Here is a 55301-nt window from a genome sequence, read left to right as displayed (position 1 = left end):
GTCCCAACTGGCGGTGGGAAAGCCATGAATCAATAGCAACGGCTCGCCCTGCCCCGCTACCCAGTAACGGATCATGTGGCCACGAAAGAGAAATTCCTGGCCACGTTTGCGCCAGGCTCTGAGCGGTATCTCGGCGAGTGGCATCAGCTTTTATACCCGGGATCTTGCAGGTCCAATTTACGCAACAGCGCCGGCCACGCCAGTGCACCACCCATACCTTGCGCGCTCTTTGTGACAACCGCCACCATCGCCTTGGCACCCGCCAGAATCTGCGGCTCAATGGCAATTAATTCGGCGCCGCCGTTTTGCGCCAGCACCTGGATGTCGCAAGCGCGCTGGAAGGTGAACATCATTAAAAACGTGTCGGCGATCGAACCAGCGCAGGTCAACAGACCGTGGTTGTGCAGCATGAGGAAATTGTTGTCGCCCAGGTCCGCCTGTAAGCGGGCTTTTTCTTCAGGGTTGAGCGCCACGCCTTCATAGGCGTGATAGGCCAGGCTGGACAACACAAAGGTGGATTGCTGGCTGATCGGCAGCACGCCCTGCTTCTGCGCCGACACCGCAACGCCCGCGGCGGTGTGGGTGTGCAGCACGCAGACCACGTCGTGGCGCACTTCATGGATGGCACTGTGGATGGTGTAGCCGGCGGGGTTGATCTCGTAAGGGCTGTCCATCAGCTTGTTGCCGGCCTGATCAACCTTGACCAGGCTCGACGCCGTAATTTCATGAAACATCAAGCCATAGGGGTTGATCAGGAAATCATCGGTACCCGGCACCTTGGCGGAAATATGCGTGAAGATCAGGTCGTCCCAGCCATGCAGCGCCACCAGTCGATAGCAGGCCGCGAGGTCGACGCGGGTCTGCCATTCGGCAGCGCTGACCTGGTCTTTGACATTCTGTGGCGATAGAACAGGGGCTAGGCTCACGGCAACAACCTCCTTGGTTCGCGTTCTTATTATTTTTCTGGATGAGGAGCCAGTCTAGTCAGGCGCGATGACGCAAGGAGTTGCCTTGGCAGCCAGCTTGATGACTGAGCGAGTCAGTCATGAGAATAGTACAAACGGTGTCAGAGAAGTGCCGCCAATAAAGGCACGGCGAACAGGTTGAGCAAGCCCGTCAGTACGAGCCAGAACACCGGCATCAGCTTGCGCTGGGGCATTGCCTTTATCTGGCGTGGCGGGCCTTGCTGCGTGAATTCCCGGTCAAGCGCGCAGTGCAGTGACCAATTCGGCCAGCCAAGGCTCGGCGTCGGCTTCCGGGGTCACGCTTTCGCTGGCGTCCAGGCGCAGCATCGGCAGCACTTCGCGTACGCCCAGTTCGGCGAACAGTTCGCGCATTTGCTCGCCGCCACCGCAGAACGTGTCGCCATAGCTGGCGTCACCCAGGCCGATCACCGCACCGGGCAGGTCGCGCCAGGCGGCTGGCAGTTGGTCACGAATGGTCGAATACAGCGGTTGCAGGTTGTCGGGAAGTTCACCCATGCCGGTGGTCGATGTGACCGCCAGGAATGCCTCGGGGGCAAAGGCTTGCACGTCGGCCAAGGTGGCGCGTGGGTTGTGCCAGGCTTCAAAACCGGCGGCGTTGAGGATACCGGCGGCGTGGCGGGCGACTTCTTCAGCTGTGCCGTAGACCGAGCCGGAAAGGATGGCGACTTTCATCAATCTGATCCTGTAGTTGAGCGAAAGCGTGGGATATTAGCAGCTGACACAAATATTTCAGTGCACACCGTGCAACATTCAAAAGTTGCCATAGAATTCAGGCTTTAAAAACATGCGATGGATTGCTCAATGATCAACGCCAACCTGATGCAACTGGTGATCAACGCTTCTAACGACGGTATCGTCGTCGCCGAACGTGAAGGCCAGGACAAGCCGCTGATCTACGTGAACCCGGCGTTCGAGCGTTTGACCGGTTACACCCTGGACGACATCCTGTATCAGGATTGCCGCTTCCTGCAGGCGGGTGACCGTGACCAACCGGCGCTGATGGCCATTCGTGAAGCCCTCGACAGCGGTGGCGCCTGCCGGGAGATACTGCGCAATTACCGCAAGGACGGCACGCACTTCTGGAATGAGCTGTCGCTTTCCACGGTTTACAACAAGGCCGACAAGCAAACGTATTTTGTCGGTGTGCAAAAAGACGTTACGGTTCAGGTGAAAGCGCAGCAACGCATCGCTCAGTTGGAAGCCCAAGTGGCCGAGCTTAAAGATGAGCTGGCGGCACTCAAGGCGACGAGCGGAATTAACAAAGTGTAAAAAATGCGGTCTTTAGAGCGATAATGGCTTTTTAATGCCTCACCCTTGAGCTACATCAATGCAACGCGACGCGCTATTGACGCAGGACGAGCTGGATTTTATCCAGGACATGCAGCACAACCCGCAACTCAACCTGCGGGATGCCTGGTCGAGCCTGACCGTTAATGGCGGTGCGCAGATTCGCGATTTGCTCACGCGCCTGGCCGCTCACGACCACGTCACCATCCAGGCACAGTTCGACAACCAGCAACTGACCTTCCCGCTGCATTTGGTGGAAGACGAGTTTCATGCGGTGCATCTGCGCTTGGGCGTGCCGAGCATTTTTGAAGATGGGCCGATGATCCGTCCATGGCGCCTGGCGCTTGAAGCCCCCGTGGCGATGGAAAACGTCAGGGGCAACCCTGCCGCGCTATGGGTGCATGAGGTGTCATTCAAGGGCGTACTGGTGGAAATTCGCGGACGGGTCAAACCGCCGAAAACCTTTTCCCTGTGGTTCAGCCCGTCCGGTTACGAGCGTATTGCCTTGCGCGGCACGCTGGAACGGGAAACCGCGCGGGGTCTGTTCGCTTATAGCCTGAGCCAGAGTGACGCGAATGAGATCGAACGGTTACGCCAGTTCATCCTGCATCAGCACCGGTTGGTCCATCCGCACGTACACGCCTGAAATCAACTATCCAACTGGCCTGCAAGAAACTGCTGCAAGCGGCTCTGCATCTGGCGCCCTTCGCTGCCCAGGCAGCCGATAGACGAACCGGCCAGATCACCCTCGGCCAGGTCCGCAGCGGCACCGGCCAGGAACAGTGGGCAATCCAGGGTCAACGCCAGACGGTTCAGGCGCGCTGCCAGATCATGGTTATGCCAATGGTTGGAGAAAATCACCAGCGCCTTGGGCCGGATCTTTTCACACACCAATGTCAGTTCATCAAAGGGCTGGCCCATGCCCAGCACTTTCACCGGCGTGTCTTCGTGACTGAGCATCAGCGCCGCTACCAGCAGTTCCAATTTACGGCATTCGCCAGGCATGGCCGCCAGCAACACCCGCGGCGCGAGTGGGGCACTGGCAAGCTGCAAGCGCTCAAAGGTACGCATGCGCAGGAAGGTGTCGTAAAAAAGCCATTCACTGGCCTGGCCAAAATGCCCCTGGTGGCGCATCAGATCGCTCCAGAGGGGCATCAGGATGTCCTGGAACGCAACGTTCAGCGGGTAAGTCGCGAAAATCTGACCGTACAGGCTTTCCAATTGGCGATCGTCAAAGGCTTTGACCGCCTGCAGCAACCGCAGTCGCCACTGTGACCACTCACTCTCGTCGACCTTATCGCCCTCGGCACGAATGGTCTCAGCCTGCTGATCGTCACGGGCGAGGATCTTACCGACCTTGCTCACGGCCACGCCGCGTTCAATCCAGTCGAGAATACGATTGACGGTCACAATATCGGCGCTGGAGTAGAGCCGATGCCCGCTTTCGGTGCGCGTTGGCTGGATCAGGCCATACCGCCGCTCCCAGGCTCGCAGTGTGACCGGGTTCACACCTGTCAGTCTTGACACTTCACGGATCGGAAACAGCTCATCTGAGACGGTTGATTCCAGTTGCGAAATGCTATCAATGGGCACATTAATCACGGGCATTTTGAGCCAAAAAGCCAACGTTATTTGGGGTCCCATTTAACGCCTTTCTACCTGTCCTTTTCAAGGCCGTTACTTTTCGGACCACTGCCGCTGGCGTATTTCTTCAAAACAGGAATAATCCTTGCGTGCTTTTTGGTGATGGTCTTACCCGGCCGCCACCTTAGTGCGCCACCTACCCGCTTGGCGCACCTGATTACTTGGAGATACACAATGTCTACCTCTCCCGTCACCTTGATGGTTGCGCGCCGCGTGGCCAAAGGGCGCTATGAAGAATTGATGGCCTGGCTGCGCGAAGGCGAGCAATTGGCCACTGACTTCCCCGGCTACCTGGGTTCCGGCGTGCTTGCGCCGCCGCCCAATGATGATGAGTTTCAGATCATCTTCCGCTTCGCCGATGAAAAAACCCTGCATGCCTGGGAGTTCTCCGCCTCGCGCAGCGCCTGGCTAAGCCGTGGCAGCGAACTGTTTGCCGACCCGTCCGAGCATCGCGTCAGTGGCATCGATGGCTGGTTCGGTGCCGTGGGTGCACGACCACCGCGCTGGAAACAGGCGGTGGCGATCTGGCTGGCATTTTTCCCGGTGTCGCTGCTGTTCAACTTCGGCCTGGGGCCGCTGCTCAGCGAGTTGGACATGTTCCCGCGTGTGCTGGTCAGTACCCTGGCACTCACGCCGCTGATGGTTTACTTCTTTATTCCTCTATCGACCCATCTGCTCGCGAGCTGGTTGCATCCAACACCAACGCCCAAGGCTACCCAAGCCGCTGCTTGAGTACAGGCGTGGCCGGTCGCTGGTATAGTTTCAACCTGCCAGCGACTCGAGCCTCCCATGACGGTAACCAACGCCCCGATCCTGATCACCGGTGCCGGCCAGCGTGTCGGCCTTTATTGTGCCGAGCGCCTGCTGGACGAAGGCCACGCGGTGATTTTCAGCTACCGCAGCGAACGCCCAGGCGTTGAGGCCTTGCGCGCGCGTGGCGCGCTCGGCGTGTTTGCCGACTTCTCCACTGAGGCCGGGATTCTGGCCTTTATCGCCGAACTGAAAACCCATACCGACAGCCTGCGTGCGATCATTCACAACGCGTCGGCGTGGGTTGCCGAAACACCTGGCGACGAAAGCCGCGCCTTTACCGACATGTTCAGCGTGCACATGCTTGCGCCGTATCTGATCAACCTGCATTGTTCACCTTTGCTGCAACGCTCGACACCCGCCGATATCGTGCACATCAGCGATGACGTGGTGCGCAAGGGCAGCCGCCAGCACATCGCCTACTGCGCCACAAAAGCCGGTCTCGACAGCCTTACACTTTCGTTCGCTGCGCAGTTTGCGCCGCTGATCAAGGTCAACGGCATCGCGCCGGCGATGGTGATGTTCAACGCGGGCGATGATGCGGCGTACCGCGCCAAGGTGCTGGCCAAGTCAGCGCTGGGCATCGAGCCTGGGCCTGCGGTGATCTACCAGAGTGTGCGTTACCTGCTGGACAACCCGTATGTCACCGGAACCACCCTGACCGTCAACGGCGGGCGGCATATCAAGTAAGCCGTTTGTGAGGATGTTGTATGACCTTGTCCCTGCCCCAACACTACCGCGAGATCCTCAAAGGCCTGGGCGAAGACCCGGAGCGCGAAGGCTTGCTCGACACCCCCAAGCGCGCCGCCAAGGCCATGCAGTACCTGTGTCATGGCTATGAGCAGGACCTGGAAACCATCGTCAACGGCGCATTGTTCGCCTCCGATAACGACGAGATGGTGATCCTCAAGGACATCGAGTTGTATTCGCTGTGCGAGCACCACCTGCTGCCCTTTATCGGCAAGGCCCATGTGGCCTATATACCGACCGGCAAGGTGCTGGGCCTGTCGAAGCTGGCGCGCATTGTCGACATGTACGCGCGGCGCCTGCAGATCCAGGAAAACCTCACGCGGCAGATCGCCGACGCTATCCAGCAGGTCACCCAAGCCGCAGGCGTGGCGGTGGTAATTGAAGCCAAGCACATGTGCATGATGATGCGCGGCGTGGAAAAACAGAATTCAACCATGAACACCTCAGTGATGCTCGGCGCGTTCCGCGAGTCGAACACCACGCGTATGGAGTTCCTGCAACTGATCGGACGGAGCAAGTAGCAATGCCACAACTTCAACCAGGCATGGCGCGCATCCGGGTCAAGGACCTGTGCCTGCGCACCTTTATTGGCATCAATGAAGATGAGATCAACAACAAGCAGGACGTGCTGATCAACCTGACTATCCTGTATGCCGCCCAGGAAGCCGTGCGCGACAATGACATCGACCACGCGCTGAATTACCGCACCATTACCAAGGCGATTATTGCCCACGTCGAAGGCAATCGCTTTGCGCTGCTCGAACGCCTGACGCAAGAGTTGCTGGACCTGGTGATGAGCAATGAGTCCGTGCTGTACGCCGAAGTCGAAGTGGACAAGCCCCATGCGCTGCGCTTTGCCGAGTCGGTGTCGATAACCCTCGCAGCCAGCCGCTGATAGTTAAGTGAGCCTTATGAACGATCAACAACGCCTCGAACTCGAAGCCGCCGCCTTCCGCCGGTTGGTGGCCCACCTGGACAGCCGCAAGGATGTGCAGAACATCGACCTGATGAACCTCTCGGGCTTTTGCCGCAACTGCTTATCCAAGTGGTACAAGGCCGAGGCCGACGAGCGCCACATCGAGCTGAGCCTCGATGATGCCCGCGAAGCGGTGTACGGCATGCCGTATGCCGAGTGGAAAGCCCAATACCAGCAAGAAGCCAGCGCCGACCAACAGGCGGCGTTCGCCAAAGGAAAACCCCATGACTGATCTGAACACCCTGCGCGCCAGCCTCAACAGCGGCGAACATGTTTTTGCCGACACCCTGGCTTTTGTAGCTGCCGGTTACGACTACCAGCCGCAGGCTTTTACCAATGGCGGCGTAGAAAATGCTGCTGGTCAGAACGAAGGTTCATGCAAGACCTTGGGCTTGGCGCTGCTGGAAGGCTTGAGCGACCAGGAAGCGCTGCTGGCGTTTGGTGAGCATTACCGTTCGGTGGTGGCAACGCCGGAGGGCAGTGATCACGGCAATATCCGCGCGTTGATTGTGCATGGTTTGGCCGGCGTGAAGTTCACCGCACAGCCCCTGACCCGCCGCTGATTTAATCTGCCACCCCGGTTTAAGGTGGGAGCTGGCTTGCCTGCGATAGCGGTGTGCCAGCCACCACCGCTATCGCAGGCAAGCCAGCTCCCACATTGAATCGGGTTGGCACATCAGCACTGTGGTGCGGCTTGAATCGTGCGCATAAAAAAACCGGCCTCTCAGCCGGTTTTTTCATTTCAACGGGTTTAGAACGCAGCGTCCTTCAAACCGTCGAGGTAACGCTCAGCGTCCAAGGCCGCCATGCAACCGGCGCCGGCCGAGGTGATGGCCTGGCGGTACACGTGGTCAGCCACGTCACCGGCGGCAAAGATGCCTTCGATGTTGGTCGCAGTGGCGTTGCCTTCACGGCCGCCTTGCACAACCAGGTAGCCATCTTTGGCTTCGAGCACGCCTTCGAACAGCGAGGTGTTCGGGGTGTGGCCGATGGCGATGAACACGCCGTCGACTTTCAGCTCGTCGAAGCTGCCGTCGTTGTTTTTCAGGCGAGCACCGGTCACGCCCATGTTGTCGCCCAGGACTTCATCCAGGGTGGCGTTGAGCTTGAGGATGATCTTGCCTTCAGCCACACGGGCGTGCAGTTTGTCGATCAGGATCTTCTCGGCGCGGAAGGTCTCGCGGCGGTGAACCAGGGTCACGGTGCTGGCAATGTTGGCCAGGTACAGCGCTTCTTCCACGGCGGTGTTGCCGCCACCGACCACAGCGACCGGCTTGTTACGGTAGAAGAAACCGTCGCAGGTCGCGCAGGCGGAGACGCCTTTGCCCATGAACGCTTCTTCCGATGGCAGGCCCAGGTAACGGGCGCTGGCACCGGTAGCGATGATCAGCGCGTCACAGGTATAGACACCGCTGTCGCCGGTCAGGCTGTAAGGCTTTTTCGAGAAGTCGACTTGGTTGATGTGGTCGAACACGATCTCGGTTTCAAAGCGCTCAGCGTGCTCTTTCATACGCTCCATCAGCACCGGGCCGGTCAGGCCGTGGACGTCGCCCGGCCAGTTGTCGACTTCCGTGGTGGTGGTCAACTGACCACCTGCCTGCATGCCGGTAATCAGCAGCGGCTTGAGGTTGGCCCGGGCAGCGTAGACGGCAGCGCTGTAACCGGCAGGGCCGGAACCGAGAATAATCACTCGCGAATGACGGGTATCAGACATGACTCACTCCTATCGACCGCCCGGACCACAAGGCAGCTGGAATAAAAAAGGACCGCGAAGCACTTGGGGAAGGCTTGAACTCGCAGGCCCTGAAAATAATGGGTGCAGCGTATAGAGGGGGGCAAGATTAAGGAAATACGGAATAACAATCCAGCTCATAGGTGGTCTCTATGCAGTCGCCGCGATTAATCGACACCCTGGTTGCCTAGATGTTACCGCTGATGTCGCCGCTTTCGCCGAAGAAGCAAAGCCGGTAAGGTCGGCGCGTTCGTCTTCTTGCTCGGAGTTCTCCATGCCTGCCCCTGCTCTTTCTGGCCCGCAATACCTGCGTGAAGGCCTCAAACTGGTGTTGAGCCCTGGCCTGCGCCTGTTTGTGCTGCTGCCGTTGGCGATCAACCTGGTGCTGTTCGTCGGCTTGATCTATTTCGCCGGCCATCAGTTCAGCCTGTGGGTCGACACTTTGATGCCGACGCTGCCTGGCTGGCTGAGTTTCCTCAGCTACATCCTGTGGCCCTTGTTTGTGGTGCTGGTGGTGTTGATGGTGTTTTTCACCTTCACCATGCTCGCCAATATCATTGCTGCGCCGTTTAACGGTTTTCTCTCGGAGAAAGTGGAGGTGGTGGTGCGCGGCACCGATGACTTCCCGGCCTTCAGCTGGGGCGAGTTGATGGCCATGGTCCCGCGCACCCTGGCGCGGGAAATGCGCAAGCTGGGTTACTTCCTGCCACGGGCCATCGGCCTGTTTATCCTGTCATTCATTCCGGTGGTCAACCTGATCGCCGCGCCGCTGTGGCTGCTGTTCGGTGTGTGGATGATGGCGATCCAGTACATCGACTACCCGGCGGATAACCACAAGCTGGGCTGGAACGAAATGCTCGCCTGGCTGCGCCAGAAGCGCTGGCAAAGCATGAGTTTTGGCGGCATTGTTTATCTGGTGCTGCTGGTGCCGGTGGTCAACCTGCTGATGATGCCGGCGGCCGTGGCCGGGGCTACGCTGTTCTGGGTGCGTGAGCAAGGGGCAGAGGCGATGGCGCGGCAGGCGATAGCCAAGTCATAAATCCATCATCCTAGAGTCACAATGACGACATGGCCCACGGTGACACTGTGGGTCATGACGACAGCCTCGCTCCACATCACCCTGATTACCGAAACCTTCCCGCCGGAGATCAATGGGGTGGCCAATACCCTTGGCCGCCTGTGCGAGGGTTTGCGCGCGCGCGGCCATCAGGTCGAGTTGGTGCGCCCCCGCCAGGGCACCGATCAAAGCCGGCCTAGCGACGATGGATTGCTGCTGTGTCGCGGCTGGCCACTGCCGGGGTACCCGGGGCTGCAATGGGGCCAGTCGTCGATGCACAAGTTGCTGCGGCGCTGGACACGCCAGCGCCCGGACGTGCTGTACATCGCCACTGAGGGGCCGCTGGGGCTGTCGGCACTACGTGCGGCGCGGCGCCTGGGGATCAGCGTGGTCAGCGGGTTTCACACCAACTTCCAGCAGTACTCCAATCAATATGGCTTGAGCCTGCTCAGCCGCATGGTGACCCATTACTTGCGCTGGTTTCACAACCGCTCGACCCTGACCCTGGTGCCCAGCGCGAGCCAGCGCCTGGAGTTGGAACGTCGCCACTTCGAGCGCCTGGGCATGTTGTCACGCGGCGTCGACAGCCAGTTGTTCCACCCCGCCAAACGCGATAACGCGTTGCGTGAAAGCTGGGCGCTGAATAACGATCAAATCGCCGTACTGCATGTAGGCCGACTGGCACAGGAAAAAAACCTGGGGCTGCTCAAGCGCTGCTTTGAAACCTTGCAGGACACCTACCCACTGCGCCAGATGAAACTGATCATCGTCGGCGACGGCCCGCAACGGGCGACGCTGGAAAAGGAACTGCCCGAGGCAGTGTTCTGCGGCACCTTGCGCGGCGAAGAACTGGCACGGCATTACGCGTCCGGCGATGTGTTCCTGTTCCCCAGCCTGACCGAAACTTTCGGCAATGTGGTGCTGGAAGCCATGGCCTCCGGCCTGGGTGTGGTGGCTTACGACCAGGCGGCCGCCACCCAGCATATTCGCCATGGCTACAATGGCGTGCTGGCGATGCCAGGGGATGAGGGCGCGTTTTGTGACGCTGCCAATTGGCTGCTGGAAGATGCGGAGAGTTTGCGCCGCATGCGCTTGAATGCTCGTCAGCATGCGAGCCGCCAGGGCTGGCCGGCGATTATCGAACAGTTTGAGCGCCAATTGCGCGGGGTGTGCGGCGAGCGGACAGTGATTGCAGGGCAGTCGCGGTTGATCTGATGCCTGTGTTGGCCGTTAGATCGCTATCGCGGGCAAGCCCGGCTCCCACATTGGAACGCATTTTCCTGTGGGAGCCGGGCTTGCCCGCGATGGCGTCGGAGCAGACGCTACACCAGGCTGGTTAACGCCTCACGACTGAACGGCAGAATGTCGCCCTCACGACCTTCGCGCACCTTCACGGCCCAATCCGGGTCCACCAGCAGGGCACGGCCCACCGCGACCAGATCAAACTCATCGTTGTTCAGACGTTCCAGCAGCTTTTCCAGGCTGGCCGGTTGGGCGACCTTGTCGGTGTTGACCATGAACTGCAGGAACTCGCCGTCCAGACCCACACTACCGACAGTGATGGTCGGCTTGCCGGTGAGCTGGCGGGTCCAGCCGGCCAGGTTGAGGTCGGAGCCTTCGAATTCCGGTTCCCAGAACCGACGCGTGGAGCAGTGGAAAATGTCCACACCGGCGTCGGATAACGGCTTAAGAAACTCACCCAGCGCCTCGGGGGTTTGCACCAGGCGTGCGGTGTAGTCCTGCTGCTTCCATTGAGAGAAGCGCAAGATGATCGGGAAGTCCGGGCCGACGGCGGCGCGGGTGGCCTGGATCAATTCAATGGCAAAACGCGAACGGTTGGCCAGGCTGCCGCCGTATTCGTCAGTGCGCTGGTTGCTGCCCTCCCAGAAGAACTGATCGACCAGATAGCCGTGGGCGCCGTGGATCTCCACACCATCCATGCCGATGCGCTGGGCATCCTTGGCGGCCTGGGCGAAGGCGTTGATCACGTCCTTGATGTCTTGTTGGGTCATGCCATGGACGACGACGTTGCCGTCCTTGAGTTTCTCCATCGGGCCGTAGGCCGGCACGCTGGCGTCAGGCTCGGTGCCGATACGGCGCACGCTGCCCACGTGCCACAGCTGCGGGACGATCTTGCCGCCTTCGGCGTGTACCGCGTCCACCACCTTCTTCCAGCCGGCCAACGCGGCCTCACCATAAAAGTGCGGGACGTTCGGGTAGCCATTGGAGGCCTGATGGCCGACCACCGTGCCTTCGGTGATAATCAGGCCCACGCCCGCAGCGGCGCGGCGGCGGTAGTACTCGATGACTTTGGAATTGGGTACGCCACCCGGCGAGAACGAACGCGTCATCGGCGCCATGACCACACGGGTGGACAGTTGCAGTGCACCGAGCTGGAAGGGTTTGAACAAAGCCTGGACGGGCATGGGAGCACTCCACATAAGAGGGATTTATGATGTGGATAATATGAGCCGTGCCGCGTGCTGGGTAGCACTATTGATCTGGGTGATTAAGGGGTAAAAGTGATGAGGGTTTAGGGCTGCTGCGCAGCCCAGCGGGAGCAAGCTCCCTCGCCACAGTGCAGGAACGATTCAGCTCAAGGCTTTTTCGATGGCCTGTACGATCGTCGGATCATCCGGCGCCGTGCGCGGCGAGAATCGCGCCAGTACTCGCCCATCCTTGCCGAGCAGGAACTTCTCGAAATTCCAGGTGATATCCCCGGGAAACTCAGCGCCCTCGCCCGCCAGCAAGCGATACAGCTGATGGCGATCGTGGCCATTGACGTCGAGTTTGCTGCCCAACGGAAAGGTCACGCCGTAGTTCAGGCTGCAGAACGCCTGAATTTCCTCTTCGGTGCCCGGCTCCTGGCCTGCAAACTGGTTGCACGGCAGGCCGAGTACGGTAAACCCCTGGCCCTTATACTGCTGGTAGAGGTTTTCCAGCGCCGCGTATTGCGGGGTCAAGCCACATTTGGAGGCCACGTTGACCACCAGCACCACTTGCCCCTTGAAAGGCGCCAGCGGCAGCTCTTGTCCGTCCAAAGCTTTGAGTTTCAGGTCGTGGAAAGCACTCATGACGAACTCCAGATATCCCATGTTCTTCGCGTTGCGGCTGTTCGAGATTACAGACCACAAGCCTGCAATCATAGACGCCGATTGAAAAACTCGCCCGCCGGTTACTGCGCGGTCGGCCAGGGCAAAATCGGAATCGCGGTGACCGCATTCTGCGGGCTGCCTTCGATCAGACGGTCGCTGTAGACCAGGTACACCAAGGTATTGCGCTTCTTGTCGAGGAAGCGCACCACCTGCATGGTCTTGAACACCAGCGAGGTGCGCTCCTTGAACACTTCGTCGCCATCCTTGAGCTCGCCCTTGAAGTGAATCGGGCCAACCTGACGGCAGGCAATCGACGCTTCAGCGCGGTCTTCGGCCAGGCCCAGGCCGCCTTTGACGCCGCCGGTCTTGGCACGCGACAGGTAGCAGGTCACGCCGTCGACCTTCGGGTCATCAAACGCCTCGACCACAATACGGTCGTTGGGGCCGACAAACTTGAACACCGTCGACACCTGGCCGATTTCTTCGGCCGAGGCCAGCAACGGCATGGCCAGCAGCAGGCCGAGTAATCCTTTCATGACACGCATCGTGTATTTCCTTTATTCAGACCAGGATCAGGTTATCGCGGTGAACCAGTTCCGGTTCGGCCATGTAACCCAAGAGTCCGACAATCGCGTCGGACGATTGTCCAATAATCTTCTGTGCTTCAAGGGCGCTGTAGTTGGCCAGGCCACGGGCGATCTCGCGACCATCGGGCGCCACACACACCACCATCTCGCCACGGCGGAAGCTGCCCTGCACCAACTTGACGCCGACCGGCAGCAGGCTCTTGTTACCCTGGGACAAGGCTGACACAGCACCGTCGTCCAGAACCAGCGTGCCACGGGTTTGCAGATGACCGGCCAGCCATTGTTTGCGCGCCGCCAGCATGCCGCGTTCCGGCGACAGCAGCGTACCGATGCGCTCACCGGCCTTGAGGCGATCCAGCACACGCTCCAGGCGCCCACCGACGATGATGGTGTGCGCGCCGGAACGTGCGGCCAGCCGCGCCGCACGCAGTTTGGTCTGCATGCCGCCACGGCCCAATGCACCGCCTACACTGCCGGCCACGGCGTCCAGCGCCGGGTCATCGGCGCGGGCTTCGTAGATAAGCTGGGCGTCGGGGTTGTTACGCGGGTCGGCGTCGAACATGCCGTCGCGGTCGGTGAGGATCACCAGCAGGTCGGCTTCCACCAGGTTGGCGACCAGCGCGGCCAGGGTGTCGTTATCACCGAAGCGGATTTCGTCGGTGACCACCGTGTCGTTCTCGTTGATCACCGGGATGACCTTGAGCTCAACCAGTGCGCGCAGGGTGCTGCGAGCGTTGAGGTAACGTTTGCGGTCGGACAGGTCGTCGTGGGTCAGCAGGATCTGCGCTGTATGGCGGCCATGCTCGGCAAAGCTGGATTCCCAGGCTTGCACCAAGCCCATCTGGCCGATGGCGGCGGCGGCTTGCAGTTCGTGCATCGCGCTGGGTCGCGCGGTCCAGCCGAGGCGGCTCATCCCGGCGGCAACGGCCCCGGACGAGACCAACACCAACTCGACACCGGCCTCATGCAAGGCCACCATCTGCTCGACCCAGACGCTCATCGCTGCGCGATCCAGACCTTTGCCATCCGCCGTCAGCAGCGCACTTCCGATCTTTACGACCCAGCGCTGCGCACCTGTCACTTTGCTCCGCATCATCTTCAACCTTAGATTGAGGGCCCCGCGACCCAGCGCGGCCCATAACGTTATACCCGGATACCAAAACGCCGCTCCTGGGAGCGGCGTTTGAGTTTATCGCAACCTATCAGTCGCGCACGTAAATGATTTCCGGACCGTCTTCATCATCCACGTCTTCTTCGTCCCAATCGTCGTCGCCGATGTCATGGACCGACTTCACGCCGCTGCGGCGCAGGGCACGCTGGTCGTCCAGAGCTTGCAACTGGGCGCGGGCTTCGTCTTCGATCTGCTGGTCGAGTTCTGCCAGTTCTGCCTTGAATACCGGGTCGGCCGCCAGGCGGTCGGCACGGTCTTCGAGGTAGCGCATGATGTCGCGGGTCAGGCGCTCGGTGCCTTCTTTGGCGATGGCCGAGATCACGTAGACCGGGCCTTCCCACTCCAGGCGATCAACGATCTCCTTGACGCGTTCTTCGTGCTCTTCTTCGAGGATCTGGTCGCATTTGTTCAGTACCAGCCAGCGGTCACGCTCGGCCAGGGCCGGGCTGAACTTGGTCAGCTCGCTGACGATCACTTCGGCGGCGTCTGGTGCGCTGGTGTCATCCAGCGGCGCCATGTCGACGAGGTGCAGCAGCAAACGGGTGCGCGACAAGTGCTTGAGGAAGCGAATCCCAAGGCCTGCACCGTCGGAAGCACCTTCGATCAAGCCAGGAATGTCGGCGATCACGAAGCTTTTCCAGCGGTCTACGCTGACCACGCCCAGGTTTGGCACCAGGGTGGTGAACGGGTAGTCGGCGACTTTCGGCTTGGCGGCCGAGACCGAGCGGATGAAGGTACTTTTACCGGCGTTCGGCAAGCCCAACAGGCCCACGTCTGCCAGTACTTTCATCTCCAGCTTCAGGTCACGCTGCTCGCCCGGCTTGCCCGGCGTGGTCTGGCGTGGCGCGCGGTTGGTACTGGACTTGAATCGGGTGTTACCCAGACCGTGCCAGCCGCCCTGCACAACCATCAGCTTCTGGCCGGCCTTGGTCAGGTCGCCAATCACTTCCTGGGTCGCGGAATCGATGATCGTGGTGCCGACCGGTACGCGCAGTACCAGGTCTTCGCCTTTTTTACCGGTGCAGTCGGTGCTGCCGCCGTTGGAGCCACGCTCGGCATCGAAGTGCCGGGTGTAACGGTAGTCGACCAGGGTGTTGAGGTTTTCGTCGGCCATCATGTAGATGGAACCGCCGTCACCGCCGTCACCGCCGTTTGGACCACCGTTTTCGATGAACTTTTCGCGACGGAAACTCATGCAACCGTTACCGCCGTCGCCTGCTTTTACTCGGATGGAAACTTCATCAACGAACTTCATAACAAAACGCCTCTCGTCGCACGGACGAGCTTAAGAAACCAAGACATAAGACTCTTGCAAAAATGAGCGCAGCGACCTCAGAAAACGACCGCACATCCAGCGCCTGAGCCCATCACAAACAGCTTTGCAAGAGACTCACTCCACAAACGAAAAAGCCCCGTCGCGAGACAGGGCTTTTCCAGCGATCGCGCAATTAAGCGGCGACAACGCTCACGTAACGGCGGTTGAACGCGCCTTTTACTTCAAACTTGATCACGCCTTCGATTTTAGCGAAGAGGGTGTGATCTTTACCCATGCCAACACCGTAACCGGCGTGGAATTGGGTGCCGCGCTGACGCACGATGATGTTGCCCGGAATGATTTTCTGGCCGCCATACATCTTAACGCCAAGGCGTTTGGCTTCTGAGTCGCGACCGTTACGGGTACTACCACCAGCTTTTTTGTGTGCCATGAGTCAATTCTCCTAGTGAGGAATTAGGCTGAAATTAAGCCTGAATACCGGTGATTTTGATCTCGGTGTACCACTGGCGGTGGCCCATACGCTTCATGTGGTGCTTACGACGACGGAACTTGATGATGCGGACTTTATCGTGACGACCTTGGGAGATCACTTCAGCCACAACGGTAGCGCCAGCAACAACTGGAGCGCCGATGTTCACGTCATCGCCATTAGCGACCAACAGAACGCGATCAAAGGTAACGGATTCGCCAGTAGCGACTTCCAGTTTTTCGATCTTCAGGTATTCACCTGGGGCGACCTTGTATTGCTTGCCACCAGTAACAATTACTGCGTACGACATGGTATTTCTCCGATAATCCTGCTCACCCAGCGCTTTATAAGAAAAGGTATTGGCTGGCATGGCTGCATGGGATGGACGTCCCGAATGCAATTGCGTAAGGCAGGTGCTGCCCAGGAAGTTCAGGGTGCGCGATTGTACGCAAGGTAAATGGGTGATGCAAGGGGCCGTCTATCGCGCCTTGACACTGCCGGGTCAGGGTCCTAGCATGCCGCGCAACCCTTCTGGAGCGACTGTCGCTGATGCAACCCCAAGCTTTCTACCGCGCGGTCGCGGACGATTTTAGCGCCGTCGACGGCATCATCAAGCAGCAGCTCACGTCTAAAGTGCCGCTGGTCTCCAAAATTGGCGACTACATTACGTCGGCGGGCGGTAAACGCCTGCGACCTTTATTAGTGTTGCTGTGTGGCAAGGCTCTGGGCCGCGAAGGCGATGACCTGCGCCTGCTGGCCGCGACCATCGAATTCCTGCACACCGCTACCCTGCTGCATGACGATGTGGTCGACATGTCCGGCATGCGCCGTGGCCGCGAGACGGCCAATGCGATGTGGGGCAATGCCCCCAGCGTATTGGTGGGCGACTTCCTGTATTCGCGCTCGTTTGAAATGATGGTCGAACTGGGCTCGATGCCGGTGATGAAGATTCTTTCACAAGCCACGCGCATCATCGCCGAAGGCGAAGTACTGCAGCTGTCCAAGGTCCGCGACGCCAGCACCACTGAAGAAACCTACATGGAAGTGATTCGCGGCAAAACCGCGATGCTCTTCGAAGCCTCGACCCACAGCGCCGCCGTCCTGTGTGGCGCAACGACCGAACAGGCCGAAGCCCTGCGCACCTTTGGTGATCACCTGGGCGTGGCGTTCCAACTGGTGGACGACCTGCTCGACTACCGTGGCGACGCCGAAACCCTGGGCAAGAACGTCGGTGACGACCTGGCCGAGGGCAAGCCGACCTTGCCGTTGATCTACACCATGCGCGAAGGCACGCCGGAACAGGCAGCTCTGGTGCGCAAGGCGATCCAGAAAGGCGGGATTGAAGACCTCGAAGCTATCCGTGCAGCGGTAGAAGCCTCGGGTTCCCTGGAGTACACCGCGCAGTTGGCGCGTGACTATGCGGCCCGTGCCATCCAGTGCCTGGAAGCCCTGCCACCCAGCGAGTACCGGGATGCCCTGGTTGAGCTGAGTGAGTTTGCGGTAGCCCGCACGCACTGAGCAATATCTGCGAGCGCAGGCTTGTGTGGGAGCTGGCTTGCCTGCGATAGCATCACCTCGGTATAGCTGACACACCACGGTGCCTGCATCGCGGGAAAGCCCGGCTCCCACAAGGTTCCGAGGCGCCCACCCCAACCTGCAATAAACCCTATATAATGTGCGACTTTTAGCCATCCTGACTTTCAAGGAGCTTTAGTGAGCACGTTGCCACCCTGCCCGAAATGCAATTCCGAGTACACCTACGAAGACGGCGCCCAGCTGATCTGCCCGGAATGCGCCCATGAGTGGTCCGCCAATGGCGAGGCCGAAGTGGCGGGCGACGAAACCGTGAAGAAAGACTCTGTGGGCAATGTCCTGCAAGACGGCGACACCATCACCGTGATCAAGGACCTCAAGGTCAAGGGCACGTCCCTGGTGGTCAAGGTCGGCACCAAGGTCAAGAACATCCGCCTGTGCGACGGCGATCACGATATCGATTGCAAGATCGACGGTATCGGCCCGATGAAACTCAAGTCCGAGTTCGTGCGCAAAGTCTGAACCTGCTGCATCCATCCCGCGCCAGCCGCGGGATGGCGTTTTGCCCTCTGCGCTGACCTGCCTCAACATCCACACAGAAAAACTAGGAAACCGCCAATAGGCACTTGCTATTCCGCTAATAAGAATTATTCTCATTGAAACCCATCAAGGAGAACGACCATGACTTATTTGATAGATGCCTGGCTGGACCGCCCACACCCATACCTGCGGATCCTGCATCGGGAAACCGGCGAAGTCTGTGCGGTGCTGGAAGAAGAAGCGCTGAATGAACTGCAGGATCAAGGCGACCTGGACGTCAACGGCCTGAGTTCCAGTGAACCTGGGGTGCTGAAGGAGGTGGTGCGTAATCTGTTTCTGTTCTGCTATGCCCGAGCGTTGCGCCCGGCGACAGAGCTCAATGGCAAGTTCCATCCATGAACCACCGCGCAAAACCTGAATGCACCGGCTCTATGTGGGAGCTGGATCTGTTGTGGCGAGGGAGCTTGCTCCCGCTCGGCTGCGCAGCAGTCGCAGGCCTTTAGGGGCGCTTCGCACCCCAGCGCAAGCAAGCTTGCTCGCCACATCAATCCCGGCTCCCACATAGGACCCGGCGCAACCATCAACAGGTCTTACAGAACGTCGAGCAACTCAACGTCGAACACCAGAACGCTGTGCGGCGGAATGCTGCCAACGCCTTGAGCGCCGTAAGCCAGTTCGCTCGGCACGTACAGACGCCATTTGCTGCCGGCATTCATCAGTTGCAGGGCTTCGGTCCAGCCGGCGATCACGCCGCCAACCGGGAATTCTGCAGGCTGGCCGCGCTCGTAGGAGCTGTCGAACACAGTGCCGTCGATCAGGGTGCCGTGGTAGTGAGTACGCACTTGGTCTTCACGGGTCGGCTTGGCGCCGTCACCTGCAGTCAGCACTTCAAATTGCAGGCCGGAAGCCAGGGTGGTGATGCCATCACGCTTGGCGTTTTCAGCCAGGAACGCCAGACCAGCACCAGCAGCTGCTTCTGCCTTGGCAGCCGCTTCGGCTTGCATGATTTCACGGATCACTTTGAAGCTCGCCGCCATTTGCTCTTGGTCAACGCGGCTTGCTTTGCCGTCGAACGCATCGGTCAGGCCGGCCAGGATGGCGTCGATGCTCACGCCCGGTGGCGGGTTGTCGCGCAGTTGGTCGCCCAACTGACGGCCGATACCGTAGCTGACGCGGGTTTCGTCGGTGGACAGATTAACTTCGGACATGAAGAGGCTCCGCTGTAGGACAGCACGGTTTCCCGCGCCATCCAAAACTAAAAGGGCCCGCAGACTAGCACACAAGACCCGCCTCTGATCAGCCCCCTGGCTGCCACCTTCAGAGGATCCAACCTTGCAACAGCGACCCTTCGTCGCACCCGTAAGAAATGTATTTCAGAATCATCGCCTGCCGCCGATACCCCCGTACAAACTTTGGCTGGCTCAAACAACAACACCGTCCAGCAGACACACATCATTCTTGCGGAGCATTCGATGAATAGCTGGTTCGGCAACATCAGCGTCAACCTCAAACTCGGCCTGGGCTTTGGCCTGGTGCTGGTCCTCACCTCGATCCTGGCCCTGACCGGCTGGACCAGCCTGGGCGGCTTGATTGACCGTAGCAACTGGATGAGCGACATCACCCAGCTCAACGCGTCCCTGACCAAGCTGCGCATCGTGCGCCTGCAATACATGCTCGCCAATGGCGACGAAGCCGTGGCACAGAACGTCCAGACCAGCCTCGACGCCTTCGCCGCCCAGCAACAGAAACTGCTGGACAGCTTCAAGAGCCCGGAAAACCGCAAGCTGCTCACCGAGCAGAAAGCCGTCATCACGGCTTACCAGCAGTCGCTGAACAAAATGCGTGAGGCCTACCGTAACGGCAATGCCGCGCGCCAAGTGATGGGCGACAAGGCCGATATCGCCAACGGGCAGATCGACGCACTGGAGACCGGCGTGCAGCAAGCGCCCGACAGCCCGGAACGCTTCACCCAGTACCAGGCCGTGACGCACGCCAAGGAAGAGTTCCACCTGGCGCGCTATGAAGTGCGCGGCTACACCAACTCCCCCAGCGCAGAAACCGAAGCCCGCGCCGCTGCACAAATCGAAAAAGCCATCGCCGGTTTGAAAAGCCTCAGCGCCGCGTTTGGCACCAGCCAACAAAGCGCACTGACGTCGCTGGAAACCGCACTCGGTGCCTATCGCAGCGCCGTACAGAGCTACAAGGCCGCCAACGCCAACATCGTCACTGCGCGCGCCGAAATGACCACCCAGGGTGCCGATATCGTCACCATCAGCGACAAGCTGTACGACATCCAGCTCGATCGCCGCGACGCCGAAAGCACCCAGGCCCGCAGCCTGCAATTGATCAGCACCTTGCTGGCGTTGCTGGTCGGCATCATCGCGGCGCTGGTCATTACCCGCCAGATCACCCGCCCGATCCAGGACACCCTGGCCGTGGTGGAACGCATCGCTTCCGGTGACCTGAGCCACAACATCCAGGTGACCCGCCGCGATGAACTCGGCGTATTACAGCAAGGTATCCAGCGCATGGGCACTACCCTGCGCGAGCTGATCAGCGGCATTCGTGACGGCGTAACCCAGATCGCCAGCGCAGCCGAAGAACTCTCGGCCGTGACCGAGCAGACCAGTGCCGGCGTGAACAGCCAGAAAATCGAAACCGATCAAGTCGCCACCGCGATGCATGAGATGACCGCCACCGTGCAGGAAGTCGCGCGCAACGCCGAGCAAGCGTCGCTGGCCGCCGCCGATGCCGATGGCCAAGCCCGCGCCGGCGACAAAGTAGTGGCCGAGGCCATCGCCCAGATCGAACGCCTGGCCGCCGAAGTGGCGCGCTCCACCGACGCCATGACGCACCTGCAACAAGAGAGCAACAAGATCGGCAGCGTGATGGACGTGATCAAGGCCGTGGCCGAGCAGACCAACCTGTTGGCGCTCAACGCGGCGATTGAAGCGGCGCGTGCCGGTGAAGCCGGTCGTGGTTTTGCCGTGGTGGCTGACGAAGTGCGCGGCCTGGCCCAGCGCACACAAAAATCCACCGAAGAAATCGAAGGCCTGGTCGCCGGTTTGCAGAACGGCACCCAGCAAGTGGCCACGGTGATGAATAACAGCCGCAGCCTCACCGACAGCAGCGTCGAGCTGACGCGCAAGGCCGGTGTGTCGCTGGAGAACATCACGCGTACCGTGTCGAATATCCAGTCGATGAACCAGCAGATTGCAGCGGCCGCCGAGCAGCAGAGCGCCGTGGCTGAAGAGATCAGCCGCAGCATTGTGAACGTGCGCGATGTGTCGGAGCAAACGGCTACTGCGAGCGATGAGACGGCTAAATCGAGCGTGGAACTGGCGCGTTTGGGCAGCCAGTTGCAGCAGATGGTCAGTCATTTCCGGGTGTAAAAACCCAACGCTGACTACGCACAAACTCTGTGGCGAGGGAGCTTGCTCCCGCTGGGTCGCGCAGCGGCCCCTACTGAAGTTGATCGAGATTTGACATCCGGAGCGCAGTGAATGCCTTGGGGCTGCTGCGCAGCCCAACGGGAGCAAGCTCCCTCGCCACAGGCAAACTTGGACATACTCGGCTTGCCTTGAGTCCCTTGGCCCTCAGCCCTCGCCTTCCTCAACAAACACCAGTCGATTCCCAAACGGGTCCTTGATGCTCATCTCCCGCGAGCCCCAAGGCGTTTCTTCAACCCCAGGCTTGGCATACCGGTAGTCCTTGGCCAGCAACTGCTGCTGGTAGCCGTCCACGCCTTGCGCCTGAATCCGCACCGCCGAGCCCGGCGAAGCATCGCCATGGTGCTCGGACAAATGCAGCACGCACTCGCCCAGCGACACTTGCAGATACAACGGGAAATTCGCCTCGAAACGGTGCTGCCAGTCAACCTTGAACCCCAGGAAGTCGACGTAGAACTCCAACGCCTTGGCCTCGTCGAAGATCCGCAAAATCGGGGTGACTTTTCCTAAGTGCATGGCAACTGCTCCGTGTATGAAGGCACCCACTATAGGGACGAAAACCCGCCACGCAAATCCCCATTGCGCGCGAGGAACAGCCCCGGCCGTTGCCCATTGGCCTGCCCATCGCTATAGCTCAGCACGCCATTGACCCACACGCCATCAATCCCCTCGGCAGCGCGTTGCGGTTCTTTGAAATCCGCCACATCACGCACGCGCAACGGGTCGAACAACACCAGGTCGGCCCAGTGCCCTTCACGAATTTCTCCACGCTCGGCCAGCCCAAAACGCGCCGCCGACAACCCGGTCATCTTGTGCACCGCCGTGTGCAGTGGAAACAACCCCACATCCCGGCTGAAGTGCCCCAGCACCCGTGGAAATGCGCCCCACAAACGTGGATGGGGAAACGGGTCTTCCGGCAAACCATCCGAACCCACCATCGACAACGGATGCGCAAGAATACGCCGTACATCCGCCTCATCCATCCCGTAGTACACGGCCCCTGCCGGTTGCAGGCGACGTGCCGCATCCATCAGCGAAACCTCCCACTGCGCCGCGATGTCCTGCAAGTCGCGCCCGCCGACCTCCGGGTGCGGTGTTGACCAGGTAATAGTGATACGAAACGCGTCGGTGACCTGCTTCAAATCCAGCGTCGACGAGCTGGCGGCATAGGGATAGCAATCACACCCGACCGGATGGGTTTGCGCTGCCAATTCCAACGATGCCAACAGTTGCGGACTGCGCCCCCAATTGCCCGCACCGGCGCACTTGAGGTGGGAAATGATCACCGGTGCCTGCGCATGTCGGCCAATCACAAACGCCTCGTCCATCGCCTCCAGTACCGGTTCGAATTCGCTGCGCAAATGCGTGGTGTACACCGCACCAAACGCCGTGAGTTCTTCACTGAGCTGCAGCACTTCATCGGTCTCGGCATTAAACGCGCTGGCGTAGGCCAGGCCTGTGGATAAACCGAGGGCACCCGCCTGCAGACTCTCCTGCAACTGCACACGCATGGCGGCAATTTCACTGGGCGTGGCGGTGCGGTGCAGGTCGTCCATATGGTTGCTGCGCAAGGCGGTGTGGCCGATCAAAGCGGCAACGTTGACTGCCGGATGAGCACTTTCCACGGCAGCACGATAGTCGGCAAAACGTGGATAAGCGAATGCCTCACGCGCCCCCAGCAGGTTCATCGGGTCCGGTGGGTCGCTACGTAAACTCACCGGCGATGCGCTGATGCCGCAGTTGCCGACAATCACTGTGGTCACGCCCTGGCTGAGCTTGGGCAGCATCTGCGGGTGGCGGATCACCACCGTGTCATCGTGGGTGTGCACGTCGATAAAACCCGGCGCCAACACGCGGCCACTGGCGTCGACTTCATGCTCGCCGGTTGCGCTCGACAAGTCGCCGATCGTCTCGATGCGCCCGGCGCGCAGCCCCACATCGGCGACATAGCCCGGCGTGTTGCTGCCATCAATGATCAGCGCCTGGCGGATCAGCGTGTCGTACTTCATATCAGTCTCCAAGCGGCAGGCTGTCAGGACCGCCGCGATAATCGTCGAGGGCCAGCTTGATCCGGCGCAGGCGTTCCTGGTTGTCGTCCGGCAGGGCCAGCGCCAGTTCGGTGGCGAGCAGGTCGATGGCCAACAGCATGCCGTAGCGCGCCGCGGTGGGCTTGTAGATAAAACTGGTTTCGGCCGGTTGCAGCGGCAGTAATACATCCGCCAATTCGGCCAGGGGTGAGTCGGCCAGGGTGATGGCGATGATGGGGGCATCGTAGCTACGCGCAAGCTTCACGACGTCCAACAGTTCTGGCGTCAGCCCGGTGAGCGAGCACACGATCAGCGCCTGCTCCGGGCCTAAGGTGGCCGCCGTGACCCGCATCATCACCGGGTCATGGCTGGCGGCAATCGGGTAGCCCAGGCGTACCAGGCGCACCTGCAATTCGTCACTGCACAAGCTCGATGGACCGCCCATGCCAAACGCGTGAATCATCCGCGCCTTGCCCAACAGGCTGACCGCATCAACAAAACTGGCCTGGTTAAACCCCGACAGGTGCTGACGCAACGTCGCTTCGATATCCCCCAAAATCTGCCGGTGAAAGGCCGACTGCTCCGGCAACCCGGCCGGGTCCAGAAAACGACTGCCCACGCCACTGGCCTGGGCCAATTGCAGGCGCAAATCACGTAAATCGCGGCAACCGACACTGCGAGCAAAACGCGACAAAGTTGCCGTGCTGACCTCGGCCCGTTGCGACAACGCTTCCAGGCTGGCCGACGCGGCAAAGCCCACGTCATCGAGCATCAGCTTGGCGATACGGCCTTCACCGGCGCTGAACGAATCCTGACGGGCGCGGATCTGGTAGAGGATGTCCATGGCGGCTCCGGCTTACAAAATGAGGCTTACAAAATGAGGCTTATAAAACAAGAGAAAGGCCGTAAGTCAGACCAAACGCGACCAAAGAAATCAAAGTCTCCAACACGGTCCAGGTCTTGAAGGTCTGGATCACCGTCATATTGAAGTATTCCTTGATCAGCCAGAAGCCGCCGTCGTTGACGTGGGAAAAGATCACCGACCCAGCACCAGTGGCCAGCACCAACAATTCAGGGTGTGGATAACCCAGGCCCATGGCGACGGGCGCGACCACACCGGAGGCCGTGGTCATGGCCACGGTGGCCGAGCCGGTAGCGATGCGCATCAATGCGGCAAACAACCAACCCATCACCAGCGGCGACAGGTGGAAGGCATGCGCCAGACCAAGAATCTCATTGGTCACGCCCGCGTCCACCAGGATGCGGTTCAAACCGCCGCCCGCGCCCACCAGCAAGGTGATGCTGGCGGTCGGCGCCAGGCATTCATTGGTGAACTTGAGGATCGATTCGCGGTTGAAGCCCTGGGCCAGGCCCAAGGTCCAGAAGCTCACCAGCGTGGCGACCAGCAGCGCAATCACCGAGTTGCCGATAAACAGCAGGAATTGATTGAAACCAGTGCCCGGAGTGGAAATCACGTTGGCCCAACCGCCGATCATCATCAGCACCACCGGAAGCAAGATGGTGCCCATGGTCAGGGCGAAACTTGGCAAACGTGTACGCGGCTCGCGCTCGATAAACTGGCGTTCCAACGGGTTTTCCGCCGGCAAGTGGATGCGCGGCACGATGAACTTGGCATACACGGGGCCGGCGATGATCGCCGTGGGAATGCCGATCAGAATCGCGTACAGCACGGTCTGCCCCACCGACGCGTTATAGGCCAGCACCGCCATCATCGCCGCCGGGTGTGGCGGCACCAGCGCGTGTACCACCGACAGACCGGCGACCATCGGCAAGCCGACCATCAGGATCGACACGCCCACACGCCGCGCCACGGTAAAGGCGATCGGCACCAGCAACACAAAACCGACCTCGAAAAACAGCGGCAGCCCCACCAGGAACGCGATACACACCATCGCCCAATGCGCGTTGCGCTCGCCGAAACGGTTGATCAGCGTGCGCGCAACCTGCTCGGCACCGCCGGATTCGGCCATCATCTTGCCAAGCATGGTGCCCAACGCCACCACCAGGGCGATATGCCCAAGGGTCTTGCCGACGCCCGCTTCATACGAGCCCATGATCGTGTCGGCCGGCATGCCGGCCATCAAGGCCAGGCCGATAGACACCAACGTGATGACGATAAACGGGTTGAGTCGGTAACGTGCAATCAGCACGATCAATGCAATGATGGCGATGGCAGCGTATGCCAACAGCCCAAAGCCCAGTGGTGCGGCCATGCGGTACTCCTTGGAAAGGGTCACGTCGAATTGGTTGTGAAACTCATAAATCATTACCGGGTGTAATTTTCAATTTTTATGAAAGTAATTTTCGCCCACAGATAAGCGCTGTCGCTTTGGGACATGCCCAACGCCAGCCCATGAAAATTCGGGGGGTGTTCTTACATGAAGTTTTTTGCGTGCGGAAACTCAGCTACCAAGGCCGAGTCTCAGATGGCAGGCTTATCCACAACCAGGAAAACCAAGAATGAAGCGCAAGACCTTGCTTGTTCCTTTCGCCGCCAGCGCACTGCTGCTGGCCTTTTGCGGCAGCGCTTGGGCCGATGACAGCCCGGCGTTGAAAAAATGCCTGGATGGCGCCAACACCACGGCGGACATGGTCAGCTGCAACGCCACCGAAGCCAAGATCCAGGACGCGCGCCTGAACAAGGCCTACAAAGACGTCCTTGCGCTTCAGGAAGGCAAACAGAAGCAGCAACTGCAGGACGTACAGCGCCTGTGGATCAAGTACCGAGACGCCAACTGCGGCTTCATCGGCTCAGCGACTGGTGGCACCATCGATCAGGTCAATGGCATCGGCTGCATGCTGGACATGACCCGCACCCGCGCCCAGGAACTGGAAAATATGCTGCCGCTGTAATCAGTCGTGATGCACGCGGGCGCGCTTGAGCAGCTTCTTGCAGCGCTCCGACAAATGCAGCACGCGCAAATGCTTGCCGGCCTTGGTGTAGCGCTCGCGCAAAGTCATCAGCGCTGCAGTCGCTGAATAGTCGACAAAGCTCAGGTGACGACAATCGAGCGTCACCTGGGCCGGGTCGTTGGCCGGGTCGAACTGGTTCAAAAATGGCGTGGTCGAGGCAAAGAACAGCGTGCCGTGCAGGCGATACAGCTTGCTGCCGTCGGCTTCCAGGTGCTCATCGGCATACAGTTCCCGCGCCTGTTGCCAGGCGAAGTTCAGCGCCGCAATCACGATACCGCAGAGCACGGCGGTGGCCAGGTCGGTGAACACGGTAATCACCGTTACCGCAATAATCACCAACACGTCGTTGACCGGTACCTTGTTGATCACCCGCAGCGACGCCCAGGCAAAGGTCTGCTGGGACACCACGAACATCACGCCGACCAAAGCCGCGAGCGGAATACGCTCAATCAGCGGCGACAAAAACAGAATAAACAACAGGATCATCACCCCGGCGAACACCCCGGAGAAACGCCCGCGCCCGCCAGAGCTCAAGTTGATCACAGTTTGCCCGATCATCGCGCAACCGCCCATGCCGCCAAACAGGCCCGAGACCATATTCGCCGCGCCCAGGGCCACGCTTTCGCGGTCGGGGTAGCCACGGGTTTCGGTGATTTCGTCGGTGAGGTTCAGGGTCAGCAGGGTTTCCAGCAGGCCGACCATCGCCATCAGGAACGCGTAAGGCGCAATGATGCCGAGGGTTTCCAGGGTCCACGGGATTTGCGGCAACGCGAAGGTTGGCAGGCCGCCGGCGATGTGGGCCATGTCGCCCAACGTGCGGGTTGGCAGGCCAAGCAGGTAAACAGCCAGGCCGACACCCAAAATCGCCACCAGCGCGGGCGGCACGGCGCGGGTCAGGCGTGGCAGCAGGTAAACAATCGCCATGGTCGCCGCCACCAGCCCGCTCATCACATACAACGGCGTGCCGCTCAGCCAGGTTTCACCGCTTTTGAAATGCTCCAGCTGTGCCAGCGCAATGATAATCGCCAGGCCGTTGACGAACCCGAGCATCACCGAATGCGGCACCATGCGCACCAGTTTGCCCAGCCGTAACAGGCCGAACGCGACCATGATCAGACCGCCCAGCAGCACCGTCGCGAGCAAATACTCCACGCCGTGTTGCACCACCAGCGCCACGATCACCACCGCCATCGAACCCGCCGCGCCCGAGACCATGCCCGGCCGGCCGCCGAACAAGGCCGTGAGCGTGCAGATGATAAAGGCGCCGTAGAGGCCCATCAGCGGGTTGAGGTGAGCCACCAGGGCAAAGGCGATGCATTCGGGCAGCAGCGCGAAAGACGTGGTGAGGCCGGCCAGGGCATCGGCGCGCAGACGGGTGAGGTTCATGAGGTACCAGGGAGTAGCGAGGGATATGGCGGGGGATGGTACGGAATTGCGGTCGGTGGGGCCAGTAATGTGTAACAACACATGAACCGAGTCGCCTTCATCGCAGGCAAGCCAGCTCCCACATTTTGAATTGCGAATACATTCAAGTGTGGGAGCTGGCTTGCCTGCGATGGCAACGCCACGGTACTAAGCGAACATCACACCATCTCGTTGCGAATCCACTCCACCACCGACGTGCGCGTCGGCGCCCAGCCCAGCAACTCACGCGCATGTTTGCCACGCACCCGGCTGTTGGAACCCAGGCCATAGTTGGCCATTTCATAGCCCCACTCAGCCTCAGCCTCAGCCAATGGCCAATCCTGCGGCTCGCCCAGGTTCAGCGCTTGGGCAATCGCGGTGGTCATGTCGACAAACGCCGCTTCGCTGCTTTCCACAAAGTAGAACGTGCCCGGAACGTTCTTGGTCAAGGCCAGCAGATACAGGGCCACCACGTCTTCAATGTGTACGTTGGACCAAATGTTCTGGCCAGTGCCCACATGGCGCACCACGCCGCTCTTACGCGCCTGTTTGAGCAGTCGTGGCAATTGCACGCTGTCACGCTTCACGCCCAGGCTGTGGCCGTAGATCAGGGTGTTGCAGATCACCGCCGAGTTCACGCCCTCTTTGGCCGCCGCCAGGATCAGGTTGTCGATGGCCACGCGCGCGGCCTTGTCGACGGTCGGCTCCGGCAGGTTGTCTTCAACGTAGATGACATCGCTGGATTTACCGCCCGAAGCATCACCGACAATGCTCGAACCGCTGGTGTGCAGGAACGGCTTGTTTGAACCTTTCAAGGCGGCCAGCAAGGTTTCGACGGCAGCGCGATGGTCGCTGCTGGCGGCATTGATCACCGCATCAGCTTTAGAAGCCTGTGCGCTCAACACGGCGGCGTCATCCAGCGTGCCGATCACGGGCGTGATGCCCAGGGCGGTCATTTCAGCCGCTTGCTCGGCGCTGCGCACCAGGCCGGTGACCGTGTGGCCGGCCTTGACCAGGCCGGTGGCGATGGAGCCGCCGATAAACCCTGCTGCGCCGGTGACGAATACGTTCATGGAGGTTGCTCCTGACTGGGTAAGTGATAGGCCCAGTATCAAGGACTCATTCCTGCCGAATAAGCCCATGCTGCCCAATTCAATCTTGCGCACAGGTCACGAATCAGCAGGCATACCGCGCAAGCTTGGTTTGAATGAAGTCCAGGAAGCACTGGACGCGCAGCGCCAACTGCGAGTTACGGTAGAACACCGCGTGGATCGGCTGGCGATAGCCGCTGTTGAAGGCTTCCAGCACCGGCACCAGGCGCCCGGCATCGATGTCGGCGTTGGTCATGAAGTTCGACAGGCAGCAAATGCCCTGGCCTTCCAGCGCCAGCTGGCGCACGGTTTCGCCGCTGGAGGCGGCAATGCTTGGCTGGATCAGCCAGCGGTCGCCTTCCACGTGGCGCAACGGCCAGTGGTTGAGGGTTTCGGTCTGGGTGAAGCCCAGCAGCGTATGGTCGGCCAACTCGGCCACCGTCTTCGGCGTGCCGAACTGCTTGAGGTAGTCGGGGCTGGCGAGGATATGCAGCGGCGTGCAACCCAACGAGCGCGCATGCAGGGTCGAGTCGGCCAGGGCACCGATGCGGATAGCAATGTCGGTGCTTTGCTCCAGCAGGTCGATGATCACGTCGTCACTGTTCAGCTCCAGCTGGATATCCGGGTAGAGGCTGCGAAACTCGGCAATGTAGGGCACGATCCCATGCAGCATGAACGGCACGGCCGCATTGATGCGCAGGCGCCCGGCGGGGTTCTTCTGGCGCGACGACAGGCGCTCTTCCAGCTCGTCCATCTGCGCCAGGATCAGCTTGGCCTGTTCGAAAAAGTACTTGCCCTCCTCGGTCAGGTCCATGCGCCGCGTGGTGCGGTTGATCAGCGTGGTGTCGAGCTTGGCTTCCAGGCGCGACAAGGTGCGGCTGACCGCCGACGGCGTCTGCCCGACCTGCTCCGCGGCTGCCGAAATCGAGCCGCACTCAATCACGCTGACGAAGATCTGTAGCTCATCGGATCGGGCTTTCACGGGGTGTCCTCTCAATCGGTTCGCGACAGCTTACACCGTGAACAGCCACTCAGCCGCTGATCAGTAGATGGCCCCCCAACAGCGCCATGCCGACGAAAAACACCCGTTTGAACAGCACCGCGCTGATGCGCTGGCGCAACACCCGGCCCAGCCACATCCCCAACAACGCGGGTATCAGCGCCAACAGCGAGGCGCTGACTTCGCCACCGCCCAGGGTGCCACGCCAGGTCAGCGCTGCGGCCAACGCCAACGTGGAAGCGGTGAACGCCAGCCCCAGCGCCTGCACCAATTGATCGCGGTTCAAACCCAGGGCTTGCAGATAGGGCACGGCCGGAATCACGAACACGCCCGTCGCCGAAGTGATAAGGCCGGTGACCAGACCGCACAACGGGCCAAGCCAGCGCTCGGTTTTAGGTTTCACCTTGAAGGTCGGCAAAAACAAGCCACTTAACGCATACACCAGCAAGGCGCCACCCAGCGCGCGAACCACCCAATGCCCGCCGTCCGTGCCCAGCCACAACGTGCCAAGCCCGGTGCCGAGAAAAATCAGCAGCAGCATTGGCCACAGGCGCTTGAGCAAGGCGCTCAAGTGGCCACCGAACGCCAGTTGCCAGAGGTTGGTGACTGTGGATGGAATGATCAGCAAGGCCGCAGCCTGCGCCGGGAGCATAGCCAGGCCGAGCATACCCATGGCGACGGTGGGCAGGCCCAGGCCGATCACGCCCTTGACGGTGCCGGCCAGCAGGAAGGTGCCGACCACCAGCAGGGTCAAGGCAAGGCCGAGGTTTTGGTAAAACGCGAGGAAGGTAGTCATGGGGCGATTTTGCAGGATTTCGTTGAGGTCGAAAATTCGCCATATACTGAGGTAGCCTCTTGTTTTGCGTGAGGCTTAAATAGCTATCGCAGGCAAGCCAGCTCCCACATTGGACTGTGTTCACAAAGCAAAAGGTGGGAGCTGGCTTGCCTGCGATAAGGCCAGTGAAGTCACTCGAGAAACCTCAGCCATGCACTTTGACCTGATCGACCTGCGCCTCTACCTGCACACCCTCGACACCGGCAACATCACTGCCGGCGCGGCGCGCAGCCATTTATCCCTGGCGGCGGCCAGCGCGCGTATCCGTGCGATGGAAGCGTCATTGGGCATCGAGTTTCTTGAACGTGGCCGCCGTGGCGTCACCCCAACACCCGCCGGCAAAGCCCTGGCCCGCCACGCCCGCCTGCTGTTGCAACAGGCCGAGCACCTGCAACAGGACCTGGCCGAATACGCCCAGGGCATCAAAGGCCAGGTGCGCCTGCTGTGCAACACCACCGCCCTGAGCGAATACCTGCCGGAACTGCTGGCGGATTTTTTGCGCCAACATCCCAACCTCGATATCGACTTGCAGGAGTTGCCCAGCCTGCGCATTACCCAAGCCTTGCGCCAGGGCACAGCAGACCTGGGGATTATCTCCGATGCGGTGGACACCCACGGCTTGCAGACCCTGCCGTTTCGCGATGACCCACTGGTGCTGATCATGCCCCTCGATCATCCGTTGGCGACGGCGAATTTCATCGACAGCCTGCAATACGATTATGTAGGCCTGACCGCCAGCAGCGCGCTTTCGGTATACCTGGAAGAACAGGCCTTGCACGCAGGCTTTCGCCTGCAAACACGCATTCGCGCCGAGGGTTTTGATGGGTTGATCCGCATGGTCGCCGGCGGCGCCGGCCTGGGCATCGTGCCCCAGGCCGCATTGGAACGTTGGCCGACAGAAAAGCGCATTAAAGCCCAGCCATTAAGCGAAGACTGGGCCTGTCGCAAACTACTGTTATGCGCCCGCTCCTTCGAGCAATTGCCCGGTTACGCCAAAGCCTTGTTCGACGCCCTGGCCCTGCCCTTGCGGAAAAACCCGTAATACACCGCCGACAGAATCATCAGGAATGGCACGCCAAACACCAGCGTCATCTTGAAGGCCTCGGTGAAGTACGTGGTGATCATCACCGCCCCCATCAGCACCAGGCCCAGCAATGTGCTGTAGGGAAACAGGCGCAGCTGGAACGACAGCTTCGGCCCGCCATGACGCTTGCGATAACGGCGAAAAAACAGGTGCGTGAGGAAGATCATGAACCAGGTGAAGATCGCGCCAAACATCGAAATCGCCATCATCAAGGTGAACGAGCTTTCCGGGTACACCACGTTCAACAAGGTCGCCAGGGCAATGCCGGAGCTGGACAGCAGCAAGGCGTTCAGCGGAATGCCGCTCTTGCTCAAGGCGCCCATGGACTTGGGCGCAAAACCTGCACGCGACAGGCTGAACATCATGCGTGTGGTGATATAGAGCTGGCTGTTCATCGCCGACAACGCGGCGATCAGGATCACGAAATTCATCACCCCGGTGGCACCGGGAATACCAATGGTCTGCATTACCGTAACAAACGGGCTCTGGGTCTGGCCGGCCTGGTTCCACGGCACGATGGCGAGCATCAATGCCAGGGTCAGCATGTAGAACACCACCAACCGCACGATGGTGGCGCGAAAGGCCTTCTTCACCGCCTGCTCCGGGTCGGCGGCTTCACCGGCGGCCACGGCAATCATTTCTACGCTCAGATAGCTGAAGATCGACACGATCACTGCGATCCACATGCCGCTCAGCCCATGGGGGAAAAACCCGTCGTGGGCCGTGTAGTTCTGCACGCCATAATCAGGATTACCGGAGCCGAACACCACGTACACCGCGAGGATGATGAAGCCGACGATTGCGGTGATCTTGATGGTCGAGAACCAGTATTCGAAGTTGCCGAAGGTCTTTACGCTGATGGCATTGAGCAGGATCAGCACACTGGAAAACGACACGATCCACACCCACTCCGGCACGTTGGCAAACCAGTACTTCATGTACATCGCCACCGCCGTGACCTCGGCGCCCACTGCCAGCACAATCGCCGCCCAGTAGGCATAACGCACCAGAAAGCCGGCCAGCGGGCTGATGTAAAACTCCGCATAGGCGCCGAACGAGCCCGAGGTGGAGTGCGCCACGGTCATCTCCGCCAGGCAGCCCATCAACAGCAAGGTGATCAACGCACCGATGGCGTAACTCACCAGCACACTCGGCCCGGCATAACCGATGGCGTAGGCGCTGCCCATGAACAGCCCGGTGCCGATGGCGCCACCGATGGCGATCATGCTCATCTGGCCGGAAGTGAGCTGGCGCCTCAGGCCCAGTTCGCGATGGGTGATCTCTGCAAAGCCGTTGTCTGGCGTGGTCACGTGGTGTGCCCCTTTATTATTGTGATTGTTATGGCTGGCGCTGAACCTTGTGGGAGCTGGCTTGCCTGCGATGGCGGTGGTGCATTCACTATTGCTATCGCAGGCAAGCCAGCTCCCACAGTTGATAGGTGTTGTCCTTAAGTGACGCTGTTGCGCACTTTGAATTGCGGCTGGTCCCAAGTGGAGTTATCGAGGATTTCGCCCAGAATCTCTACAGCATCAAATACCTCGGTAAAGCTTGTGTACAACGGCGTAAACCCAAAGCGCATGATGCGCGGCTCGCGGTAATCGCCGATCACGCCACGGGCGATCAAGGCCTGGATCACCGCATAACCTTCAGGGTGTTCGAAACTCACGTGGCTTCCGCGCCGGGCATGCTCACGCGGCGTAATCAGCTCCAGGCCGTGGGCGGCGCAACGGGCTTCGACCAGCGCGATAAACAGGTCGGTCAAGGCCAGGGATTTGCTGCGCAGGCTGGCCATGTCGGTCTGGGCAAAAATCTCCAGGCCGCATTCGACCATTGCCAACGACGTGATCGGCTGCGTGCCGCACAGGTAGCGCGTGATGCCGGCGCTTGGCGCGTAGTGAGCTTCCATGGCGAACTGGCGCGTGTGGCCAAACCAACCCGATAGCGGCTGGCGCACCATATCCACCAACGCCGGGTTGACCCACACAAACGCCTGCGAGCCCGGCCCGCCATTCAGGTATTTGTAGGTGCAGCCGATCGCATAATCGGCACCGGCCTTGTTCAGGTCGATGGGCACCGCGCCCGCCGAATGCGCCAGGTCCCAGATGCTCAGCGCGCCACATTCGTGGCTCAAGGCGGTGAGCGCCTGCATGTCGTACATGTAGCCGGTCTTGTAATTGACGTGGGTAAGCATCACCACCGCCACGTCCTGGTCGATGGCTTGGGGCAGCTCGTCCGGGCTGTTGACCAACCGCAGGGAATAGCCCTGTTGCAACAACTCGGTCAGGCCTTCGGCGATGTACAAATCGGTGGGAAAGTTACTCGCCTCGCTGACAATCACCTTGCGCGCAGGCTCGCGTTGGCGCTGCACGCTCAAGGCAGCGCTGAGCACCTTGAACAGGTTGATCGAGGTGGTATCGGTAATCACCACTTCACCGTCACGCGCGCCGATCAGCGGCGCCAGGCGGTTGCCCAGGCGTTGGGACAAATCCGCCCAACCGGCGCTGTTCCAGCTGCGAATCAAGCCATCGCCCCACTCCTCGGCAATCACCTGCTGGGCGCGCGCCATCGCCGCCACCGGGCGGGCGCCCAGAGAGTTGCCATCGAGGTAGATCACGCCCGCAGGCAAGGCAAACTGCTGACGCAGTGGCGCCAGCGGGTCCTGGGCATCGAGGGCTTGGCAGTGGCTTCGGGTGGTCATGGGTTGTCCTGATTTTTTATAAGTGAAGATGGACCAAATAATGAACGAAGTTTTAGAGAATTTTCGTGCAAAGTGGTGGGTAACAGGCTAATTAAGCTGTAGGAAATTCGAATTTAACCCCCAAATACGCGGATTTATTCTAACCATGATTCTCGACGCCACCGACCTGCGCCTCCTGCATTTTTTGCAACAGGATGGCCGCATCAGCAACCAGGAACTGGCGGAAAAAGTCGCCCTCTCGCCCTCCGCCTGCCTGCGCCGTTTGCGCCTGCTGGAGAGCGAAGGAATCATCAGCGGCTACCGCGCCGTGTTGAATGCCGAGCAGCTGGGGATTGAGCTTGAGGCCATCGTGCACCTGTCGTTGCGCCAGGATGTGGAGGACTGGCACGAGACGTTTATCAAGAAGGTGCAAGGCTGGCCGGAGGTGGCCAGTGCCTATGTGATTACGGGTGCAAGCAACTATGTGTTGCGTGTGCAGGCGCGCAACCTCAAGCACTTTTCCGACTTTATCGTGAACCACCTGAACCGCACGGCGGGGGTGATGGATATTCGTTCGGAGATTGTGTTGCAGAAGATCAAGGACCGGGATGAGGTGTTGGATCTGGTGGTGCGCAAATAACCGCAACACTACAAAACCTGTGGGAGCTGGCTTGCCTGCGATAGCGGTGGTGCATTCACCATTGCTATCGCAGGCAAGCCAGCTCCCACATTTTTTTGACCGCGTTTAATCAGTCTTCGAGGGCGCGAACGCGCTGCATGCGTTTTTGCTCTACCGGCGCGTCTGCCAGTTGCAACTCAAAGTCAAAATCAATCTGCGCAAACCGCCCTTGCACCCCAAACTCGCGCGCCAATTGCTGATCGTCACTAAAGCGAATCTCGGCGATCAACTCATCGCGCGTCGCGTAGGCAAAATCATCATGCAGGTACGGGTCGTCCGACAGGTTGATCTGCGTGGTCAGGTGCCGGTGCCCCGGCGCCGAGATGAAGAAGTGAATATGCGCCGGTCGCTGCCCGTGGCGACCCAACTGGTCGAGCAGTTGTTGAGTCGGCCCGGTCGGCGGGCAGCCATAACCGGACGGCACGATGCTACGAAAACGATAGTTGCCCTGGGCATCGGTCTCAATGCGCCGACGCAGGTTGAACTCCGATTGCGTTGGGTCAAACCACGAATAGGTGCCACCCGTGTTGGCCTGCCACACATCCACAATCGCACCCGCCAACGGCTTGCCGTCGGTGTCGCGCACTTGCCCGCGCATAAACAGCGGCACTGCGTCGTCCTTGCCATCGTCCAGCCGCGCTTCGTATTGGCTCAGCGGCGCGCCGGCCACGTACAGCGGGCCTTCGATGGTGCGGGGCGTACCGCCGGATTTACCGGCCTCTTCGTCCGCAGCGTCCATCAGCAAGTCCAGGTAATGCTCCAGGCCCAAGCCGGCAGCCAGCAAACCCGCTTCCTGACTTTTACCCAATTCATTGAGGTAATTGACCGCCTTCCAGAACTCTTCCGGGGTCACTTCCAGGTCTTCGATGATGTTTACCGTATCGCGCAGGATCCGGTAGATCAGCGCCTTGGCGCGCGGGTTGCCGCCGTCGTTATGGTTGCCGCTGGCTTCTTCGAGAAACGCCTGGGCATGGGCAGTCTGGGACAGTCGGATGGACATGGTGCAATCCTCATCTTGTAATTATTGGGTGCAAAACAGGCTCAACGGTCGTCCTCATGGATCGACGAAGGGTGGCGGCACAGGGCGTTCACTTCGATGGCCATGTAGGGAAAAAGCGGCAGTTGCATCAGCAGGTCGTGCAGGTCTTGCACGCTCTCGACGTCGAACACGCTGTAGTTGGCGTAGTGCCCGGCGATTCGCCACAAGTGGCGCCATTTGCCCTCCTGTTGCAGGCGCTGCGCCAGGGCTTTCTCCTCGGCCTTGAGGGTGGCGGCGCGCTCGGGGTTCATGTCCAGCGGCAGGTTCACGGTCATTTTTACGTGGAACAACATGGCAGGCGCCTCTTAGTGTTTGTCACGACGCAAGAACGCCAAGCGTTCTTCATCAATGGCCAGGCCCAGGCCCGGTGCGGTGGAGACATGCAGCTCGAAATCGCGGTACACCGGCGGCTCGGTGAGGATGTCTTCGGTGAGCAGCAGTGGGCCGAACAGTTCGGTGCCCCACGCCAGCGTGTTCAGCGTGAGAAAGGCATGCGCCGACGCCAATGTGCCGATGCCGCCTTCGAGCATGGTGCCGCCGTACAAGCCGATGCCCGCCGCCTCGGCAATCGCGGCGGTGCGCAACACCGCCCGTGGGCCGCCGTTTTTGGCTATCTTGAGCGCGAACACCGAAGCCGCGCCTTCGCGGGCCAGGTTGAAGGCGTCTTCGACACATTCAATGGATTCATCGGCCATGATCGGCGCCGGGCTCGACAGGTTGAGCCGGGCCATGCCGCCACGGTTATTGCGCGAAATAGGCTGCTCGATCAGGTCGATGCCGTTATCGCCCAGCACCTTGCAGGCGCGCAGGGCCACGGCCTCGTCCCAGGCCTGGTTGACGTCGACACGCACGCTGGCGCGCTCGCCCAGGGCTTTTTTGATCGCGATCACATGGGCCAGGTCGCGGCTGACCTCACCGGCGCCGATCTTCAACTTGAAGATACGGTGGCGGCGCAGGTCGAGCATCTTTTCGGCCTCGGCAATGTCCTGTTCGGTGTTGCCGCTGGCCAAGGTCCAGGCCACCGGCAACGCATCGCGCACACGCCCGCCGAGCAGCTCACTTACCGGCAGGTTCAGGCGTTTGCCCAGTGCATCGAGCAAGGCGCTTTCGATGCCGGATTTGGCAAAGGTATTGCCGCGAATGCTGCGCTCCAGGCGCAACATGGCCGCGTTGATATTGCTTGCGTCCTGGCCGATCAGCAGCGGCGCGAAGTGACGGTCAATGTTGACCTTGATGCTGTCCGGGCTTTCGTTGCCATAGCTCAAACCGCCGATGGTGGTGGACTCGCCGATGCCTTCAATGCCGTCGGCGCAGCGCAGGCGGATGATCACCAACGTCTGGTTTTGCATGGTGTGCATCGCCAGCTTGTGCGGGCGAATGGTGGGAAGGTCGACGATGATGGTCTCGATCGACTCGATGGCGCAAATCGGCATGGCTATACCCGTTGGGTTCTTTATAGATTTGAGCCGATTCTGTGCCGTATCTTTAAAGGCTTCCAATATAGAATGGGTCTCGCACGATACCCTCAAGGTATAAAAGGAACCGTCATGGAACTGCGTCATCTTCGCTATTTCCAGGTGCTGGGTGAAACCCTCAACTTCACCCGCGCAGCCGAACGCCTGCACATCGCCCAGCCGCCATTGAGCCGGCAGATCCAGCAACTGGAAGATGAACTGGGCGTGATGTTGCTGGAACGCGGCCGCCCGTTGCGGCTGACCGAAGCCGGGCGATTTTTCTATGAGCACGCCAATGTGCTGCTGGAACAACTGGCCAAGGTTTGCGATACCACGCGGCGCATCGGCCAGGGCGAAAAGACCTGGCTGGGCATCGGCTTTGCGCCATCGACCCTGTATGGCGTGCTGCCGGAGTTGATACGGCGGCTGCGCAACCATGAGGCGCTGGAGCTGGAATTGGGCTTGTCGGAGATGACCACCCTGCAGCAAGTCGAGGCGCTCAAGGCCGGGCGCATTGATGTGGGTTTCGGGCGCATTCGCATCGACGACCCGGCCATCGTCCAGCGCGTGCTGGTGGAAGATCGACTCGTGGCCGTATTGCCCGCCGGCCACTCGCTGCTGGGCGCGCCCGCCACCCTCGCGCAATTGGCCGCAGAGCCGTTTGTGCTCTACCCCGGCAACCCGCGCCCCAGCTATGCCGACCATGTGATCGCGCTGTTCGACGCCCATGGCTTGAGCCTCAAGGTGGTGCAGTGGACCAACGAGTTGCAGACGGCCATCGGGCTGGTGGGCGCGGGAATGGGCGTGACGCTGGTGCCGGCCTCGGTGCAGGTGTTGCACCGGGCGGATATCGGCTACACGCCGATTGTGGAAGCCACTGCGACCTCGCCGATTATCCTGAGCAGGCGAGTGAATGATCAGTCGCCAGGGCTGAGTCATTGTTTGCAGTTGGTTGAGGAGTTGATCTGAAACCCTCCAAACACCGCAATTCCCCTGTGGGAGCTGGCTTGCCTGCTCCCACAGTTTGATCTTCATACAGTTCAGAGACTGCGCAGGCGTTTGCGCTGCAGGGTTTGGCTGGGGGATTCATCGAAGAGTTTGCGGTACTCCGCCGAAAACCGTCCCAAGTGGGTAAAGCCCCAGCCCAGCGCGATCTCGGAGATGGTGCGGATTGAACCATGCTCGAGGATTTCCTGGCGCACGACACCCAGTCGGTACTTCTTCAAATACGCCATCGGCGACAGCGCAAAGTATTTACGAAACGCATCGAACAGCTTGAACCGCGACACACCCGCAGCCGCTTCCAGGTCTTCCAAATGGATCGCCTCGCGGGCGTTGTCGTGGATGTATTGCCGCGCCCGAATCAGGTAATGCGGCAGCTTCACGCCGAGCACGTCGCGCAATTCTTCTGAATAGTTGTTCGGCTGGGCCAGGATCAAACCCTTGATCAACGAGCTTTCCAGATCCCGCGTAAACGCCGCCTGCTCATACAACTCGCTGCTGCACTCAAGCTCCGCAATAAAGTAGCGCGCCATGCGCCACCACGATGCCGAAGCACCGTCCACCGCATCCATCACCGACTCAAACCGCAGTGGCGCTTCAATCGGCCGTTGCAGCAACCCTTCCAGCGACTCACTCATCGCCGCCCGCGTAATCACCACCTGCAACTTGCGACAATCACCGGAAATCGCCAGCACCTGATGCTCGTTAGGCGACAAAATCACGCCTTGGTCACGGTTGGAATTCAGGCGCTCGCCGTTCTTGCTCAATTCCTGCTCGCCCACCAACGGCAGGCTCAGGCTGTAGCTGCTGAAGTGCTCGGCGTCTTCGATATCAATGGTCACATCGGTGCCGTACTCGATCACGCCCAAGGTAGTGGCGCGGGACTTGAACACATTGGCGCTGTGGTGAAAACGCAGGCGCTCGGGCGTGCTTGTCGCCAGGCGGTGCGGCCCGCAGATGCCGGACATCCAGCTGCAGGCGCCCTCCAGGTCGAAGCGTTGAATATGGATCTCGCGTGTATGGCTACTCATCAGGGTGCACCCACGGCGGTTAGGCGGTTGCGCGCTCTGGCGGCGCGTCGTTGGCAATCGACAGCAAGTTCTACGCCACGCCCGCCTGAATGCAACCGGGTGGATAGCAAGCGTCGACTATGTGGATAAGCCGCAGGCATTTGCGACCTTCCTTTGGTATGACAGTAGCGCATGGCGTCACCTGGGCGCACTGAACTGGGTATTTGCTGCCCAATTTTGCGGCCTGCCTTCACCCATTAAGCGGATAGCCCGCGCCCTGCCCCACTGCCTCTAATAACCCACCGATTAGCCCCTATCTAAAAAGGTGCCTCCCATGAGTGGTGCAAGAAGCGTCGAGCAGTGGAAAACGTTTATCGAAGGTTGCCTGGACTTTCGGCCGGTGGATGAAGTGTTTCGCATCGCCCGCGACATGTTCACCGAGCCCGAACTGTTCGACCTGGAGATGGAACTGATCTTCGAAAAAAACTGGATCTACGCCTGCCACGAAAGCGAACTGGCCAATAACCACGACTTCGTGACCATGCGCGCCGGGCGCCAGCCGATGATCATCACCCGCGACGGCGAAGGCCAACTCAATGCGCTGATCAACGCCTGCCAGCATCGTGGCACCACACTGACCCGCGTCGGCAAGGGCAACCAATCGACCTTTACCTGCCCGTTCCACGCGTGGTGCTACAAGAGCGACGGCCGGCTGGTGAAGGTCAAGGCGCCGGGCGAGTACCCGGAAGGTTTCGACAACGCCACACGCGGCCTGAAAAAAGCCCGTATCGAAAGCTACAAGGGCTTTGTGTTCATCAGCCTCAACGTGCAAGGCACCGACAGCCTGGAAGACTTCCTCGGTGACGCCAAAGTGTTCTTCGACATGATGGTCGCGCAGTCGGCCACCGGTGAGCTGGAAGTGTTGCCGGGCAAATCCGCCTACACCTACGACGGCAACTGGAAACTGCAAAACGAAAACGGCCTGGACGGTTATCACGTCAGCACCGTGCACTACAACTACGTGGCCACGGTGCAGCATCGCCAGCAGGTGAATACCGAAAACGGCAGCGCGTCCGCCAGCACACTGGACTACAGCAAACTCGGCGCCGGCGACGCGAATACCGATGACGGCTGGTTCGCCTTCAACAACGGCCACAGCGTGCTGTTCAGCGACATGCCCAACCCCAGCGTGCGCTCGGGCTACGCCACCATCATGCCGCGCCTGGTGGAAGAACACGGCCAGCAGAAAGCCGAGTGGATGATGCACCGCCTGCGCAACCTGAACATCTACCCTAGCCTGTTCTTTCTCGACCAGATCAGCTCGCAGCTGCGCATCATCCGCCCGGTGGCGTGGAACAAGACGGAGATCATCAGCCAGTGCCTGGGCGTGAAAAACGAGTCGGATGCCGACCGCGAAAACCGCATTCGCCAGTTTGAGGATTTCTTCAACGTATCGGGCATGGGCACGCCGGATGATCTGGTGGAGTTTCGCGAAGCCCAGCGCGGTTTCCAGGGCCGCCTGGAGCGCTGGAGCGATATCTCACGGGGCAGCCATCGCTGGGAAACCGGCCCTACGCCGAACAGCGAAGCCATCGGCATTCAACCGGCCATGACCGGCACCGAATTCACCCACGAAGGCCTGTATGTGAACCAGCATCGCAACTGGCAGCAATTTCTGCTCAAAGGCCTGGACCAGCAAGCGCTGACACTGCGGGAGGTGAAGTGATGGATGCCCAATTGCAGTACCGGATCGAGCAATTCTTCTACCGCAAATCCGAGCTGTGCGACGCCCAGGACTGGGACGCCTATGTGCAGCTGTTCGACCCGCAGAGCGAGTTTCACTTGCCGCAATGGGACTCGGAGCACGTGTACACCCGCGACCCCAAACGCGAAATGTCGCTGATCTACTACGCCAACCGTTCGGGCCTGGAAGACCGCGTGTTCCGTTTGCGCACCGGCAAGGCGGCGTCGGCCACGCCGATGCCGCGCACCTTGCACTTGATCAATAACGTGCGGATCGCCGAGCAGGCAGACGGCACGCTGGAGGTGAAGCTGAACTGGCACACGCTGTTCTATCGCCTGGCCACCTCAGAGCAGTTTTACGGGCCTGCCACTTACCACCTCAAGCCGGATGGGGACAGCTGGCTGATCACCCGCAAGCACGCACTGTTGCTCAACGACACCATCAACTCGGTGCTGGATTTCTATCACCTCTAATACAACACACCACCCACTGTGGCGAGGGAGCTTGCTCCCGGTTGACCGGGCTGGCGCTCCAGTGCGCAGCGGGAGCAAGCTCCCTCGCCACAGGTTATGCGCGCGGAGAACAACATATGAATCACAAAGTGGCCTTCAGTTTTGCCGACGGCAAGACCCTGTTTTTCCCGGTAGGCGCGAATGAAATCCTGCTGGATGCGGCATTGCGCAACGGCATCAAGATCCCGCTCGATTGCCGCGAAGGCGTGTGCGGCACCTGCCAGGGTCGTTGCGAGTCCGGCGATTACACCCAGGATTATGTCGACGACGAAGCCCTCTCCAGCCTCGACCTCAAGCAACGGAAGATGCTCAGTTGCCAGACGCGGGTGCAGTCCGACGCTACGTTCTACTTCGATTTTGATTCGAGCCTGTGCAACGCGCCGGGGCCGGTACACGTGCGCGGCAAGGTCAGCGAAGTGCAGCAGGTGTCGGCCAGCACCGCGATTTTGCAGGTGACCCTGGACAACCCGCTGGACTTCCTGCCCGGCCAATACGCCCGCCTGGCGGTGCCCGGCACCGACAGTTGGCGTTCGTACTCCTTCGCCAACCGGCCGGGTAATCAACTGCAGTTTCTGGTGCGCCTGCTGCCCGATGGTTTCATGAGCAACTACCTGCGCGAGCGCTGCCAGGTCGGTGATCAAGTGCTGATGGAGGCGCCATTGGGTGCCTTCTACCTCAGGCATGTCACCCGGCCGCTGATACTGGTGGCCGGCGGCACTGGCTTGTCGGCCTTGCTGGGTATGCTCGATGAGCTGGCTGCCAACGGCTGCAACCAGCCGGTCCACTTGTATTACGGCGTGCGCGGGGCCGAGGACTTGTGCGAAGCACAACGCATCGAAGCCTACACCTCGACAATCCCCGACTTTCGCTACACCGAAGTGCTCAGCGCCCCGTCACCCGAGTGGCCTGGCAAACGCGGTTACCTCACCGAACATTTCGACCTGGCCGAATTGCGGGACAGTTCGGCCGATATGTACGTATGCGGCCCCCCTCCAATGGTCGAATCCATCCAACAATGGCTGGCGGATCAGGCACTTGATGGCGTTCAGCTGTATTACGAAAAGTTTACGCAGAGTAATATCTGACCCTCAGCAGTTCTGAGGGGCTGATGCGGCGTGCACTCACCCTCAAGAAAAACAAGTAGAAGGGAATGTTAATGGCGGATGACATGGTTAACCCGGTGGGCCTCAAGCGTGGCCTGAAGAACCGGCACATTCAGCTGATCGCCTTGGGAGGCGCGATTGGCACAGGGTTGTTCCTTGGCTCGGCCGGGGTGCTCAAGTCGGCGGGGCCGTCGATGATCCTGGGCTACGCGATTGCCGGTTTCATCGCGTTCCTGATCATGCGCCAGCTTGGCGAGATGATCGTCGAAGAGCCGGTGGCCGGCTCCTTCAGCCACTTCGCCCACAAATACTGGGGCGGTTACGCAGGTTTCCTCGCGGGCTGGAACTACTGGGTGCTCTACGTGCTGGTGGGCATGGCCGAACTGACAGCCGTGGGCAAATACATCCAGTTCTGGTGGCCGGAGATTCCGACCTGGGTCAGCGCGCTGGTGTTCTTTGTCGCGGTCAACCTGATCAACACCCTCAACGTGAAGTTCTTCGGTGAAGCCGAGTTCTGGTTCGCGATCATCAAGGTGGTGGCGATTGTCGGCATGATCGTGCTCGGTTGTTACCTGCTGTTCAGCGGCACCGGTGGCCCGCAAGCCTCGGTGAGCAACCTGTGGAGCCACGGCGGGTTCTTCCCCAATGGCGGCATGGGGCTGTTGATGTCGATGGCGTTCATCATGTTCTCGTTCGGCGGCCTGGAGCTGGTGGGTATCACCGCAGCCGAGGCCAGCGAGCCGCGCAAAGTGATCCCCAAGGCGATCAACCAGGTGGTCTACCGCATCCTGATTTTCTACGTCGGCGCGCTGACCGTGCTGCTGTCGCTGTACCCGTGGGACCAACTGCTGCAAACACTCGGCGCGTCGGGCGATGCCTACAGCGGCAGCCCGTTTGTACAGATCTTCTCGCTGATCGGTAACGACACCGCCGCGCACATTCTCAACTTCGTGGTGCTGACCGCGGCGCTGTCGGTGTACAACAGCGGCGTGTACTGCAACAGCCGCATGCTGTTCGGCCTGGCCGAGCAAGGCGATGCGCCCAAAGCGCTGATGAAACTCAACAAACAAGGCGTGCCGATTCGCGCCCTGGCCATTTCGGCGCTGGTGACGATGCTGTGCGTGGTGGTCAACTACGTCGCGCCGCACAGTGCGCTGGAACTGCTGTTTGCGCTGGTGGTTGCCTCGCTGATGATCAACTGGGCACTGATCAGCCTCACCCACATCAAGTTCCGCAAGGCCATGGGCGAGCAAGGCGTGACGCCGTCGTTCAAGACCTTCTGGTTCCCGTTCAGCAACTACCTGTGCCTGGCGTTCATGGTGATGATCATCAGCGTGATGCTGGCGATTCCGGGGATTAACAACTCGGTGTATGCGATGCCGGTTTGGGTGGGGATTATCTACATTGCCTACCGGTTGCGGATTAGAAAAAGCAACGCGGTAGTGAACGCACGGTGATCCCTGTGGGAGCCGGGCTTGCCCGCGATGGCGGTGGGTCAGTCAGTGGATGAGCTGGCTGACAGACCGCTATCGCAGGCAAGCCAGCTCCCACATGAAGCGGACGCAGAGCGTCCAAAGCGGCATTCCCACGCAGAGCGTGGGAACGATCAGCCCCGGAATTCCGGGGCTTTTTTTATAGCGTGGAACGCACTCGCCACAGTTCGGGGAACAGCACGGTGTCGAGCATCTTGCGCAGGTAACCCACGCCTTCCGTGCCACCGGTGCCGGGCTGGAAGCCAATGATGCGCTCCACCGTGGTCACATGCCGAAAGCGCCACTGGCGGAATGAGTCTTCCAGGTCGATAAACTTCTCGGCCAACTGATACAAATCCCAATACCGACTCGGGTCGCGATACACCTCGCGCCACGCCGCCTCCACCGACTCATCATGAACCGTGGCCGCCGTCGGGTCGCGTTCGGCGCGTTTGGGGTCAATCGCCAGACCCGCTTTAACCATCAGATTAATCGCCTCGTCGTACAGCGACGGCGTGGCAATCGCCACTTTCAACTCGTTCAACAATTCTGGCCGATGCGCGTGCGGCCGCAACAGCGCTGCGCTTTTATTGCCAAGGATAAATTCGATCTCACGGTACTGGAACGACTGGAACCCCGACGACTGCCCCAGAAACGGGCGAATCGCCTTGTACTCCGACGGCGTCATGGTCGCCAGCACGGCCCAGGCATGCACCAGTTGATCGAAGATCCGTGACACTCGCGCCAGCATCTTGAATGCCGGCGGCAACTCGCCCAGGCGCACGTGCTCGCGGGCGGCCTTGAGTTCGTGGAGCATCAGTTTCATCCACAGCTCTGAAGTCTGGTGCTGGATGATAAAGAGCATTTCGTTGTGATCGGGCGACAGCGGGTGCTGGGCGCTGAGGACTTTGCCCAGGTCCAGGTAGTCGCCGTAGCTCATGGACTCGGAAAAATTCAGTTCGGCGTTATGCCATTCTTCCGGCGGCTGGTAATCAGGTGAAAAGGGACACTGGCTCATCGCGTGGGCTCCTTGAGCGGGCGGAGAATGGCACGGACGGGGCTGGCGTCCAGGTTGGCAAAACGCAACGGCAGCGCGATCAACTCATAGTCGCCCTCCGGTACATCATCGAGCACAATGCCTTCGAGAATCGCCATGCCATGGCGGGCCACGGCGTTGTGCGAATCCATGGTCTTGGACTGTTGCGGGTCCAGGGACGGTGTGTCGATACCGATCAGACGCACGCCCAGGCTGGCGAGCAGCTCAATGGTTTGTGGTGCGATGGCGGTGAAGTTCGAGTCCCACTCGGTCAGCGGTGCTTGTGGATAAGTGCGCAGTAGCACACGCTCAGGCAAGTTATCCACACGCCCTTGCAACTGATGCGGCTGCACCAGCGCGCCGCTGCCCAGGCAATGCAACACCCGGCACGGGCCCATGTACACATCCAGCGACACCTCGCCGATCGGCGCACCGTCGGCGCTGTAATGCAGCGGCGCGTCCACATGGGCGCCAGTGTGCGGCGAAAACGTCACGCGGCCCACATTCACCGGGCACTCCGGGCCAAACTGCCACACGCGCTCTTCCTGGAACGGCGTATCGCCCGGCCAGGTCGGCGTCGCCGTGCTCAAGGGCGGGCTGATATCCCACCACGTTTTTATTGGGTTCATTGCAAGGCTCTCACTCGTTCTTGGGTGAATGATACGAGGGCCAGCCGTGCATTTTCTTGCTAATTCCTGCGCAACACGGGAAATTTTTCGCAGTTACTGCGGGGAAATAGCGCTTTACCGCACAAACCTATCACTCAAGAGCGCCTCCTTTCCCTGTGGGAGCCGGGCTTGCCCGCGATGACGGCGGCACAGCTGCATCTCCAGTACCTGACACTCCGCTATCGCGGGCAAGCCCGCTCCCACATGGACTGCACAGTGTCTGAGAGATCGCATTCGGCTGCGCTTCTGGGCATCCCGATGTCGAGTTCAGACCACTGACACAACGCCCAAGGCCTTAGGGTTCATCTTTCCCTTCCCTGCCTCGGAGCCATCATGTCCAAGCCCATCACCGTACTGCGTGACACCCACCCGCTACCTGTCCTGGATGCCTGCAAATGGGAAAAGCTCGAGGGCGACCCGCACACCGTCAACCTCAACGCCTACACCAGCGAAGACGGCAGCAAGATCATGGGCACCTGGATCTGCACGCCGGGCAAGTGGTACGTGGAATACGTAAAGTGGGAATATTGCCACTTCCAGGAAGGCTACTGCGTGATCACACCAGAAGGCATGGAGCCGATTCACTTGCGGGCTGGGGATATCTTTGTGGTGGAACCCGGTATGAAGGGCACGTGGGAAGTGGTCGAGACCGTGCGTAAGTATTTTGTGTTTGCATAAGCAGCATCAGATAAATCCTTGGCCTGCTTCAGTTTTTCCCTAGCGTGAGTCCGGCCCCTTTAAAGCACCCTGCGATGAGTCTTCCCACTCACGCAGGCTGCCCAATTGAACGTCCTGACCAAAGTATGTGTGTTAAACATCTGTGTTTTTCTCGCACCCTCTGCCCTCGCTGACTTCATCAGTGACAGCACCGGCAAGCTTGAGCTGAAGAACTTTTACTTCAACCGTGACTACCGTGAGCCCAATGCCACGCAGTCCAAGCGCGAAGAATGGGCACAAGGTTTCGCGTTGCAAATTGAGTCCGGGTACACCGAAGGCACCGTGGGTGTTGGCGTCGATGTCCTCGCCATGGCGGGCTTCAAGCTTGATTCAAGTGCAGACCGAACCCGCTCCGGCTTATTGCCGGTGCGTCAATCCGGCAAAGCCGAAGACAGCTATGGCGAAGCCGCTTTTACGGCAAAATTCAGGGCTTCCCAAACGACGCTGAAAATCGGTGCGCTGGCCCCACCAGCGCTACCGATACTGGAAAAAAACGTCGGCCGCTTGCAGCCGCAGCTTTTCAAGGGCGCGCACCTGCGCTCCCAGGAACTCAAAGACCTGACGCTGGACGTGGGCAGAATTACCCACGTCAACCAGGTCGACTCAACCAACTATGAAGCGTTGGCGGTCGCCACCGGCGCACGCAGGAATATCGTGGTTCGTGGGAAGAATCAATCGAATGCATTCGACTTTGCAGGCGGTAGTTACGCCGTCAACAAACAACTCACCGCCAGCTACTACTACAGCACGCTGGACAACCTCTACACCCAGCACGCGGGCAGCCTTCAACATACCTATCCAGTTGCCGAGGACCAAAGCCTGAAAAGTGAATTGCGTTACACGCGCTCTCTCGATAACGGCCAAACCAACATCGACAACACCGCAGTGGGTGCGATGCTGACCTACGCATGGGGGGCGCATAAATTGGGTGGGGCCTACCAAACCATGTCAGGCAACACAGGCCACGCAGCTGTAAGAGGAAGCTATCCCACACTGGTGAATTTTCTGCAGTACAGCGACTTCGCCAATAAGGATGAAAAATCCTGGCAAGTACGCTACGACTACGACTTCACCGCGCTGGGCGTTCCCGGCCTTTCCATGTTCACGCGCTATGCATCGGGCAGCAACGTCGACCGAGGGCCGGGCCGTTCGGACGGGCGTGAGTGGGAACGGGATATCGATGTGAGCTATGCCTTCCAGAATCCGACCCTGAAAAACGTCAAAGTCCGCTTACGCAACGCAATGATGCGCTCCAACTTTGAAAGCGATATAGACGAAACACGCTTGATCGTCAGCTACGAAAAGCCACTGTGGTAACCGGCAAAAACCCGAGAGCCCGCCCGACGCGGGCTCTCGGAAACGCCCCTACTTGGGTTTGCGATAGCTGTTGATGATCGCCGAGAAGTCTTTACCCCCTTCCCCACGCTGACTCATCGATTGATACAACTGCTGGGCCACGGCGCCGAGGATTACCGGTTGCTTGGCCTGGCGTGCGGCTTCGCTGGCCAGCCCCAGGTCCTTGAGCATCAGGTCGGCGCCGAAACCACCGGTATAGCCACGGGACGACGGCGCAGTTTCAATCACGCCCGGCCATGGGTTGTAAGTGTCGGAACTCCAGCAGCGCCCGGTGGAGCTGTTGATAATCCCGGCCAGCACTTGCGTGTCGATGCCCAGCGCATCGCCCAGGGCCATGGCCTCGCTGACGCCGACCATGCTGATGCCGAGCAACAGGTTGTTGCAGATCTTGGCGATCTGGCCGGTGCCGACATCGCCGCAATGCACGATATTGCGGCCCATCTGCGCCAGCACCGGTTGCAGGGTGGCGAACAGTTCCGGGGTGGCGCCGACCATGAAGGTCAGCGTCCCGGCTTGCGCGCCACCCGTGCCGCCGGAGACGGGTGCGTCGGCCACCACCACGCCTTGTTTTGCCGCCGCGGCAGACACATCGCGAATGGTTTGCGGGTCGATGGTGCTGCAATCCACCGCCGGCACGCCTTTGCCGATGCCAGCAAGCACGCCATCTTCATTCAGCCACACGCTGCGCACATGGGCAGCGGCCGGCAGCATGGTAATCACCAGCTCCGCGCCGCTGGCCGCATCACGCGGCGAGTCGCTGATGGTGCCGCCCAGTTCGGCCAACTCTTTGAGCACTGTCTGGTTCAAATCAAACAGGTTCAGCGCATGGCCAGCCTTGATCAGGTTGCGGGCCATGGGCGCGCCCATGTTGCCCAAGCCGATAAATGCAATCTTCATGGTCGTCTCCCCAAATCAGCGCAGGTTGATGGTGGTGTTGACGCCATCGTTGACCGTGTCGTCATCGAACCAGCGGCTGGTGACGGTTTTGGTCTGGGTGTAGAACTGCACCACTTGCTTGCCATACGGGCCGAGGTCGCCGAGCTTGGAACCGCGCGAACCGGTGAAGCTGAAGAACGGCACTGGCACCGGAATCGGGATGTTGATACCGACCTGGCCTACATCGATTTCGCTCTGGAACTTACGCGCTGCCGCACCGCTTTGGGTGAACAAGCCGGTGCCGTTGCCGAACGGGTTGGCGTTGACCAGCGCGATGGCCTCATCCAGCGTGGCGACTTCCAGCACCACCAGCACCGGGCCGAAGATTTCCTGGGTGTAGATCTGCATATCAGTGGTCACGCCCGAGAACAGGGTCGGGCCGACGAAGTTGCCGTGTTCGAAGCCCGGCACCTTGATGTCGCGGCCGTCCAGCTCCAGCTTGGCGCCTTCTTTCACGCCGCTTTCGATCAGTTCCAGAATGCGCGCCTTGGCGCGTTTGGAGATCACCGGGCCGACATCCGTGCCCGCTTCACTGCCAGCGTTAACCTTGAGTTTTTGCGCCAGCGCTTTCAAATCCGGCAGCCACTGCTTGGCCGCGCCCACCAGCACCACCACCGAGGTGGCCATGCAACGCTGGCCTGCCGCGCCGAAACCGGCACCGACCAGCGCATTCAAGGTGTGTTCGCGGTTGGCGTCCGGCAGCACCACGGCGTGGTTCTTGGCGCCCATCATCGACTGCACGCGCTTACCGTGTTTGCCGGCCAGGTCGTACACGTGGGTACCAACGGCGGTCGAACCGACGAAAGAAACTGCCTTGATATCTTTATGGGTGCACAGCGCATCCACCACATCCTTGCCGCCGTGCACCACGTTGAGCACGCCGGCCGGCACACCGGCTTCCAGCGCCAGTTCTACCAGCAGCATCGTCGACAGAGGGTCTTGTTCGGACGGTTTGAGCACGAAAGTGTTACCGCAGGCAATCGCCATCGGGAACATCCACAGTGGAATCATCGCCGGGAAGTTGAACGGAGTGATGCCTGCGCATACGCCGATGGGCTGACGCAGGGTGTAGGTGTCGACGCCACCGGCGACGTTTTCAGCGAATTCGCCCATCTGCAAGGTGCCGATGGAGCACGCGTGTTCAACCACTTCCAGGCCACGGAAAATATCGCCTTCGGCGTCGGCAATGGTCTTACCCTGCTCGGCGCTCAGGACTACGGCGATGCGCTTGGAATGTTCGCGGATCAAGGCTTGCAGCTTGAGCATGATGCGCATGCGTGCGCCGATCGGCGTGAGCTTCCAGGTTTGAAAAGCTTGATGGGCAGCGTCGATGGCGGCGTTGACTTCATCGGCGGTGGCGAAAGGGACTTTGGCCAGCACCTCTTGAGTGGCCGGGTTGACGATGTCTTGCCAGTGGGTGGTCTTGGATTCGACCCATTCACCCTTGATCAGCAACTTGACCTGTTGCACGGAAATATCGGCAGAAGCGTTCATGTGGTCTCCAAATCTTATATTTGTGCAGAGAACCAAGGCCAGGGGTGTGCTCTCAATAGCTGACGGTCGCGCCTGCGTCCCAGCGTAAATCCGGTTCATCCCTAACACTTTCATTTGGGACTTGGCCCTGCGGGTTGGAGCTGTGATCGCGCCAGTCTGCGTTGCGGGACTTGAAGAGGCAGAAGCATCCTCTTCGTCCCGCGCCTTGCCTGACACAATCACAGCTCCAACGCGATCCGCCATCTATTGAGAGCACACCCCTATCGCCTTGAAGAATGAGGCGTTCGGACTGTTTTTGGAGTATAGATGTGCAAATCTCTAATAAGAACGCACATAAAAGCCGGTCCAATATGCAAAAAAACATCACGTCATTGGGCTCCCTGAACTGGGATGACCTGAAGTTTTTCCTCGAAGTGGCCCGCACCCGCAAGGCCAGCGTCGCCGCCAAGCGCCTGGCGGTGGACTACACCACCGTGTCGCGACGCATCAGTTCGTTGGAAGTGTCGCTCGGCACATTGCTGTTCGAAAAATCCCGGACCAACGGCTTCGTGCTCACCACCGAAGGCCAGCGTTTGCTGGGGTATGCGGAGTCCATCGAAAGCACGCTGCACATGGCCTGCGAGCAGGTGTCCGGCTCTGGCGTGGCGCTGTCCGGCCATGTGCGCATGGGCTGCACCGAAGGTTTCGGCAGCTTTTTTGTCACGCCGCAGCTCAGCCACTTTGTCGACACTTACCCGGCAATCTCGGTGGATATTTTGCCCCTGCCCCACTTCATCAGCCTGTCCAAGCGCGAAGCCGACATAGTGATCGCCCTGGAACGCCCGGAACACGGGCCGTATGTGTGCTGCAAACTGTGCGACTACAAGCTGCAGCTGTACGCGACCCAGGACTACCTCGACCAACACCCGCCGATCCGCAAACCGGCGGATTTGGCCGAGCATCCGTTTATCAGCTATGTGGATGACCTGGCGTTCAGCTCGGAGCTGTTGTACCTGGCCAACGTAGTGCCCGGCGCCAGCGCGAGTTTGCGCAGTACCAGCGTGATCGCGCAGTACGTGGCGGCGCAGCAGGGCCGTTCGATGGCGATATTGCCGTGCTTCCTGGCGGCGCAGGACCCACGGTTGTTGCCGGTGCTGGGCGAGCAGATTGCGATAACGCGGCAGTTTTGGATGTATTGCCGGGAGGATTTGCGGAAGCTGAAGCGGATTACGCTGTTGTGGGATTACATCAGGGAAGTGACGGAGCAGAACGCGGGGTTGTTGATGGGGGAAACGCGGGAGATGAGGTTCGCGGATTAAAGGGCCATCAGCGACGATTCGCTTTAATTTGCAGGACGTTTCCTAGAGACTCTCTACCCTATTGCGCCTTACCGTTTGGGTCACTAGCCTCCTGACTTCGCTGCTCATCAGCGATCGGGTTTAGCGATCCGGGTTTCAGGCGTGACACTGCCCCCAACAGTATCAGCTGGCTCTCGTCAGCTTTTAGCGTTTTATGGCGGCTGTGTGCGGGAGACTTTCGAGTCTACCCGGGATGCGCTCTGGCCCGGATCGCTAACCTGCACACAGCTGCCACCCTCTTCATGTTTAGCGATGTGATGTGGCAGCTCTACTTCAGCAGAGAGCAATCATCATGAGCAAAATCGTCCCCGATCCACCCCTTTCATCCATCACCACCCTCGGCGTCGTCACCTTCGGCGACTACGGCGAAAACCAAAAACCGCTGTTCCGCGTCAACTCCGGCATGCCCATCGAGCAAGCCCTGGAACACGCCTCCACCCTGCTGTTCTACTCCAAGAAACTCGCCATGGAAGCCGCCATGGATGTACGCGGCGAACAATACGCCTGGGCCGCACACTACCTGTGTGAGATGGGCAAAGCCGTGGTGGATGACCTGACGCAAGCAATGACGCCTACGAGCTAAAGGCTAGATCGCAGATCGTTCCCACGCTCTGCGTGGGAATGCCGCCCTGGACGCTCTGCGTCTGCTCTTGAAGTCGTGACGCGGAGCGTCACAGGATGCATTCCCACGCGGAGCGTGGGAACGATCGGAATGTGGGAGGAAGCTTGCTCCTTCCACTTCTAAACCGCACCAGCCCCAGCTATTTGCGGATACCGAGCCCGCACTTCCCGCAAAAACTCACCCGCGGTGCTCTTGAGCCAAACAATTAACCGAGCGATATCGGGCTCCGACTGTCGTCCGTTTCGGCAAATTATGTAATAGGCCGCTGGCGACATCATCACTGGGCTATTCAGCGCAACCAATGTGCCGCCTTCCAATTGGTCGTACACCAACGCAGTTCTGCCCAGCGCAATCCCTGTGCCCTTCACCGCCAGACTGATCGCCTGGCTCGAATCCGGAAATCGCGGCCCATGGTGATAAGGCGGCGCCGCCAGCCCCTGAAATGCAAACCAGCTTTCCCACCCCGGACACACCTGATCGTCCACCCGATGGATCAGCGGGTACCGGGCGACATCTTCCTGTGCAATATCACCCTTCAACCGCAGAAACTCCGGCGAACAAACGGGGAACACCGCGTCGCGCATCAGCAGTTCAACATGATGATCCGGGTAGTCGCCGTACCCCATCACCACCGCGACATCGTATTGATGAGCCTCCAGGCTGGCGCCGCTCATGTCAGCGCTGGTCAACACCAGGTCAATGTTGAACGAGGCCTCAGTGTGAGAGCCGTGCATTCTGGGAATCAGCCACGTCGAACAGAGGGAAGAGGTGCATGAGAGGTACAACGGCTGGGATTTACCGGGGTTGAGCGAATGCAGCACCCCGTCCAGCGCCTTGAAAAATCCGTCGGTTACCGGCAATAAGGCCTGCCCCGCTGCCGTCAGCTTCACACCGCGCGAGTGCCGCTCAAACAACAGCACGCCCCACCACTCCTCAAGGCCCGCAATTTGATGACTGATGGCACTGGCGGTGAGGTTGAGCTCAGAGGCAGCACGCGCAAAACTACCCGTTTGCGCTGCGCTGACGAACGCTTGAAGCATGGGTGTGGGAGGCGGACGCTGGGCCATCAGGTGCTCACTTTGATCAAGATGATCCCGCAAACAATGACGAATGCCGACAGCATCCGTCGCCAACCGAACCGTTCATGAAAGAACAGCGCGGCAATAATGGCGCCGATAATAACACTGGTTTCCCGCAGCGCTGAGACCTTGGCGACCGCATCCAGCGATAACGCAAACAACACAAATCCGTAAGACGCCAGGTAAAAAACACCGCCTAACAGGCCTACTCGCCAATGCCCACGTATTGCTTGAGCCAAGGCTGAACGCTCTTTGGAATACGCCAGCACAGGGATCGGAATACTCTGGAACACTGTCAGGTAGATGATGTACTGCATTACCGTCTCACTCGCTCTTACACCTTTGGCATCCACCACCGTGTAAGACGCAATAAACACGCCGGCGCACACCGCCATCAGGATCGGTTTAAACATCTGCGCCGTCATCCTGCGCACAAAGGTCAGGCTGATAATCCCCACACAAATCAGCAACACTCCGGTCAAAGCCTGGAGTGACAACTGCTCATGCAGCAGAAAGTAGGAAAACAGCGCGACCAATACGGGCGGTACCCCACGCATCACGGGGTAAACCTGGCCGAAGTCACCCGTTTCATACGCCTTGATCAGAAATAGCCGATAGACCGTATTGAGCATCACGGAGACGAGGATATAGCCCCCAACCTCCAGGCTCGGCACTCTGACAAATGGCAAGGCCAGCAGGCATATCACTAGCGCGGTACCATCAACCATGGCCAAGGTCATGAAGCGACTGCTACCGGCGCGGACTACAGCGTTCCAGGTGGCGTGCATGAAGGCAGAGATCAAGACCAGCGTGATCGCGATATCGGAGTTGTCCATGGGGCTCGGCTTTTTCTTTTTGAGATAAAAACACTTCAAATGTCTAGCAGGCCATGTCTGATAACTTGCTCATTCTAGGTATCGAGACAACACTCAAGAAAAATCGAAATGCACAGCCATGGGTGCATTTTTCGACAGCGCTAACCGTTCTGACTGATCAATCATCGCTGCATTCCAGAACGTTACGCGGCGCTTCGAATCTCGAGCCGCTATTGCCTGACTGTCGCGCTGCAACGCCGAGAACATAGACGAATCAACTGTTACATCCGCCCCGGAATAAATCAGAGCGAGTACCTCAGCATTACTGATAGACATCGGCTTCTTGTCCGGAAGTTGAGTGGGTGTGCCTTGTAGTTCATCAACCAAGGCTGTTGCATGGCTGCACACCTCTTGGCTGAAATTACTGCCTTTTATGATCATCGAGATTCTTTAAGGTGGTTAGTTAGAGCGCCCATTTAACTAAGCCCACCACTTGCGAAAAAGCGAAACCTCATCAGCTTAGCCATCAAGATTCGTCATGAGTGTGGGTGTAGAGCAATACCCATGGGCCGCGCATTACCTGTGTGAGATGGGCAAAGCCGTGGTGGATGACCTGACACAAGCAATGACGCCAACGGGCTAAACGCTAGATCGCAGATCGAATGCCGCCTTGGACTCTCTGCGTCTGCTCTTGAGTCGTGACGCGGAGCGTCACAGGATGCATTCCCACGCGGAGCGTCACTAGTGTCCGGTAAAAACCAAAGGGGGAGCTTGCTCCCCCTTGTTGTTCGCGACTGTCAGTCATAATCGGA

General features: G+C 59.8%; 60 protein-coding genes and 1 pseudogene (1 of these 61 running past the window's edge). 27 read left to right on the top strand and 34 right to left on the bottom strand.

Features of this window, described 5'->3' with window-relative positions:
- The 3 genes from AOA62_RS19225 to AOA62_RS19215 form a co-directional block, all read right to left on the bottom strand.
- A protein-coding gene (locus tag AOA62_RS19225; RefSeq protein WP_099549447.1) for an alpha/beta fold hydrolase crosses the window boundary here: on the bottom strand, positions 1-144 show its 5' end (the start). It extends 759 nt beyond the left edge of the window; 144 of the gene's 903 nt are visible here — the first part of the coding sequence; the start codon lies at positions 142-144; the stop codon falls past the left edge of the window.
- Entirely contained in the window at positions 144-926 is a 783-nt protein-coding gene (locus AOA62_RS19220) for a class II aldolase/adducin family protein (RefSeq protein ID WP_017135082.1), read from the bottom strand. The genes AOA62_RS19225 and AOA62_RS19220 overlap by 1 nt, the downstream gene beginning before the upstream one ends.
- A gap of 276 nt (positions 927-1202) precedes the next feature.
- A complete protein-coding gene (locus tag AOA62_RS19215; protein WP_099549446.1) occupies positions 1203-1658 on the bottom strand; it encodes a flavodoxin in 456 nt (151 codons plus the stop codon).
- Between the two features lie 129 nt (positions 1659-1787).
- On the opposite strand from AOA62_RS19215, the gene AOA62_RS19210 reads away from it, so the two are divergent.
- Both AOA62_RS19210 and AOA62_RS19205 read left to right on the top strand, forming a co-directional pair.
- Positions 1788-2255: a PAS domain-containing protein gene (locus tag AOA62_RS19210; protein ID WP_017135085.1), complete on the top strand. Its 468-nt coding sequence runs from the start codon at positions 1788-1790 to the stop codon at positions 2253-2255.
- A gap of 58 nt (positions 2256-2313) precedes the next feature.
- Positions 2314-2919 carry a hypothetical protein gene (locus AOA62_RS19205; protein ID WP_099549445.1) on the top strand — a complete coding sequence of 202 codons (606 nt, stop codon included), beginning with the start codon at positions 2314-2316 and terminating at the stop codon, positions 2917-2919.
- 2 nt (positions 2920-2921) lie between these two features.
- Here AOA62_RS19205 and AOA62_RS19200 read toward each other — a convergent pair whose 3' ends face one another.
- The gene (locus AOA62_RS19200; protein ID WP_099549469.1) at positions 2922-3881 is read right to left on the bottom strand and encodes a MerR family transcriptional regulator; all 960 of its coding nucleotides are present in this window, start codon (positions 3879-3881) and stop codon (positions 2922-2924) included.
- Between the two features lie 210 nt (positions 3882-4091).
- On the opposite strand from AOA62_RS19200, the gene AOA62_RS19195 reads away from it, so the two are divergent.
- From AOA62_RS19195 to AOA62_RS19170, 6 genes are read left to right on the top strand one after another with little or no spacing between them, the layout of a single operon-like run.
- Entirely contained in the window at positions 4092-4649 is a 558-nt protein-coding gene (locus AOA62_RS19195) for an antibiotic biosynthesis monooxygenase (protein WP_099549444.1), read from the top strand.
- A 57-nt stretch (positions 4650-4706) separates the two neighbouring features.
- On the top strand, positions 4707-5417 hold the full coding sequence (gene folM, locus AOA62_RS19190) for a dihydromonapterin reductase (RefSeq protein WP_099549443.1): 711 nt from the start codon (positions 4707-4709) through the stop codon (positions 5415-5417).
- Between the two features lie 20 nt (positions 5418-5437).
- Positions 5438-5998, top strand: a complete 561-nt coding sequence (gene folE, locus AOA62_RS19185; RefSeq protein WP_017135090.1) for a GTP cyclohydrolase I FolE — start codon at positions 5438-5440, stop codon at positions 5996-5998.
- A gap of 2 nt (positions 5999-6000) precedes the next feature.
- Complete coding sequence (gene folX, locus AOA62_RS19180; RefSeq protein ID WP_017135091.1) at positions 6001-6372, top strand: dihydroneopterin triphosphate 2'-epimerase; 372 nt, start codon at positions 6001-6003, stop codon at positions 6370-6372.
- A 16-nt stretch (positions 6373-6388) separates the two neighbouring features.
- Complete coding sequence (locus AOA62_RS19175; protein ID WP_099549442.1) at positions 6389-6685, top strand: DUF1244 domain-containing protein; 297 nt, start codon at positions 6389-6391, stop codon at positions 6683-6685.
- Entirely contained in the window at positions 6678-7016 is a 339-nt protein-coding gene (locus tag AOA62_RS19170; protein ID WP_099549441.1) for a HopJ type III effector protein, read from the top strand. Before AOA62_RS19175 ends, AOA62_RS19170 begins: the two co-directional genes overlap by 8 nt.
- Positions 7017-7204: 188 nt before the next feature.
- Here the strand turns inward: AOA62_RS19170 and trxB are convergent, their stop codons facing one another.
- On the bottom strand, positions 7205-8167 hold the full coding sequence (gene trxB / locus AOA62_RS19165) for a thioredoxin-disulfide reductase (RefSeq protein WP_017137935.1): 963 nt from the start codon (positions 8165-8167) through the stop codon (positions 7205-7207).
- Between the two features lie 292 nt (positions 8168-8459).
- On the opposite strand from trxB, the gene cysZ reads away from it, so the two are divergent.
- A complete protein-coding gene (gene cysZ / locus AOA62_RS19160) occupies positions 8460-9224 on the top strand; it encodes a sulfate transporter CysZ (RefSeq protein WP_017137936.1) in 765 nt (254 codons plus the stop codon).
- Positions 9225-9278: 54 nt separating this feature from the next.
- Positions 9279-10457, top strand: a complete 1179-nt coding sequence (locus AOA62_RS19155) for a glycosyltransferase family 1 protein (RefSeq protein WP_099549440.1) — start codon at positions 9279-9281, stop codon at positions 10455-10457.
- Positions 10458-10564: 107 nt separating this feature from the next.
- Here AOA62_RS19155 and AOA62_RS19150 read toward each other — a convergent pair whose 3' ends face one another.
- From AOA62_RS19150 to rplU, 7 genes are all read right to left on the bottom strand, one after another.
- Positions 10565-11668 (bottom strand): NADH:flavin oxidoreductase, encoded by a 1104-nt coding sequence (locus tag AOA62_RS19150; protein ID WP_017137938.1) that lies wholly within the window; start codon positions 11666-11668, stop codon positions 10565-10567.
- A gap of 165 nt (positions 11669-11833) precedes the next feature.
- Positions 11834-12316: a glutathione peroxidase gene (locus tag AOA62_RS19145; protein ID WP_065930526.1), complete on the bottom strand. Its 483-nt coding sequence runs from the start codon at positions 12314-12316 to the stop codon at positions 11834-11836.
- Between the two features lie 101 nt (positions 12317-12417).
- The gene (locus AOA62_RS19140) at positions 12418-12882 is read right to left on the bottom strand and encodes a CreA family protein (protein WP_017137940.1); all 465 of its coding nucleotides are present in this window, start codon (positions 12880-12882) and stop codon (positions 12418-12420) included.
- Between the two features lie 16 nt (positions 12883-12898).
- Entirely contained in the window at positions 12899-14017 is a 1119-nt protein-coding gene (gene proB / locus AOA62_RS19135; RefSeq protein ID WP_026013771.1) for a glutamate 5-kinase, read from the bottom strand.
- 109 nt (positions 14018-14126) lie between these two features.
- Entirely contained in the window at positions 14127-15350 is a 1224-nt protein-coding gene (gene cgtA, locus AOA62_RS19130) for an Obg family GTPase CgtA (protein WP_016976186.1), read from the bottom strand.
- A gap of 193 nt (positions 15351-15543) precedes the next feature.
- Positions 15544-15801, bottom strand: a complete 258-nt coding sequence (rpmA, locus tag AOA62_RS19125) for a 50S ribosomal protein L27 (protein ID WP_003176049.1) — start codon at positions 15799-15801, stop codon at positions 15544-15546.
- Positions 15802-15835: 34 nt separating this feature from the next.
- Positions 15836-16150 (bottom strand): 50S ribosomal protein L21, encoded by a 315-nt coding sequence (gene rplU, locus AOA62_RS19120; protein ID WP_007950961.1) that lies wholly within the window; start codon positions 16148-16150, stop codon positions 15836-15838.
- A 239-nt stretch (positions 16151-16389) separates the two neighbouring features.
- Between rplU and AOA62_RS19115 the strand changes: the two genes are divergently transcribed.
- The 3 genes from AOA62_RS19115 (at position 16390) to AOA62_RS19105 (ending at position 18312) form a co-directional block, all read left to right on the top strand.
- Positions 16390-17358 (top strand): polyprenyl synthetase family protein, encoded by a 969-nt coding sequence (locus tag AOA62_RS19115; protein ID WP_099549439.1) that lies wholly within the window; start codon positions 16390-16392, stop codon positions 17356-17358.
- 195 nt (positions 17359-17553) lie between these two features.
- Positions 17554-17895 (top strand): zinc ribbon domain-containing protein YjdM, encoded by a 342-nt coding sequence (locus tag AOA62_RS19110; RefSeq protein WP_003230858.1) that lies wholly within the window; start codon positions 17554-17556, stop codon positions 17893-17895.
- Between the two features lie 159 nt (positions 17896-18054).
- Complete coding sequence (locus AOA62_RS19105) at positions 18055-18312, top strand: hypothetical protein (protein WP_003194088.1); 258 nt, start codon at positions 18055-18057, stop codon at positions 18310-18312.
- Between the two features lie 191 nt (positions 18313-18503).
- On the opposite strand, the gene AOA62_RS19100 is transcribed toward AOA62_RS19105, so the two are convergent.
- Complete coding sequence (locus AOA62_RS19100; RefSeq protein WP_017137944.1) at positions 18504-19121, bottom strand: FKBP-type peptidyl-prolyl cis-trans isomerase; 618 nt, start codon at positions 19119-19121, stop codon at positions 18504-18506.
- 264 nt (positions 19122-19385) lie between these two features.
- On the opposite strand from AOA62_RS19100, the gene AOA62_RS19095 reads away from it, so the two are divergent.
- A complete protein-coding gene (locus AOA62_RS19095) occupies positions 19386-21305 on the top strand; it encodes a methyl-accepting chemotaxis protein (protein WP_099549438.1) in 1920 nt (639 codons plus the stop codon).
- Between the two features lie 204 nt (positions 21306-21509).
- Here AOA62_RS19095 and AOA62_RS19090 read toward each other — a convergent pair whose 3' ends face one another.
- Genes AOA62_RS19090 through AOA62_RS19075 form a run of 4 tightly spaced genes read right to left on the bottom strand, consistent with a single transcriptional unit; the run spans position 21510 to position 25623 of the window.
- On the bottom strand, positions 21510-21878 hold the full coding sequence (locus AOA62_RS19090; protein WP_017137946.1) for a glyoxalase superfamily protein: 369 nt from the start codon (positions 21876-21878) through the stop codon (positions 21510-21512).
- Positions 21879-21907: 29 nt separating this feature from the next.
- Complete coding sequence (locus AOA62_RS19085; protein WP_099549437.1) at positions 21908-23371, bottom strand: amidohydrolase family protein; 1464 nt, start codon at positions 23369-23371, stop codon at positions 21908-21910.
- A 1-nt stretch (position 23372) separates the two neighbouring features.
- Positions 23373-24233 carry a MurR/RpiR family transcriptional regulator gene (locus tag AOA62_RS19080; protein ID WP_017137948.1) on the bottom strand — a complete coding sequence of 287 codons (861 nt, stop codon included), beginning with the start codon at positions 24231-24233 and terminating at the stop codon, positions 23373-23375.
- Between the two features lie 40 nt (positions 24234-24273).
- Positions 24274-25623: a gluconate:H+ symporter gene (locus AOA62_RS19075; protein ID WP_256592416.1), complete on the bottom strand. Its 1350-nt coding sequence runs from the start codon at positions 25621-25623 to the stop codon at positions 24274-24276.
- A gap of 247 nt (positions 25624-25870) precedes the next feature.
- Between AOA62_RS19075 and AOA62_RS19070 the strand changes: the two genes are divergently transcribed.
- Entirely contained in the window at positions 25871-26263 is a 393-nt protein-coding gene (locus AOA62_RS19070; RefSeq protein WP_099549435.1) for a lysozyme inhibitor LprI family protein, read from the top strand.
- Here AOA62_RS19070 and AOA62_RS19065 read toward each other — a convergent pair whose 3' ends face one another.
- The 4 genes from AOA62_RS19065 to AOA62_RS19050 all read right to left on the bottom strand — a co-directional run bounded on the left by AOA62_RS19065 (position 26264) and on the right by AOA62_RS19050 (position 30614).
- Positions 26264-27709 carry a SulP family inorganic anion transporter gene (locus AOA62_RS19065; RefSeq protein WP_099549434.1) on the bottom strand — a complete coding sequence of 482 codons (1446 nt, stop codon included), beginning with the start codon at positions 27707-27709 and terminating at the stop codon, positions 26264-26266.
- A 197-nt stretch (positions 27710-27906) separates the two neighbouring features.
- Positions 27907-28800: an NAD-dependent epimerase/dehydratase family protein gene (locus AOA62_RS19060; protein WP_099549433.1), complete on the bottom strand. Its 894-nt coding sequence runs from the start codon at positions 28798-28800 to the stop codon at positions 27907-27909.
- Between the two features lie 103 nt (positions 28801-28903).
- Entirely contained in the window at positions 28904-29800 is an 897-nt protein-coding gene (locus tag AOA62_RS19055) for a LysR family transcriptional regulator (protein ID WP_099549432.1), read from the bottom strand.
- Between the two features lie 49 nt (positions 29801-29849).
- Positions 29850-30614 carry a sulfite exporter TauE/SafE family protein gene (locus AOA62_RS19050; RefSeq protein ID WP_099549431.1) on the bottom strand — a complete coding sequence of 255 codons (765 nt, stop codon included), beginning with the start codon at positions 30612-30614 and terminating at the stop codon, positions 29850-29852.
- A gap of 190 nt (positions 30615-30804) precedes the next feature.
- On the opposite strand from AOA62_RS19050, the gene AOA62_RS19045 reads away from it, so the two are divergent.
- Positions 30805-31695 (top strand): LysR substrate-binding domain-containing protein, encoded by an 891-nt coding sequence (locus tag AOA62_RS19045; RefSeq protein ID WP_099549430.1) that lies wholly within the window; start codon positions 30805-30807, stop codon positions 31693-31695.
- Here AOA62_RS19045 and AOA62_RS19040 read toward each other — a convergent pair.
- Both AOA62_RS19040 and kynU read right to left on the bottom strand, forming a co-directional pair.
- Positions 31641-33047, bottom strand: coding sequence for an amino acid permease (locus tag AOA62_RS19040; protein WP_099549429.1), 1407 nt, complete (start codon positions 33045-33047; stop codon positions 31641-31643). The genes AOA62_RS19045 and AOA62_RS19040 overlap by 55 nt on opposite strands.
- 137 nt (positions 33048-33184) lie before the next feature.
- Positions 33185-34435 (bottom strand): kynureninase, encoded by a 1251-nt coding sequence (kynU, locus tag AOA62_RS19035; RefSeq protein ID WP_099549428.1) that lies wholly within the window; start codon positions 34433-34435, stop codon positions 33185-33187.
- Positions 34436-34580: 145 nt separating this feature from the next.
- On the opposite strand from kynU, the gene AOA62_RS19030 reads away from it, so the two are divergent.
- Positions 34581-35054 (top strand): Lrp/AsnC family transcriptional regulator, encoded by a 474-nt coding sequence (locus tag AOA62_RS19030; RefSeq protein ID WP_003176072.1) that lies wholly within the window; start codon positions 34581-34583, stop codon positions 35052-35054.
- 109 nt (positions 35055-35163) lie between these two features.
- On the opposite strand, the gene catA is transcribed toward AOA62_RS19030, so the two are convergent.
- From catA to AOA62_RS19015, 3 genes are read right to left on the bottom strand one after another with little or no spacing between them, the layout of a single operon-like run.
- Entirely contained in the window at positions 35164-36093 is a 930-nt protein-coding gene (gene catA / locus AOA62_RS19025) for a catechol 1,2-dioxygenase (protein ID WP_099549427.1), read from the bottom strand.
- 41 nt (positions 36094-36134) lie between these two features.
- Positions 36135-36425, bottom strand: a complete 291-nt coding sequence (gene catC, locus AOA62_RS19020; protein WP_099549426.1) for a muconolactone Delta-isomerase — start codon at positions 36423-36425, stop codon at positions 36135-36137.
- 12 nt (positions 36426-36437) lie between these two features.
- Positions 36438-37565, bottom strand: coding sequence for a muconate cycloisomerase family protein (locus tag AOA62_RS19015; RefSeq protein ID WP_017137961.1), 1128 nt, complete (start codon positions 37563-37565; stop codon positions 36438-36440).
- A 114-nt stretch (positions 37566-37679) separates the two neighbouring features.
- On the opposite strand from AOA62_RS19015, the gene AOA62_RS19010 reads away from it, so the two are divergent.
- Positions 37680-38555 (top strand): LysR family transcriptional regulator, encoded by an 876-nt coding sequence (locus tag AOA62_RS19010; protein ID WP_017137962.1) that lies wholly within the window; start codon positions 37680-37682, stop codon positions 38553-38555.
- Between the two features lie 71 nt (positions 38556-38626).
- Here AOA62_RS19010 and AOA62_RS19005 read toward each other — a convergent pair whose 3' ends face one another.
- Positions 38627-39619 (bottom strand): helix-turn-helix domain-containing protein, encoded by a 993-nt coding sequence (locus AOA62_RS19005; protein ID WP_099549425.1) that lies wholly within the window; start codon positions 39617-39619, stop codon positions 38627-38629.
- A 313-nt stretch (positions 39620-39932) separates the two neighbouring features.
- On the opposite strand from AOA62_RS19005, the gene antA reads away from it, so the two are divergent.
- The 4 genes from antA to AOA62_RS18985 all read left to right on the top strand — a co-directional run bounded on the left by antA (position 39933) and on the right by AOA62_RS18985 (position 44414).
- The gene (gene antA, locus AOA62_RS19000; RefSeq protein ID WP_099549424.1) at positions 39933-41324 is read left to right on the top strand and encodes an anthranilate 1,2-dioxygenase large subunit; all 1392 of its coding nucleotides are present in this window, start codon (positions 39933-39935) and stop codon (positions 41322-41324) included.
- Complete coding sequence (gene antB / locus AOA62_RS18995; protein ID WP_056858366.1) at positions 41324-41815, top strand: anthranilate 1,2-dioxygenase small subunit; 492 nt, start codon at positions 41324-41326, stop codon at positions 41813-41815. Before antA ends, antB begins: the two co-directional genes overlap by 1 nt.
- Positions 41816-41931: 116 nt before the next feature.
- Positions 41932-42939 carry an anthranilate 1,2-dioxygenase electron transfer component AntC gene (antC, locus tag AOA62_RS18990; RefSeq protein ID WP_099549423.1) on the top strand — a complete coding sequence of 336 codons (1008 nt, stop codon included), beginning with the start codon at positions 41932-41934 and terminating at the stop codon, positions 42937-42939.
- Between the two features lie 71 nt (positions 42940-43010).
- On the top strand, positions 43011-44414 hold the full coding sequence (locus AOA62_RS18985; protein ID WP_017137967.1) for an amino acid permease: 1404 nt from the start codon (positions 43011-43013) through the stop codon (positions 44412-44414).
- Between the two features lie 175 nt (positions 44415-44589).
- On the opposite strand, the gene kynA is transcribed toward AOA62_RS18985, so the two are convergent.
- Positions 44590-45447 carry a tryptophan 2,3-dioxygenase gene (kynA, locus tag AOA62_RS18980; RefSeq protein ID WP_017137968.1) on the bottom strand — a complete coding sequence of 286 codons (858 nt, stop codon included), beginning with the start codon at positions 45445-45447 and terminating at the stop codon, positions 44590-44592.
- Entirely contained in the window at positions 45444-46094 is a 651-nt protein-coding gene (gene kynB, locus AOA62_RS18975; protein ID WP_017137969.1) for an arylformamidase, read from the bottom strand. Before kynB ends, kynA begins: the two co-directional genes overlap by 4 nt.
- A 372-nt stretch (positions 46095-46466) precedes the next feature.
- Between kynB and AOA62_RS18970 the strand changes: the two genes are divergently transcribed.
- Both AOA62_RS18970 and AOA62_RS18965 read left to right on the top strand, forming a co-directional pair.
- Positions 46467-46811, top strand: a complete 345-nt coding sequence (locus tag AOA62_RS18970) for a cupin domain-containing protein (protein ID WP_003230905.1) — start codon at positions 46467-46469, stop codon at positions 46809-46811.
- Positions 46812-46916: 105 nt separating this feature from the next.
- On the top strand, positions 46917-48167 hold the full coding sequence (locus AOA62_RS18965) for an OprD family porin (protein WP_017137970.1): 1251 nt from the start codon (positions 46917-46919) through the stop codon (positions 48165-48167).
- Positions 48168-48215: 48 nt separating this feature from the next.
- On the opposite strand, the gene mmsB is transcribed toward AOA62_RS18965, so the two are convergent.
- On the bottom strand, positions 48216-49103 hold the full coding sequence (gene mmsB / locus AOA62_RS18960; RefSeq protein WP_099549422.1) for a 3-hydroxyisobutyrate dehydrogenase: 888 nt from the start codon (positions 49101-49103) through the stop codon (positions 48216-48218).
- Positions 49104-49118: 15 nt separating this feature from the next.
- Positions 49119-50636: a CoA-acylating methylmalonate-semialdehyde dehydrogenase gene (locus AOA62_RS18955; protein WP_099549421.1), complete on the bottom strand. Its 1518-nt coding sequence runs from the start codon at positions 50634-50636 to the stop codon at positions 49119-49121.
- A 350-nt stretch (positions 50637-50986) separates the two neighbouring features.
- Between AOA62_RS18955 and AOA62_RS18950 the strand changes: the two genes are divergently transcribed.
- Together AOA62_RS18950 and AOA62_RS18945 are read left to right on the top strand one after the other, a co-directional pair.
- Positions 50987-51934, top strand: coding sequence for a LysR family transcriptional regulator (locus tag AOA62_RS18950; RefSeq protein ID WP_017137973.1), 948 nt, complete (start codon positions 50987-50989; stop codon positions 51932-51934).
- A 331-nt stretch (positions 51935-52265) separates the two neighbouring features.
- Positions 52266-52556: a DUF3077 domain-containing protein gene (locus AOA62_RS18945; RefSeq protein ID WP_017137974.1), complete on the top strand. Its 291-nt coding sequence runs from the start codon at positions 52266-52268 to the stop codon at positions 52554-52556.
- A gap of 158 nt (positions 52557-52714) precedes the next feature.
- Here the strand turns inward: AOA62_RS18945 and AOA62_RS18940 are convergent, their stop codons facing one another.
- The 3 genes from AOA62_RS18940 to AOA62_RS18930 all read right to left on the bottom strand — a co-directional run bounded on the left by AOA62_RS18940 (position 52715) and on the right by AOA62_RS18930 (position 54930).
- On the bottom strand, positions 52715-53662 hold the full coding sequence (locus tag AOA62_RS18940) for a LysR substrate-binding domain-containing protein (RefSeq protein WP_017137975.1): 948 nt from the start codon (positions 53660-53662) through the stop codon (positions 52715-52717).
- Positions 53662-54510, bottom strand: a complete 849-nt coding sequence (locus AOA62_RS18935; protein ID WP_099549420.1) for an EamA family transporter — start codon at positions 54508-54510, stop codon at positions 53662-53664. The genes AOA62_RS18940 and AOA62_RS18935 overlap by 1 nt, the downstream gene beginning before the upstream one ends.
- Before the next feature lie 93 nt (positions 54511-54603).
- Positions 54604-54930, bottom strand: a complete 327-nt coding sequence (locus AOA62_RS18930) for a hypothetical protein (RefSeq protein ID WP_017137977.1) — start codon at positions 54928-54930, stop codon at positions 54604-54606.
- A 112-nt stretch (positions 54931-55042) separates the two neighbouring features.
- Between AOA62_RS18930 and AOA62_RS18925 the strand changes: the two are divergent.
- Positions 55043-55132, top strand: a pseudogene (locus tag AOA62_RS18925) (DUF3077 domain-containing protein); the annotation flags it as partial.
- Between the last annotated feature and the right edge of the window lie 169 nt (positions 55133-55301).

The organism is Pseudomonas sp. 2995-3, from assembly GCF_002742565.1.
Lineage (GTDB): Bacteria > Pseudomonadota > Gammaproteobacteria > Pseudomonadales > Pseudomonadaceae > Aquipseudomonas > Aquipseudomonas edaphica.
This window is presented reverse-complemented; position numbering and strand designations above follow the sequence as displayed.

Coding starts and splice junctions, on each gene's coding strand:
- AOA62_RS19215 (WP_099549446.1), bottom strand. CDS start 1,658: ATGAAAGTCGCCATCCTTTCCGGCTCGGTCTACGGCACAGCTGAAGAA.
- AOA62_RS19210 (WP_017135085.1), top strand. CDS start 1,788: ATGATCAACGCCAACCTGATGCAACTGGTGATCAACGCTTCTAACGAC.
- AOA62_RS19205 (WP_099549445.1), top strand. CDS start 2,314: ATGCAACGCGACGCGCTATTGACGCAGGACGAGCTGGATTTTATCCAG.
- AOA62_RS19200 (WP_099549469.1), bottom strand. CDS start 3,881: ATGCCCGTGATTAATGTGCCCATTGATAGCATTTCGCAACTGGAATCA.
- AOA62_RS19195 (WP_099549444.1), top strand. CDS start 4,092: ATGTCTACCTCTCCCGTCACCTTGATGGTTGCGCGCCGCGTGGCCAAA.
- folM (WP_099549443.1), top strand. CDS start 4,707: ATGACGGTAACCAACGCCCCGATCCTGATCACCGGTGCCGGCCAGCGT.
- folE (WP_017135090.1), top strand. CDS start 5,438: ATGACCTTGTCCCTGCCCCAACACTACCGCGAGATCCTCAAAGGCCTG.
- folX (WP_017135091.1), top strand. CDS start 6,001: ATGCCACAACTTCAACCAGGCATGGCGCGCATCCGGGTCAAGGACCTG.
- AOA62_RS19175 (WP_099549442.1), top strand. CDS start 6,389: ATGAACGATCAACAACGCCTCGAACTCGAAGCCGCCGCCTTCCGCCGG.
- AOA62_RS19170 (WP_099549441.1), top strand. CDS start 6,678: ATGACTGATCTGAACACCCTGCGCGCCAGCCTCAACAGCGGCGAACAT.
- trxB (WP_017137935.1), bottom strand. CDS start 8,167: ATGTCTGATACCCGTCATTCGCGAGTGATTATTCTCGGTTCCGGCCCT.
- cysZ (WP_017137936.1), top strand. CDS start 8,460: ATGCCTGCCCCTGCTCTTTCTGGCCCGCAATACCTGCGTGAAGGCCTC.
- AOA62_RS19155 (WP_099549440.1), top strand. CDS start 9,279: ATGACGACAGCCTCGCTCCACATCACCCTGATTACCGAAACCTTCCCG.
- AOA62_RS19150 (WP_017137938.1), bottom strand. CDS start 11,668: ATGCCCGTCCAGGCTTTGTTCAAACCCTTCCAGCTCGGTGCACTGCAA.
- AOA62_RS19145 (WP_065930526.1), bottom strand. CDS start 12,316: ATGAGTGCTTTCCACGACCTGAAACTCAAAGCTTTGGACGGACAAGAG.
- AOA62_RS19140 (WP_017137940.1), bottom strand. CDS start 12,882: ATGCGTGTCATGAAAGGATTACTCGGCCTGCTGCTGGCCATGCCGTTG.
- proB (WP_026013771.1), bottom strand. CDS start 14,017: ATGCGGAGCAAAGTGACAGGTGCGCAGCGCTGGGTCGTAAAGATCGGA.
- cgtA (WP_016976186.1), bottom strand. CDS start 15,350: ATGAAGTTCGTTGATGAAGTTTCCATCCGAGTAAAAGCAGGCGACGGC.
- rpmA (WP_003176049.1), bottom strand. CDS start 15,801: ATGGCACACAAAAAAGCTGGTGGTAGTACCCGTAACGGTCGCGACTCA.
- rplU (WP_007950961.1), bottom strand. CDS start 16,150: ATGTCGTACGCAGTAATTGTTACTGGTGGCAAGCAATACAAGGTCGCC.
- AOA62_RS19115 (WP_099549439.1), top strand. CDS start 16,390: ATGCAACCCCAAGCTTTCTACCGCGCGGTCGCGGACGATTTTAGCGCC.
- AOA62_RS19105 (WP_003194088.1), top strand. CDS start 18,055: ATGACTTATTTGATAGATGCCTGGCTGGACCGCCCACACCCATACCTG.
- AOA62_RS19100 (WP_017137944.1), bottom strand. CDS start 19,121: ATGTCCGAAGTTAATCTGTCCACCGACGAAACCCGCGTCAGCTACGGT.
- AOA62_RS19095 (WP_099549438.1), top strand. CDS start 19,386: ATGAATAGCTGGTTCGGCAACATCAGCGTCAACCTCAAACTCGGCCTG.
- AOA62_RS19090 (WP_017137946.1), bottom strand. CDS start 21,878: ATGCACTTAGGAAAAGTCACCCCGATTTTGCGGATCTTCGACGAGGCC.
- AOA62_RS19085 (WP_099549437.1), bottom strand. CDS start 23,371: ATGAAGTACGACACGCTGATCCGCCAGGCGCTGATCATTGATGGCAGC.
- AOA62_RS19080 (WP_017137948.1), bottom strand. CDS start 24,233: ATGGACATCCTCTACCAGATCCGCGCCCGTCAGGATTCGTTCAGCGCC.
- AOA62_RS19075 (WP_256592416.1), bottom strand. CDS start 25,623: ATGGCCGCACCACTGGGCTTTGGGCTGTTGGCATACGCTGCCATCGCC.
- AOA62_RS19070 (WP_099549435.1), top strand. CDS start 25,871: ATGAAGCGCAAGACCTTGCTTGTTCCTTTCGCCGCCAGCGCACTGCTG.
- AOA62_RS19065 (WP_099549434.1), bottom strand. CDS start 27,709: ATGAACCTCACCCGTCTGCGCGCCGATGCCCTGGCCGGCCTCACCACG.
- AOA62_RS19060 (WP_099549433.1), bottom strand. CDS start 28,800: ATGAACGTATTCGTCACCGGCGCAGCAGGGTTTATCGGCGGCTCCATC.
- AOA62_RS19050 (WP_099549431.1), bottom strand. CDS start 30,614: ATGACTACCTTCCTCGCGTTTTACCAAAACCTCGGCCTTGCCTTGACC.
- AOA62_RS19045 (WP_099549430.1), top strand. CDS start 30,805: ATGCACTTTGACCTGATCGACCTGCGCCTCTACCTGCACACCCTCGAC.
- kynU (WP_099549428.1), bottom strand. CDS start 34,435: ATGACCACCCGAAGCCACTGCCAAGCCCTCGATGCCCAGGACCCGCTG.
- AOA62_RS19030 (WP_003176072.1), top strand. CDS start 34,581: ATGATTCTCGACGCCACCGACCTGCGCCTCCTGCATTTTTTGCAACAG.
- catA (WP_099549427.1), bottom strand. CDS start 36,093: ATGTCCATCCGACTGTCCCAGACTGCCCATGCCCAGGCGTTTCTCGAA.
- catC (WP_099549426.1), bottom strand. CDS start 36,425: ATGTTGTTCCACGTAAAAATGACCGTGAACCTGCCGCTGGACATGAAC.
- AOA62_RS19015 (WP_017137961.1), bottom strand. CDS start 37,565: ATGCCGATTTGCGCCATCGAGTCGATCGAGACCATCATCGTCGACCTT.
- AOA62_RS19010 (WP_017137962.1), top strand. CDS start 37,680: ATGGAACTGCGTCATCTTCGCTATTTCCAGGTGCTGGGTGAAACCCTC.
- AOA62_RS19005 (WP_099549425.1), bottom strand. CDS start 39,619: ATGAGTAGCCATACACGCGAGATCCATATTCAACGCTTCGACCTGGAG.
- antA (WP_099549424.1), top strand. CDS start 39,933: ATGAGTGGTGCAAGAAGCGTCGAGCAGTGGAAAACGTTTATCGAAGGT.
- antB (WP_056858366.1), top strand. CDS start 41,324: ATGGATGCCCAATTGCAGTACCGGATCGAGCAATTCTTCTACCGCAAA.
- antC (WP_099549423.1), top strand. CDS start 41,932: ATGAATCACAAAGTGGCCTTCAGTTTTGCCGACGGCAAGACCCTGTTT.
- AOA62_RS18985 (WP_017137967.1), top strand. CDS start 43,011: ATGGCGGATGACATGGTTAACCCGGTGGGCCTCAAGCGTGGCCTGAAG.
- kynA (WP_017137968.1), bottom strand. CDS start 45,447: ATGAGCCAGTGTCCCTTTTCACCTGATTACCAGCCGCCGGAAGAATGG.
- kynB (WP_017137969.1), bottom strand. CDS start 46,094: ATGAACCCAATAAAAACGTGGTGGGATATCAGCCCGCCCTTGAGCACG.
- AOA62_RS18970 (WP_003230905.1), top strand. CDS start 46,467: ATGTCCAAGCCCATCACCGTACTGCGTGACACCCACCCGCTACCTGTC.
- mmsB (WP_099549422.1), bottom strand. CDS start 49,103: ATGAAGATTGCATTTATCGGCTTGGGCAACATGGGCGCGCCCATGGCC.
- AOA62_RS18955 (WP_099549421.1), bottom strand. CDS start 50,636: ATGAACGCTTCTGCCGATATTTCCGTGCAACAGGTCAAGTTGCTGATC.
- AOA62_RS18950 (WP_017137973.1), top strand. CDS start 50,987: ATGCAAAAAAACATCACGTCATTGGGCTCCCTGAACTGGGATGACCTG.
- AOA62_RS18945 (WP_017137974.1), top strand. CDS start 52,266: ATGAGCAAAATCGTCCCCGATCCACCCCTTTCATCCATCACCACCCTC.
- AOA62_RS18940 (WP_017137975.1), bottom strand. CDS start 53,662: ATGGCCCAGCGTCCGCCTCCCACACCCATGCTTCAAGCGTTCGTCAGC.
- AOA62_RS18935 (WP_099549420.1), bottom strand. CDS start 54,510: ATGGACAACTCCGATATCGCGATCACGCTGGTCTTGATCTCTGCCTTC.
- AOA62_RS18930 (WP_017137977.1), bottom strand. CDS start 54,930: ATGATCATAAAAGGCAGTAATTTCAGCCAAGAGGTGTGCAGCCATGCA.